Annotated in this window: 53 protein-coding genes and 4 pseudogenes (1 of these 57 cut by a window edge); 34 read left to right on the top strand and 23 right to left on the bottom strand. The window is 71.7% G+C overall.

What is annotated here, in order from left to right:
- On the bottom strand, positions 1–205 hold the 5' portion of the coding sequence (locus tag K7854_RS26925) for an SDR family NAD(P)-dependent oxidoreductase (RefSeq protein ID WP_226029130.1). 512 nt of this gene lie to the left of the window's left edge; the window shows 205 of its 717 coding nt (coding positions 1–205); its start codon is at positions 203–205; the stop codon falls past the left edge of the window.
- Positions 206–377: 172 nt separating this feature from the next.
- Here K7854_RS26925 and K7854_RS26920 point away from each other — a divergent pair, with 172 nt between their 5' ends.
- Positions 378–1,430, top strand: a complete 1,053-nt coding sequence (locus K7854_RS26920; RefSeq protein ID WP_226029129.1) for an Lrp/AsnC family transcriptional regulator — start codon at positions 378–380, stop codon at positions 1,428–1,430.
- 91 nt (positions 1,431–1,521) lie between these two features.
- Here K7854_RS26920 and K7854_RS26915 read toward each other — a convergent pair.
- The 3 genes and pseudogenes from K7854_RS26915 to K7854_RS26905 form a co-directional block, all read right to left on the bottom strand.
- Positions 1,522–1,686 (bottom strand): annotated as a pseudogene (locus K7854_RS26915) (transposase family protein); the annotation flags it as partial.
- A 129-nt stretch (positions 1,687–1,815) separates the two neighbouring features.
- On the bottom strand, positions 1,816–2,697 hold the full coding sequence (locus tag K7854_RS26910) for an MBL fold metallo-hydrolase (RefSeq protein WP_226029128.1): 882 nt from the start codon (positions 2,695–2,697) through the stop codon (positions 1,816–1,818).
- The gene (locus K7854_RS26905; protein ID WP_226029127.1) at positions 2,694–3,437 is read right to left on the bottom strand and encodes an SDR family NAD(P)-dependent oxidoreductase; all 744 of its coding nucleotides are present in this window, start codon (positions 3,435–3,437) and stop codon (positions 2,694–2,696) included. Before K7854_RS26905 ends, K7854_RS26910 begins: the two co-directional genes overlap by 4 nt.
- A gap of 128 nt (positions 3,438–3,565) precedes the next feature.
- Between K7854_RS26905 and K7854_RS26900 the strand changes: the two genes are divergently transcribed.
- Positions 3,566–4,024 (top strand): MarR family winged helix-turn-helix transcriptional regulator, encoded by a 459-nt coding sequence (locus K7854_RS26900; protein ID WP_226029126.1) that lies wholly within the window; start codon positions 3,566–3,568, stop codon positions 4,022–4,024.
- Between the two features lie 335 nt (positions 4,025–4,359).
- Here K7854_RS26900 and K7854_RS37710 read toward each other — a convergent pair whose 3' ends face one another.
- The 3 genes from K7854_RS37710 to K7854_RS26885 all read right to left on the bottom strand — a co-directional run bounded on the left by K7854_RS37710 (position 4,360) and on the right by K7854_RS26885 (position 6,836).
- Positions 4,360–4,491 (bottom strand): hypothetical protein, encoded by a 132-nt coding sequence (locus K7854_RS37710; protein ID WP_308112569.1) that lies wholly within the window; start codon positions 4,489–4,491, stop codon positions 4,360–4,362.
- The gene (locus K7854_RS26890) at positions 4,488–5,420 is read right to left on the bottom strand and encodes an alpha/beta hydrolase family protein (protein WP_226029125.1); all 933 of its coding nucleotides are present in this window, start codon (positions 5,418–5,420) and stop codon (positions 4,488–4,490) included. Before K7854_RS26890 ends, K7854_RS37710 begins: the two co-directional genes overlap by 4 nt.
- A 252-nt stretch (positions 5,421–5,672) precedes the next feature.
- Positions 5,673–6,836, bottom strand: coding sequence for an epoxide hydrolase family protein (locus K7854_RS26885; RefSeq protein ID WP_226029124.1), 1,164 nt, complete (start codon positions 6,834–6,836; stop codon positions 5,673–5,675).
- A 102-nt stretch (positions 6,837–6,938) separates the two neighbouring features.
- Between K7854_RS26885 and K7854_RS26880 the strand changes: the two genes are divergently transcribed.
- From K7854_RS26880 to K7854_RS26870, 3 genes are all read left to right on the top strand, one after another.
- The gene (locus K7854_RS26880) at positions 6,939–7,538 is read left to right on the top strand and encodes a TetR/AcrR family transcriptional regulator (RefSeq protein ID WP_226029123.1); all 600 of its coding nucleotides are present in this window, start codon (positions 6,939–6,941) and stop codon (positions 7,536–7,538) included.
- 159 nt (positions 7,539–7,697) lie between these two features.
- Positions 7,698–7,868: a hypothetical protein gene (locus tag K7854_RS26875; RefSeq protein WP_226029122.1), complete on the top strand. Its 171-nt coding sequence runs from the start codon at positions 7,698–7,700 to the stop codon at positions 7,866–7,868.
- Between the two features lie 165 nt (positions 7,869–8,033).
- Positions 8,034–8,630: a TetR/AcrR family transcriptional regulator gene (locus tag K7854_RS26870; protein ID WP_226029121.1), complete on the top strand. Its 597-nt coding sequence runs from the start codon at positions 8,034–8,036 to the stop codon at positions 8,628–8,630.
- Between the two features lie 43 nt (positions 8,631–8,673).
- Here the strand turns inward: K7854_RS26870 and K7854_RS26865 are convergent, their stop codons facing one another.
- Complete coding sequence (locus tag K7854_RS26865) at positions 8,674–8,883, bottom strand: hypothetical protein (protein ID WP_226029120.1); 210 nt, start codon at positions 8,881–8,883, stop codon at positions 8,674–8,676.
- Between the two features lie 490 nt (positions 8,884–9,373).
- Here K7854_RS26865 and K7854_RS26860 point away from each other — a divergent pair, with 490 nt between their 5' ends.
- Positions 9,374–9,712, top strand: a complete 339-nt coding sequence (locus tag K7854_RS26860) for a maleylpyruvate isomerase N-terminal domain-containing protein (protein WP_226029119.1) — start codon at positions 9,374–9,376, stop codon at positions 9,710–9,712.
- A gap of 118 nt (positions 9,713–9,830) precedes the next feature.
- Here the strand turns inward: K7854_RS26860 and dmpG are convergent, their stop codons facing one another.
- From dmpG to K7854_RS26830, 6 genes are all read right to left on the bottom strand, one after another.
- The gene (gene dmpG / locus K7854_RS26855; protein ID WP_226029118.1) at positions 9,831–10,850 is read right to left on the bottom strand and encodes a 4-hydroxy-2-oxovalerate aldolase; all 1,020 of its coding nucleotides are present in this window, start codon (positions 10,848–10,850) and stop codon (positions 9,831–9,833) included.
- Positions 10,847–11,830 (bottom strand): acetaldehyde dehydrogenase (acetylating), encoded by a 984-nt coding sequence (locus K7854_RS26850; RefSeq protein ID WP_226029117.1) that lies wholly within the window; start codon positions 11,828–11,830, stop codon positions 10,847–10,849. The genes dmpG and K7854_RS26850 overlap by 4 nt, the downstream gene beginning before the upstream one ends.
- A complete protein-coding gene (locus K7854_RS26845) occupies positions 11,827–12,618 on the bottom strand; it encodes a 2-keto-4-pentenoate hydratase (RefSeq protein WP_226029146.1) in 792 nt (263 codons plus the stop codon). Before K7854_RS26845 ends, K7854_RS26850 begins: the two co-directional genes overlap by 4 nt.
- Before the next feature lie 64 nt (positions 12,619–12,682).
- Entirely contained in the window at positions 12,683–13,540 is an 858-nt protein-coding gene (locus K7854_RS26840) for an alpha/beta fold hydrolase (protein WP_226029116.1), read from the bottom strand.
- Positions 13,540–14,487, bottom strand: coding sequence for a VOC family protein (locus K7854_RS26835; RefSeq protein WP_226029115.1), 948 nt, complete (start codon positions 14,485–14,487; stop codon positions 13,540–13,542). Before K7854_RS26835 ends, K7854_RS26840 begins: the two co-directional genes overlap by 1 nt.
- Positions 14,488–14,527: 40 nt before the next feature.
- Complete coding sequence (locus K7854_RS26830; protein ID WP_226029114.1) at positions 14,528–16,075, bottom strand: bifunctional 3-(3-hydroxy-phenyl)propionate/3-hydroxycinnamic acid hydroxylase; 1,548 nt, start codon at positions 16,073–16,075, stop codon at positions 14,528–14,530.
- Positions 16,076–16,261: 186 nt separating this feature from the next.
- Here K7854_RS26830 and K7854_RS26825 point away from each other — a divergent pair, with 186 nt between their 5' ends.
- Positions 16,262–16,921: a TetR/AcrR family transcriptional regulator gene (locus K7854_RS26825; protein ID WP_226029113.1), complete on the top strand. Its 660-nt coding sequence runs from the start codon at positions 16,262–16,264 to the stop codon at positions 16,919–16,921.
- Positions 16,922–17,088: 167 nt separating this feature from the next.
- Positions 17,089–17,202: pseudogene (locus K7854_RS37935) on the top strand (hypothetical protein); the annotation flags it as partial.
- Between the two features lie 58 nt (positions 17,203–17,260).
- On the opposite strand, the pseudogene K7854_RS37930 reads toward K7854_RS37935, so the two are convergent.
- A pseudogene (locus tag K7854_RS37930) lies at positions 17,261–17,425 on the bottom strand (IS701 family transposase); the annotation flags it as partial.
- 443 nt (positions 17,426–17,868) lie between these two features.
- Between K7854_RS37930 and K7854_RS26815 the strand changes: the two are divergent.
- The 20 genes and pseudogenes from K7854_RS26815 to K7854_RS26720 all read left to right on the top strand — a co-directional run bounded on the left by K7854_RS26815 (position 17,869) and on the right by K7854_RS26720 (position 37,998).
- Entirely contained in the window at positions 17,869–19,437 is a 1,569-nt protein-coding gene (locus K7854_RS26815; RefSeq protein WP_226029111.1) for a purine-cytosine permease family protein, read from the top strand.
- 86 nt (positions 19,438–19,523) lie between these two features.
- Complete coding sequence (locus tag K7854_RS26810; protein ID WP_226029110.1) at positions 19,524–21,464, top strand: oxidoreductase; 1,941 nt, start codon at positions 19,524–19,526, stop codon at positions 21,462–21,464.
- Between the two features lie 521 nt (positions 21,465–21,985).
- The gene (locus K7854_RS26805) at positions 21,986–22,516 is read left to right on the top strand and encodes an aromatic-ring-hydroxylating dioxygenase subunit beta (RefSeq protein WP_226029109.1); all 531 of its coding nucleotides are present in this window, start codon (positions 21,986–21,988) and stop codon (positions 22,514–22,516) included.
- A 20-nt stretch (positions 22,517–22,536) separates the two neighbouring features.
- Positions 22,537–23,940, top strand: coding sequence for an aromatic ring-hydroxylating oxygenase subunit alpha (locus K7854_RS26800; protein ID WP_226029108.1), 1,404 nt, complete (start codon positions 22,537–22,539; stop codon positions 23,938–23,940).
- Positions 23,937–24,749, top strand: a complete 813-nt coding sequence (locus tag K7854_RS26795; RefSeq protein WP_226029107.1) for an SDR family oxidoreductase — start codon at positions 23,937–23,939, stop codon at positions 24,747–24,749. Before K7854_RS26800 ends, K7854_RS26795 begins: the two co-directional genes overlap by 4 nt.
- Positions 24,746–25,423, top strand: coding sequence for an isochorismatase family protein (locus tag K7854_RS26790; protein ID WP_226029106.1), 678 nt, complete (start codon positions 24,746–24,748; stop codon positions 25,421–25,423). The genes K7854_RS26795 and K7854_RS26790 overlap by 4 nt, the downstream gene beginning before the upstream one ends.
- The gene (locus K7854_RS26785) at positions 25,420–26,682 is read left to right on the top strand and encodes an NADH-ubiquinone oxidoreductase-F iron-sulfur binding region domain-containing protein (protein WP_226029105.1); all 1,263 of its coding nucleotides are present in this window, start codon (positions 25,420–25,422) and stop codon (positions 26,680–26,682) included. The genes K7854_RS26790 and K7854_RS26785 overlap by 4 nt, the downstream gene beginning before the upstream one ends.
- Positions 26,683–26,729: 47 nt before the next feature.
- Positions 26,730–26,927: a ferredoxin gene (locus K7854_RS26780; RefSeq protein ID WP_226029104.1), complete on the top strand. Its 198-nt coding sequence runs from the start codon at positions 26,730–26,732 to the stop codon at positions 26,925–26,927.
- A gap of 57 nt (positions 26,928–26,984) precedes the next feature.
- On the top strand, positions 26,985–27,755 hold the full coding sequence (locus tag K7854_RS26775; protein ID WP_226029103.1) for an SDR family oxidoreductase: 771 nt from the start codon (positions 26,985–26,987) through the stop codon (positions 27,753–27,755).
- An 80-nt stretch (positions 27,756–27,835) separates the two neighbouring features.
- Positions 27,836–28,843 (top strand): 2,5-dihydroxypyridine 5,6-dioxygenase NicX family protein, encoded by a 1,008-nt coding sequence (locus K7854_RS26770; RefSeq protein ID WP_226029102.1) that lies wholly within the window; start codon positions 27,836–27,838, stop codon positions 28,841–28,843.
- Between the two features lie 129 nt (positions 28,844–28,972).
- Positions 28,973–30,091 carry a DODA-type extradiol aromatic ring-opening family dioxygenase gene (locus K7854_RS26765; RefSeq protein WP_226029101.1) on the top strand — a complete coding sequence of 373 codons (1,119 nt, stop codon included), beginning with the start codon at positions 28,973–28,975 and terminating at the stop codon, positions 30,089–30,091.
- On the top strand, positions 30,084–30,974 hold the full coding sequence (locus tag K7854_RS26760; protein ID WP_226029100.1) for a nitrilase-related carbon-nitrogen hydrolase: 891 nt from the start codon (positions 30,084–30,086) through the stop codon (positions 30,972–30,974). The genes K7854_RS26765 and K7854_RS26760 overlap by 8 nt, the downstream gene beginning before the upstream one ends.
- Entirely contained in the window at positions 30,971–31,276 is a 306-nt protein-coding gene (locus tag K7854_RS26755; RefSeq protein WP_226029099.1) for a hypothetical protein, read from the top strand. The genes K7854_RS26760 and K7854_RS26755 overlap by 4 nt, the downstream gene beginning before the upstream one ends.
- Complete coding sequence (locus tag K7854_RS26750) at positions 31,276–32,079, top strand: GntR family transcriptional regulator (RefSeq protein ID WP_226029098.1); 804 nt, start codon at positions 31,276–31,278, stop codon at positions 32,077–32,079. Before K7854_RS26755 ends, K7854_RS26750 begins: the two co-directional genes overlap by 1 nt.
- A gap of 114 nt (positions 32,080–32,193) precedes the next feature.
- The gene (locus K7854_RS26745) at positions 32,194–32,961 is read left to right on the top strand and encodes a maleate cis-trans isomerase family protein (protein ID WP_308112566.1); all 768 of its coding nucleotides are present in this window, start codon (positions 32,194–32,196) and stop codon (positions 32,959–32,961) included.
- Positions 32,962–33,886: 925 nt separating this feature from the next.
- Positions 33,887–34,216: pseudogene (locus K7854_RS26740) on the top strand (transposase family protein); the annotation flags it as partial.
- Positions 34,217–34,670: 454 nt separating this feature from the next.
- Entirely contained in the window at positions 34,671–36,014 is a 1,344-nt protein-coding gene (gene pcaDC / locus K7854_RS26735; protein WP_226029097.1) for a bifunctional 3-oxoadipate enol-lactonase/4-carboxymuconolactone decarboxylase PcaDC, read from the top strand.
- Between the two features lie 44 nt (positions 36,015–36,058).
- Positions 36,059–36,694, top strand: a complete 636-nt coding sequence (locus tag K7854_RS26730; RefSeq protein WP_226029096.1) for an MBL fold metallo-hydrolase — start codon at positions 36,059–36,061, stop codon at positions 36,692–36,694.
- A 53-nt stretch (positions 36,695–36,747) separates the two neighbouring features.
- Positions 36,748–37,527 (top strand): exodeoxyribonuclease III, encoded by a 780-nt coding sequence (locus tag K7854_RS26725; protein ID WP_226029095.1) that lies wholly within the window; start codon positions 36,748–36,750, stop codon positions 37,525–37,527.
- Between the two features lie 63 nt (positions 37,528–37,590).
- Positions 37,591–37,998 (top strand): DUF6278 family protein, encoded by a 408-nt coding sequence (locus K7854_RS26720; protein WP_226029094.1) that lies wholly within the window; start codon positions 37,591–37,593, stop codon positions 37,996–37,998.
- A gap of 233 nt (positions 37,999–38,231) precedes the next feature.
- Here K7854_RS26720 and K7854_RS26715 read toward each other — a convergent pair whose 3' ends face one another.
- Positions 38,232–39,854 carry an amidase gene (locus K7854_RS26715; RefSeq protein ID WP_226029093.1) on the bottom strand — a complete coding sequence of 541 codons (1,623 nt, stop codon included), beginning with the start codon at positions 39,852–39,854 and terminating at the stop codon, positions 38,232–38,234.
- Positions 39,855–40,087: 233 nt separating this feature from the next.
- Between K7854_RS26715 and K7854_RS26710 the strand changes: the two genes are divergently transcribed.
- Positions 40,088–40,837 (top strand): lytic polysaccharide monooxygenase, encoded by a 750-nt coding sequence (locus K7854_RS26710; RefSeq protein WP_226029092.1) that lies wholly within the window; start codon positions 40,088–40,090, stop codon positions 40,835–40,837.
- 187 nt (positions 40,838–41,024) lie between these two features.
- Positions 41,025–42,488: a class I adenylate-forming enzyme family protein gene (locus K7854_RS26705; RefSeq protein ID WP_226029091.1), complete on the top strand. Its 1,464-nt coding sequence runs from the start codon at positions 41,025–41,027 to the stop codon at positions 42,486–42,488.
- 456 nt (positions 42,489–42,944) lie between these two features.
- Here K7854_RS26705 and K7854_RS26700 read toward each other — a convergent pair whose 3' ends face one another.
- From K7854_RS26700 to K7854_RS26685, 4 genes are read right to left on the bottom strand one after another with little or no spacing between them, the layout of a single operon-like run.
- The gene (locus K7854_RS26700) at positions 42,945–44,204 is read right to left on the bottom strand and encodes a cation:proton antiporter (protein WP_226029090.1); all 1,260 of its coding nucleotides are present in this window, start codon (positions 44,202–44,204) and stop codon (positions 42,945–42,947) included.
- Entirely contained in the window at positions 44,201–45,607 is a 1,407-nt protein-coding gene (locus tag K7854_RS26695) for a cytochrome P450 (RefSeq protein ID WP_226029089.1), read from the bottom strand. Before K7854_RS26695 ends, K7854_RS26700 begins: the two co-directional genes overlap by 4 nt.
- Positions 45,601–46,671 (bottom strand): alpha-hydroxy acid oxidase, encoded by a 1,071-nt coding sequence (locus K7854_RS26690; protein WP_226029088.1) that lies wholly within the window; start codon positions 46,669–46,671, stop codon positions 45,601–45,603. Before K7854_RS26690 ends, K7854_RS26695 begins: the two co-directional genes overlap by 7 nt.
- Positions 46,668–48,251 carry an NAD(P)-binding domain-containing protein gene (locus tag K7854_RS26685; protein WP_226029087.1) on the bottom strand — a complete coding sequence of 528 codons (1,584 nt, stop codon included), beginning with the start codon at positions 48,249–48,251 and terminating at the stop codon, positions 46,668–46,670. Before K7854_RS26685 ends, K7854_RS26690 begins: the two co-directional genes overlap by 4 nt.
- A 62-nt stretch (positions 48,252–48,313) precedes the next feature.
- Here K7854_RS26685 and K7854_RS26680 point away from each other — a divergent pair, with 62 nt between their 5' ends.
- Positions 48,314–49,861 (top strand): aromatic amino acid ammonia-lyase, encoded by a 1,548-nt coding sequence (locus tag K7854_RS26680; RefSeq protein ID WP_226029086.1) that lies wholly within the window; start codon positions 48,314–48,316, stop codon positions 49,859–49,861.
- Here K7854_RS26680 and K7854_RS26675 read toward each other — a convergent pair.
- From K7854_RS26675 to K7854_RS26665, 3 genes are all read right to left on the bottom strand, one after another.
- A complete protein-coding gene (locus K7854_RS26675) occupies positions 49,842–51,128 on the bottom strand; it encodes a sensor histidine kinase (protein ID WP_226029085.1) in 1,287 nt (428 codons plus the stop codon). The two genes, K7854_RS26680 and K7854_RS26675, sit on opposite strands and share 20 nt — an antisense overlap.
- Positions 51,125–51,805 carry a response regulator transcription factor gene (locus K7854_RS26670; protein ID WP_226029084.1) on the bottom strand — a complete coding sequence of 227 codons (681 nt, stop codon included), beginning with the start codon at positions 51,803–51,805 and terminating at the stop codon, positions 51,125–51,127. Before K7854_RS26670 ends, K7854_RS26675 begins: the two co-directional genes overlap by 4 nt.
- 108 nt (positions 51,806–51,913) lie before the next feature.
- On the bottom strand, positions 51,914–52,387 hold the full coding sequence (locus K7854_RS26665; protein ID WP_226029083.1) for a MarR family winged helix-turn-helix transcriptional regulator: 474 nt from the start codon (positions 52,385–52,387) through the stop codon (positions 51,914–51,916).
- A 145-nt stretch (positions 52,388–52,532) separates the two neighbouring features.
- Here K7854_RS26665 and K7854_RS26660 point away from each other — a divergent pair, with 145 nt between their 5' ends.
- The 3 genes from K7854_RS26660 to K7854_RS26650 all read left to right on the top strand — a co-directional run bounded on the left by K7854_RS26660 (position 52,533) and on the right by K7854_RS26650 (position 56,112).
- The gene (locus K7854_RS26660) at positions 52,533–53,288 is read left to right on the top strand and encodes an SDR family NAD(P)-dependent oxidoreductase (RefSeq protein ID WP_226029082.1); all 756 of its coding nucleotides are present in this window, start codon (positions 52,533–52,535) and stop codon (positions 53,286–53,288) included.
- Between the two features lie 72 nt (positions 53,289–53,360).
- Positions 53,361–54,167, top strand: a complete 807-nt coding sequence (locus tag K7854_RS26655) for an SDR family oxidoreductase (RefSeq protein WP_226029081.1) — start codon at positions 53,361–53,363, stop codon at positions 54,165–54,167.
- A gap of 112 nt (positions 54,168–54,279) precedes the next feature.
- Entirely contained in the window at positions 54,280–56,112 is a 1,833-nt protein-coding gene (locus K7854_RS26650) for a glycoside hydrolase family 35 protein (RefSeq protein WP_345603557.1), read from the top strand.
- Positions 56,113–56,137 lie beyond the last annotated feature (25 nt).

The following is a 56,137-nucleotide window of genomic DNA, read 5'->3' as shown; positions in this document are numbered from 1 at the left end:
TGATGTCGAGATGCTCGATGGTCACCAGCCCGTCGGCGCGGTCCGCGAGGTCGTGCAGCGGCGTTCGGGCTGAGGTATCGCGAGCGGTGCCGACGACGTTCCAGCCCCTGCCGAAGAACTCCGCCGCCATCGCGTGACCGAGGCCGCGTGAGGCCCCGACGATGAGAGCGGTCGGTGGGTGTTGTCCGGTGGAGGTCGATGACATGCGGCGTCATCTCCGTTCTTCGCGCGTTGGACTCCGTTCGGGCTCCGTCGAGGCCCCGGGATCGGCACAGGGCGGTGTCCGCTGCCGCGGTCCTTCAACCCGTGCGGTTCAAGTGTTTCGCCCGCACCGCGTCGCAGGCGAGCTACGAGCGCTCGTTTGTAGGGTTGGTGACATGGCAGGGGCGCTCATGACGGAATCCGCTTCGATTCAGCCCGACGATGTGCGAATCATTCGTGCGTTGCAGATCGCTCCGCGGGCTCCGTTCGCCGCGATCGCGACCGCCCTCGGCCTGACCGAGGGTGCCGTCAGCCGCCGGTATCGCCGCCTGCGCGCCGACGGCGTCATCCGCGTGGCCGGCATGGTCAACCCGGGCGCCCTGGGACAGAGCAGGTGGCTGGTGCGGCTGCGCTGCCGCCCCGGCAGTGTCGCGGCGATCGCCGACGCGCTCGCCAGGCGTGACGACATCAACTGGGTAGCCCTGGGTGCGGCGGGCTGCGAGGTCACCTGCGCGACACAGTCCCGGACGCGGGAACAGCGCGAGGACCTTCTGGGGCAGCGGCTTCCCCGCACCGCGGCGGTGATCGACATCAACGCCTTCGCCATGCTCCGGCAGTTCCTCGGAGGCCGCGGCCACTACTGGTCCGCCCTGCAGGGCACACTGTCCCCCAAGGAGGAAGCAGCGCTGGGGAGCGGCGGGCCTCCTTTCACCGAGTCTCCGGTCGTCACCCGCGAGCCGCTGCGCCTCACCCCCGAGGACGAGAAGTTGCTCGATGCGCTCGCCGTGGACGGCCGCGCCAGTCTCGTCGATCTCGCCACAGCCGCAGACCTCACTCCGGGACGCGCCTCGCGGCGCCTTGAGGCTCTGCTCCAGCATCGCGTCGTCCACATCGACGTCGAGATCGCCGCAGCAGCCTTGGGCTATCACGCTCGCGCGCACCTCTGGCTCCGCGTGCACCCGTCGGCGGTGAAGAGCGCGGGCCGCACACTCGCGCAGGAACCCGAGATCGCCTTCGCCGCAGCCATCTCCGGGCCCTGGAACGTTCACGCCGTCGCACACACCCGGGACCTCGACGAACTGTTCGAGTTCACCTCGGAACGCATCGGGTCCCTGACCGGACTGCAGAGCATGGAGATCTCACCCGTGCTCAAGTACGTCAAACAGGCCGGCACCCGCCTCCAGGACGATCGCCTCGTCGAGCCGTCCAACGCTCGTGCGCGACGCTGAGAGGCTGTGCCGCGACCAGCCGCTCGACGGGTGCCGAACCTGCTGAGGCGTCTTCGACCGCGAGCCGGACGAGGCGACGCCACGACTCAAGGACGAAGGTGCCGTCCACGATCAGCACCGTGTCTCGGCGGAAGCGCCCCCGAGGCCGCAGCGCGAGCAAGGGCCCGAGCCGGCTCACGATCCGGCCCGCGGCCGACTTCCAGATCCCGACCAGGGGAGCCAACTGCCGCAAGGTCAGGTTCGTCCGCCAGTACGCCGGTGCTCACAGGGCCATTCCCTCTGTGGGGGACCCTGTGGGCGCTGTCCGGCCTTCGGAGCTGACCGCGACCCAGAGGGCGAGTGCACAGGACTTACGCCCCTCCGGCGGACTCATGTTGACAACCCGTCAGGTGGACGGCGAGGCCCCCTGGGTGCGGTCCGGGTAGAGCGCCTGGCTGCTGCCCCAGAGGCTGCTGCGATTGAGGTGGTCAGGGTGCCGCCGGACCATGGCGCTGTAGAAGCGCTCCGGTGTCGGCTCTGTTTCCAGCAGCTGGTCGGTGTCGGCGAGGTAGCGGCGGGTCTCGCGGATCTGCCGGGCCGCGTCGTCGTCGTACCGGTGGTTCTTGTGGCCGGCGACGATTCGGCGGGCGCCGAGTGCTTCCACAGCGGCGATGGCACGGCGCCAGGCGTCGCGTCCCCCGTCACGGGATTCGACGAGGTACTGATGGACGCCGTTGTAGACGACGTCGCCCGCGACGACCAGGTCGAGGTCCGCGATGTGCAGCACGCTGGTGTCGTCGGTGTCGCTGTGCCCGACGCCGAGGACCGACAGCGCGTGTCCTTCGAGGACGAGCCGGTTTCCGAGGTCCTCGGCGGCGACGGCCGTGACGGGTGATGCCGGGATCTGTCCGGGAAGGATCTTGTCCCAGAAGCCCGCGCGCGCCTCGGCGGCGCGGTGCATCTGCGTGATGGTCCCGCCCGTGGCCACCACCTGGGCGCCGGGAAACCGGTCGGCCAGACTTTGGGCGGTGAACCAGTGGTCGCCGTGCGCGTGGGTGGCGAAGATGTGCGTGAGCCTCCGGCCGATGGCGCGGACGCGGTCCGCGACGGATTCCGCCTGGGCGGTGGTCAGCGGCGGGTCGACGAGTACCACCTCCTCACGGCCGAAGACGAGTGTCGTGGACACCGGCGCCCAGGTACGCGCGTCCCCATCGGGCGTGCGTCCCGGCAGGGCGAGCGGGATCGCCTCGGACACGATGACCTCGTAGCCGAGCCGGGTGGCGCTCACCGCTCCGCTCCGAGCGAGACCAGAGCTTCCTCGGCCTGGGCCCGGTTCAGCAGTCGCACCAGGCTCCCGGGCCGCGTCGAGGCGGAGGCCGCGACGGCGACCGCACCGATCTGCGCGGAAGTGACCTGGGCGGGGTCGACGGCTTCGACGAAGCGGGTCGCCACGGGGCCGAGTTCGAGGAGGAACACGCGCTTGGCGCCCTGAAGCTCGACGGTGAGCACCTGGTGCATCATCTGGAGCGCGGTCTGCTCCATGCTCACCAGGCCGCTTCCGGGGATGGGGACGTGGGCGGACTCGCCGACGACGATGGAGTACGCGCCCTGCCGCGTCATGCGCGGCAGGGCCGCGCGCAACACGGCCATGTGCGCGGTCGCCAGGCCCACGAAGGCCGCCTGCCAGTCCGCCTCGTCGATCTCCCACAACCGCTTGCCGTGCCACCAGCCGCCGATCGGGGCGACGACGTCGTCCACGCCGCCGAGCCGGTCGACCATGGTCGCGACCAGCGCATCCGCGCCCGCGAAGTCGGTGTAGTCGTGCTCGAACAGGTGCAGGCGCGCGGTTGCGGCCTCGCCGAGCAGCAGGCGGAACTCCTCCGCTCGCTCCTTGCTGCGTGTGGGCACCACCACCTGCGCGCCCGCCGCGAGATAGGAGCGGACGGCGCCTTCCCCGACTCCTCCGGTGCCACCAGGGATCAGGACTCGCCGACCGGAGAGGTCGGGATGAGGGTTGCTGTCGGACATCAGGATGCTCCTTCGGCCAGGTCGGGGTCGGCAGCAGATCCCGCCGACTCCTTCCGTTGGGACCTCCAACGTTGGCTTGCCCAACGTAACACTGATTGGTTGGGGCGGCCAACGTTTATAGTGAGTCCATGGGTGATGCGAACGACGACCTCCAGCCGCCGGCACGACTGCGGGCACTCACGAGCTGGCAGGCGAGCAGGGTCTCCACGATCGGGGCCCGCATGACGGCGAAGTACATGCCTTTGACGGCGCGCTCCGACTTCGCCGTCCTCGCCGCACTGGAGGAGTACGGCGCGCTCAGCCAGGCCGATCTCGGCAGGCGGCTCGGCCTCGACCGCAACGACGTCAGCGGCATCGTGACCCGGCTCCAGACCGGCGGTCACCTCGACCGCCAGGCCGATCCAGACGATCGACGCCGCAACCTCGTCACCATCAACCAGGCCGGCAGGCGCTATCTCGAACAGATCCAGCGGAACGCGGACAAGGCCCAGGCCGAACTGCTGTCGAGCCTGGACGAAGACGAGCGCGGGCAACTCCACGCGCTCCTGGTGAAGGTCCTGGAAGGACACAAGCCCGAACCCGCGTAGCAGGGTCCGGTACGGAGTCCGGTCGTGAACACTGGCACCGCGCCCGCCGAGGATCTCAACCGGGCAGATCAGCCGACACGGTGGTCTCCTCCAGCCGGTCCACAGAGCTCCCTCCCGGTCACGCTGCCCTGCTTTCCTCCGAGGCGACCGCTGTGCCACACGCTGCGGCCACGGCGTCGGTGATCGCCGAGTGGCCGGTGTACCGGCACAGGTTCCCGGACGACGTACTCGCGTATCCGCTCGCGGTCCGGCCTGGGGTACACCTGCCCCGTGGTCCATGCCTCGAAGGCGGGACCGTTCGGGTCGCCGCCGAGCGGCATGAGGTGCTCGAACGGTCAGGCGTGCTCGATCTGCGGGATGCCGTCCGCCGCGCGCCAGACCAGCAGCAGGTCCGCATAGCCGACCTGGGGCGACGGGGTCATGATGCCGAAGCTGGGCCGGCGGGCCGGTCGGGGGGAGCCGGTCACTTCGAGTCGATCCTGCCCAGCGGCTCGGCGGCCGCGATGAGGGCCTCCCGGGCAGTGGGCCACGCCTGGGCGTCCAGGCCGAGTGAGGTGCGCAGATAGGCCAGGGTGAGCTGCTGGACAAGTGCGACGCGTTCGGGGTTCTCGTCGGTGGTGCGGGTGTCGAACGAGCCCTGGATGCCGCCGAGGCCGTGCTCGGCGCCGAAGAGGGTGAGCAGGTCGGTGGCGCCCGGGGCGAGGCGGTAGCCGTCGGTGAACCAGTCCGGGCCGCGCACCGTCAGCGGGGACTGGTCCCGGTCGCCGGCGACGATCAGGCTCGGGGCCTTGAGCTCGGAGAAGTCCGGGCTCATGAAGGGGAAGTACTGGACGGCCAGCGGGGACAGGTCGTCGCCGCCGGTGCCGGGCAGGCACAGCAGGACCGCGGCCCGCACCCGCGGGTCGGCCATGCTCTCGCCGGGCGTGCCGTCGGCGTCCACGACCCGCGCGCCGACCAGGGTGCTTGCCGACTGGGCGCCCCAGGAGTGTCCGGCGACGGCGACGCGGTCGTGGTCGATGCGGCCGGCGAGGCCGGGCACCTCGGCCTCGATGACGTCGAGGTGGTCCAGGACGCCGGTCAGATCGTCGGTGCGGATGCGCCACACCCGTGGAGTGCGCGGGTCGTCCGGGGCGAGGCCGAGGGAGTCGAGGTGGGTGGGCTGGACGACGATGAAGCCGTGCGCGGCCCAGTGGGCGGCCAGCGGTGTGTAGTCGTCCATGGTCAGCGTCGCGCCGTGGGAAAAGACGACGACCGGCAGGCCGCTCCCGGTCGTCGGCGCGGTGACACGGACCTGGAGGTCCTGGCCGCGGCCGGGAGCGGGGAGGGTGACGGGCCGCACCGAGAGGACTGGGGCGGTCGCTGGGGGCTGCGGGGCCGGTGAGAACGAGGCACTCATCGTGATGACCTTCCTGACGCGGGCGTGGGCGCCAGAGATTGGCGACCGTCTGACAGGATGAAACGGAGCAACGCTCCGCGAAACACGATACGGAGCAATGCTCCGCTTTGCAATCCGGGAGCCATGGAGCAGGACGGGCCCCCTCCGTTCGGCCGTCGGGCTCCGGCCGTTCCCGCCGACCGGCAATCCTGATCCAGTCCAACGGGCAGAACGGAAGGCTCGCTTCTTGTCCGCTGGGCTCGTGCGTTGGCGTCAGGAACGAAGGGCGCGCAGGCCGGTGCGGATTTCGCTGACGAGGGTCTCTGGCTGTTCCAGGGCCGCGAAGTGCCCGCCCTTGTCGGCCTCGCCGTAGTGGATCAGATTGCTGTAGGTGTCTTCGATCCAGCTGCGCGGCACGCGTGGGATGTCCTTCGGGAAGACGGTCACCGCGACCGGGAGCGTCACCTTCGGGCCGGCGAAGGTGAGCGACCTGTTCTCCCAGTAGATGCGGCCGGAGGACGCCGCGCTGTTGGTGAACCAGTAGAGGGAGATCGTGTCAAGGATGTCGTCGATGCCGAGGGCGTCCTCGGCGAGCCCGTGGTTGTCGGTCTTGGACTGGAACTTCTCGTAGATCCAGGCCGCCTGGCCGGCCGGGGAGTCCGCCAGGGCGAATCCGACGGTCTCCGGCTTCGTGCCCTGAAGGTGGTTGGAGCCTCCGAGTTCGCCGGTGTAGAGGGCGAGAGTCCCGACGGCGTCGCGCTGTTGGGGCGTGAGAGTGTCGGGCATCTGCGCGGGAAAGGCGTACTGGGTGTTCAGGTGGATTCCGGCAAGCCCCTCAGGCCGCGTGGCCCCGAGGGCGGTGGTGACGACGGCGCCCCAGTCACCGCCATGCGCGGCCCATCGCGTGTAGCCGAGTCGCTTCATCAGCTCCGCCCACGCGCTTGCGATGCGCGAGACGGTCCACCCGGTCTGCGTGGGTTTCTGGGAGAACCCGAACCCGGGGAGCGAGGGGACGACGACATCGAACGAGTCGGCGGCGTTGCCTCCGTACGAGACCGGATCGGTCAGCGGGCCGATCATATTCAGGAAGTCGAGGACCGAGCCCGGCCATCCGTGCGTGAGGATCAGCGGCATCGCGTGGGGGTTCTCGGACCTGACGTGGATGAAGTGGATGTCCAGCCCGTCGATCTCGGTCAGGAACTGGGGGAAGCGATTGAGCTCGGACTCGAAGCGCCGCCAGTCGTAGCCGCGCTCCCAGTAATCGACCAGAGCCCTGGCGTTCTCCACGCGAACCCCTTGCGACCAGTCGCCCACCGTTTCCGGATCCGGCCACCTGGTTCTGGCCAGTCGCTGCTTGACGTCGTCGATCTCCGATTCCGGGATCGAGACGGTGAACGGGCGGACGAGGGCCGAGGCAGGCGGCGTCGGTGCGGTCATGGCCTTCTTCTCCTCTCCGGAGCTTCGAGGCGTGATGCAGCTCTTCACTGCACACGGGTGTACAGCGAATCTCACTGTACACCCGTGTGCAATACTGGTGCCGTGTCCACCCAGTCCGCCCGCATGCGCTCGATGATCGAGACGCGCAATCGCATCCTCGACGTGGCCCTCGACGTGCTGGGCGAGAACCCCGACGCCGGAATGGGTGAGATCGCCTCCGCTGCCGGCGTCGTCCGTCGTACGGTCTACGACCATTTCCCCTCGCGCCTCGACCTGGTCCGGACCCTCACGGAACGGGCCGTCGCCGAGATGACGGCCGTACTCGACGAAGTCAACGCCTCCGGCGCGGAAGCGGACGCGACATGGGTCGAATTCGTCGCCCGCCTATGGCCGGTGGCGCACCGGTACCGGGTGCTGCTGGCGCTGCGCCGTGGCGAGTACGGCGAGGCGATCCACGCCCTGCTCGGGCCGGTCGACGAACTCCTCGCCGACCTCGTGAAACGGGGCCAGGACGGCGGCGTGTTCGCACAGCACCTGCCGGCGGGCCTGCTGAGCCAGGTCGCCTACGGCGTCGTGTTCGCCATCGCGGACAGCGACCGGTCGAACGGGACCCCTGGCGTCCGAGCGGCGACGATCACGAGCCTGCTGATGCTGGGAGTTCCCGAGACACGCGCCATCGATCTCGTGGGCGACCGGCCCTGACCCGCGGCGCGTGAGCGGAGCCGCGGATCGTCCTGCTCCGGACACGACCCGGCACCGCACCCCACCAGGAATCCGGTGAGAACAACGTGCTCGCGACGATGCCGACGGGCCTCCACCGAGGGTGTCCGCCGCTCGGCCCGGATCGTGCTCGTTTCGCCGGTGGCGGCGGTGTTCTGCCGCTCGGCGGGGCCGGTTCGGGTCGCCGCCGAGCGGCACGAGGTGGTCGAAAAGCCGGGCGGGCTCGATCTGCGGGATGCCGGCGGCCTCGTGCCGGACCCGCAGGACGTCGGCGAAGGTGCGATCGGGCTGTCAGAGACCACCGGGTGGTGAAGCCGTTGCCGCCGGCGGCCGACGTGGTCACTCGTGAGTGAACGCTCATCTCGGACAAGCCCAGTGGGCCGTGCTGCGGGGTGTCTGGCATCATTGGCAATCGGAGCACCGCTCCGGATCACAATACGGAGCGGCGCTCCGATTTGCAACTGGGAGATGCTCACGATGTCCACGGCCGACATGCCGCCAGCGCCTTCAGGCCGCCAGCGATCCGACGTCCGCCGAAACGAGCAGAAGCTCCTGGACGCGGCCGCGTCCGTGTTCGTCCGGATGGGGATCGACGCTCCCGTGCGGGAGATCGCCGCCGAAGCGGGCCTCGGCATGGGCACCGTCTACCGCCACTTCCCCACCCGGGCGGACTTGGTGGTCGCGGTCTTCCGACACCAGCTCGACGCGCTCGCCGTTGCCGCCGACAATCCCGCTGCCGCCGACACGCCCTACGAGGTCTTGCGGCGGTGGGTTCACCGGTTCGCCGACTTCCTGGTCACCAAGCACGGCCTCGCCGAGGCGCTGCACTCGGACCAGGCCGGATTCGAGGCCCTGCACAACGAGTTCGTCGAACGCCTGCTGCCCGTGCTCGACCAGCTGTTGAAAGACTCTGCCTCCGCTGGCTGCACACGGGCCGACGTACGGGCCTACGACTTCATGCTCGCCATCGGCAACCTGTGCATCGGAGTCGAAACTTTCCCCGACTACCAGGCCCGCCGCATGATCGACCTGCTGCTCGCCGGCCTCACCCGGACCGCCCCGGCACCGAGCTGACTCAGAACTCCTCACGCAATGCCGTGCGCGACGGCGGGGCGTGTCAGCTGTGACCAAATTTCTTGCGCGCCCGGCGCGCACGCCACAGCACAACCCTGCCAGGTTCAGAGCGCATGTGCGGCGGCGCGAAACGCGCGGGTACGTTGAAGAGGATGATGCTGATCTCGCAGGCCATGCACACCAGCACGATGACCACCGCCGTCAGGGCGACGACTGCCTGGCCATCGGTCATTTCCGCCTCCAGCAGTCCCAAGAAGACAAGAGGAGTGATCGCCAGAGAGAGGTTGCGGTGACACGCACAGAACGGACCTCGCCTCTCCTGACCTCCTTGCCGAACGGCAGGACAGCGGAGGAAGCAAGGAAGACGTCCACCAAGTCCGCGTCGCGCCATAGTTGGGCTGCCCTCCACGTCATGTAGGCAGCCCCTGCCATCCACACGAGCCCAACTGCATAGGCCACGCCGCGTCCCCCGCCACTCACCGACCGCCTTCGCGGTCCCTGACGATACGCCGCCTTACGGTTTCTATGGCTTCAGACTGGTTTCGACGTCATCGGAGCCCCCTGAGGGTCAGGAATGCCTCGTGGATGTCGTCGCGGATCTCCCAGCGGGAATCTGAACGTTCTTCAGGCAGACGCGATGGACGCTGTGGCCGTGACGACCCCATGGTCTTCGTGCTCCCCGGCCAGACCGTGGTCACCGAGATCACCGGTCTGGGCGCCTGCGTCAACAAGGTGGTCTAGACATGAGCACCGCCACGCGGACCTTCACCGACGCGCGCACCTGGGTCCGCATCGGCACCGGGCTGCTGCTCGACGCCGTCGCGGGCCTCGACGAGGCCGCCTTCAAGGCCCCGAGCGCGCTGCCGGACTGGACGCGCAAACACCTCGTGGCCCACGTAGCCGCCAACGCCGACCCCCTGTGCAACCTGGTGCACCGGGCGGCCACCGGTGAACCCGATGTTCGCCTCCGCCGAGGAGCACGCCGCCGGCATGGCGAAGGGCCCCGCCCTCCCCGCCACCGAACTGCCGTGGATGCGCGCCCGGAACTCCGGGAGGGGCACGCCGAAGGTCCAGGTCCGTAACCCGGACCTGGACCTGACCACGGGCTCCCCGGCCCGCCGTTATCCTGCAATCGCTCAGGACCTTGTGGTTGTGGCGTTCAGCGGTTCGACGGCGTCGCCGACGACGATCGTCCCGGTGTCAGCCGGCCGCGCGGCCGTCCGCCAGGGTGAGGGCCACGTCGACGATCATGTCCTCCTGGCCGCCGACCAGGCCCCGTCGGCCGCACTCCAGCAGAATGGCGCGGACGTCGACGCCGTAGCGGTCGGAGGCGATCTCCGCGTGACGCAGGAAGGAGGAGTAGACGCCGGCGTAGCCCAGCGTGAGGGTTTCGCGGTCCACGCGGACCGGGCGGTCCTGGAGCGGGCGGACCAGGTCGTCGGCGGCGTCCTGCAGCTGGAACAGGTCGCAGCCGTGCTGGAGGCCCGAGAGGTTCGCCACCGCGATGAACGCCTCCAGGGGGCAGTTGCCCGCGCCCGCGCCGTGACCCGCCAGGGAGGCGTCGACGCGGCGCACTCCGTGCTCCACGGCGACCATGCTGTTGGCCACCGACAGCGAGAGGTTCTCGTGGGCGTGGATGCCGATCTCGGTTGCGTCGTCCAGGACGTCGCGATAGGCCCGGACCCGGTCGGCGACGTCCTTCATGGTGAGGCGGCCGCCGGAGTCGGTGACGTAGACGCAGTGCGCGCCGTAGGACTCCATCAGCCGGGCCTGCTCGGCGAGTCGGGCCGGTTCGGCGCGGTGGGAGAGCATCAGGAAGCCGGAGACGTCCATGCCCAGTTCGCGGGCCGCTGCGATGTGCTGTGCGGAGATGTCTGCCTCGGTGCAGTGGGTGGCCACCCGGACCGAGCGCACCCCCAGGTCGTAGGCGGTCCTCAGGTCGTGGATGGTGCCCACACCGGGCAGCAGCAGGGTGGTCAGCCGTGCTCGTTCCAGCACCGAGGCCGCCGCCTCGATCCATGCCCAGTCGGTGTGGGAACCGGGGCCGTAGTTGAGGGAGCCGCCCGCCAGCCCGTCGCCGTGGGCGACCTCGATGGCGTCGACGCCGGCGGCGTCCAGCGCCCGTACGATCCGCCGCACGTCCGCCGGAGTGACCCGGTGCCGAACGGCGTGCATCCCGTCCCGCAGGGTCACGTCCTGGACGAAGACGCTGCTGCTCATGCCGTCACCTCACAGGCACCGGCCGTACGGGCCGCGATCCGCTCGGCCACCCCGAGGGCGGCCGAGGTCATGATGTCGAGGTTGCCCGCGTAGGCCGGGAGATAGTGGGCCGCGCCCTCGACCTCCAGGAACACGGACACCTGGTGGGTCGGCCGGCCGGCCGCGCCTCCGTCCAGCAGGGTCTGTACCGGCTGGTCCGCGGGGACCGGGGTGATCTGCACCTGCTGCTTGAGCCGGTAGCCGGGGACGTAGGCCGCCACCTCGGCCACCATCGCGGCGACGCTCTCCTGGATCGCGGCGTGCCGGGCGGTGTCGGGAGCCTCCACCAGGCAGAGCACGGTGTCTCGCATGATCAGCGGCGGCTCGGCCGGGTTGAGGATGATGATCGCCTTGCCGCGGTCCGCGCCGCCCACCTCGACCAGCGCCCGGGACGTGGTCTCGGTGAACTCGTCGATGTTGGCGCGGGTGCCCGGACCGGCCGACCTGGAGGCGATCGAGGCGACGATCTCCGCGTAGCGGACCGGGACCACTCTGGAGATCGCGGCGACCACCGGGATGGTGGCCTGGCCGCCACAGGTGACCATGTTCACGTTCGAAGCGTCCAGGTGCTCCTCCATGTTGACCGCCGGGACGACGTACGGGCCTATCGCCGCCGGAGTCAGGTCGATCAGCCGCTTGCCGAGCGGTGTCAGCTTCGCCGCGTTGATCCGGTGGGCTCCCGCCGAGGTGGCGTCGAAGACGATGCCGATCTCGGCGAAGCCGGGCAGGGAGATCAGCCCGTCCACGCCGTCGTGCGTGGTGGGCACGTTCAGGCGCCTGGCGCGGGCCAGACCGTCGGACGCAGGATCGATGCCGACCATGGCGCCCATCTCCAGATGTTGGGCGGTGCGCAGCACCTTGATCATGAGGTCGGTGCCGATGTTGCCCGAACCGATGATCGCGACCTTGGTGCGTGACGCGCCGTCAGTGCGCGTTGTCATACCGTTCCTTCCCCGAAGGAGGCGGAGACCGTACCCAGCCCGCCGATCGCCGCGGTGACCTGTGCGCCCGGCGCGAGCGGGCTCATCGGCCCGAGCGCACCGGAGAGCACCACATGACCGGCCCGCAGCGGATCGCCCAGGTCACGTGCGGAGCGCGCCAGCCAGAGCACTGCGGCGAGCGGATCGCCCAGACAGTCCGCGCCGGTGCCCTCGGACACGGTCCGGCCATCGACGGACATCTCCATCACGGCCGTCCGCGGCTCGAACTCGGAAAGGCCGTGACGTTCCCGGCCGAGTACGAAGGCACCCGCGGAGGCGTTGTCGGCGACCGTGTCGGACAGGGTGATGTCCCAGCCCGCGATACGGCTGCCGCAGATCTCCAGGGCGGCCACGGCATGATCGACCGCGGCCCGCACCCGGGCCAGGTCCAGCGGGCCCTCGGCCAGGTCCTCGCCCAGCACGAACGCGACCTCGGCCTCGACGCGGGGCTGGAGCACGGACGTGTACGGCACGGTGCCGCCGTCCGCGTAGCCCATGTCGTCCAGCAGCACTCCGAAGTCCGGTTGGTCGACACCGAGTTGATGTTGCACGGCGGACGAGGTCAGGCCGATCTTGTGGCCCACGACGCGTGCGCCGCGTTCCAGGCGCGCCGCCGTGACCCGCTGCTGCACGGCGTACGCGGCACCGGTGTCGCCGGTGCCGATCAGATCCCGCACCGGTGTGCACGGAACGCGGGTGGCGGCGGCCTCCAGCAGTCGATCGGCCGCCTCGGCGACCCCCTGCGGCACCTGCCGGGCGCCGGCCTCCCGTAGTCCCCCCTGGGCAGCGGCTGCCCGCTGCGCCTGCCTGATCTCATTCACCACCGGAATTCCCCCGGACGAAGTCGATGACCAGCCGGTTGAACTCCTCGGCGTGCTCGATCATCGCCCAGTGTCCGCAGCGGTTGAGCAGTACCAGCCGGGAGTCGGGGATGTTCGCCAGCAGGAACAGGGAGCTCTCGAAGGAGACCACCCGGTCGTCGCGGCCGTGGATGAGCAGGGTGGGCACCGCTATGTCGCGCAGCCGGGCCGGGTCCACCCAGCGCGGCAGCGGCGCCCCGTGCGGCAGCCCCGCCACATAGTTGGCCAGATGTTCGGGCCGGGCGAGGGCGGCCTGTGAACGGGCCTCGCACAGCTCAGGTGTCGCGAAGCGCGCCTTGTCATAGCACATGATCTCGACCAGTCGGCGCATGTTCCGCGGACTCGGGTCCCGGTACGCCTCGATGAGCACCTTCAGCCCCTCGGAAGGTCCGTCACCGGCCCCGAACAGGCTCGGCACGCGCCCCACCGGCGGCCCCATGGTCACCAGGTGACTGATCCGCCCAGGGTGCTCGGTGGCTAGCCGGAGCGAGGTCTGGCCACCCATCGAGTTCCCCACGAACGCGGCCCGTGGGATGTCCAGCGCGTCGAGGAACTGGATCGCGGCGTCGACGTGGTCCAGCTGGTCGACCGTGGCCGGGTCCGACTCGCCCCAGCCGGGCATGTCGACGGCGTACACGTGGAAGTGCTCGGCGAGCGCCTCGATGTTGCCACTGAAGTTGCTCCAGCCCGTCGCTCCCGGACCGCTGCCGTGCAGCAGCACCAGCGGATGGCCGGATCCGGCCTCGTAGTAGCGCAACGACCAGTCGCGAGTCCTGACCGTACGCGCGGTCTGTTCCTTGTCGAGTGCCATCAGCGCTCTCCTCCTTCGATTCCTTCGGTTTCCAGCGGGGACGGCGCCGCGGCCAGCAACTCGGCCACCGCGCCCGGCGGGCGGTGGCCCCAGCTGTGCAACCGGTCGAGGGTGCGCACCTGCCAGGTGGCGTCGTCGATGATGAGTCCGCCCCAGCCGTACTCGACGGAGAAGCCGGAAGGGGTGAAGACGTAGAAGCTGAACATCTCGTCGTTGGGGTGCATCCCCAGCGTCATCTCGAACGGCTGCTTGGCGTCCATGCAGCGGTCGTAGGCCAGACCCACGTCCCGGATGTCGGTGACCTCCACCATGAAGTGGTGGGTGCGCTTGGGGGACGGCATGTCGCCGAACGCGACGGAGTGGTGGCGGCCGTTGCAGTGCAGGAAGATCAGGTCCGCGACGATGCCGGGGGACAGTTCCTCGACGATGATGTCGCTGATCCTGAAGCCGAGCAGGTCGCGGTAGAAGCCGAGGTACTCCTCACGGCTCACCCCGTGGGCCAGCAGCACCTGGTGTCCGGCACCGCCGGCCCCGGTGACGAACTCACCGAGCAACGCTTTGGAGGCGAACGGGGTGCCGGCGTCGGCCAGCCCGGTGACCAGTTCGACGCGGTTGCCCATGGGGTCGGTGGTGGCGAAGATCCGCTGCACCCGGCGGTCTGCGGCGAGTGCCGGGTCCCCTTCGTCGACCCGGAGGCCGGCGGCGCGCAACCGCTCGACGAGCGCGTCGAGTTCGCCGCTCTCGACCTCGTACCCGCTGGCGACCAGGTCGTCGGCCGGCCCCCGGGTGACGATCCAGCGGTGCGCCTTCTCGTCAAGGCGCAGGGTGAACCGGTCCTCGCCGCGCTCACCGAGCTGCATACCGAGCAATTCGACGCCGAAGTGTTCCCAGTCGGCGAGATCGCCGACCTCGTAGACGACGTACGCGAGTTCCTTGACTCCGCTCATGGATGTTCTCTCCTTCTTCGACAGGTGGGTGGGCGAGGGGTCAGGCGGGGGCGGCGAGCCCGCTGGTGTCGGCGGCGGCCACGAAGCGATCGGGGCGCAGTGCCACCGCGCGCACCCCGTACCGGCGCAGCCAGCGGCCGAGCACACCGTCCAGGTCGACGAGTTCGTCGGGGCCCTGGGTGTAGGAGTTCTGCGGGCGGACCGCGAGGTAGCGGGTGCCGAGGGCGTCCCACCGCCGATGCTCTTCCTCGGTCAGCAGCGTCGAGGGATCGACATCGTCGCCCAGCAGCACGAAGGTGTCGCCGAGCAGTTCGTCCAGCCGTGCCATCCGGCCGATGGTGTCGCCGACCACTGGTTGCGGCACCATCCGGCCGACGATGCTGGCGTCGCCGAGCGGGCCGCGCAGCCAGCCGGCTTCCAGCATCGGCGGCGCGATCAGCGGCGGCTCGAAGGGGGTGACGAGTCCTTCGGGCGGCGGGGCGGACAGGGCGGCTCGCTCCTCGTCGGAGATCTCCTGCTTGATCACCCGGCCGAGCTGCACCGCGAGCCCGGTGTAGAAGGCGGCGTTCGGACGGCGCTCGGCCTCGTAGGTGTCCAGCCAGGGCTCGGGCAGCCGCCCGGCGAGCACCCGGCCGAGCTTCCAGCCCAGGTTGTGCGCGTCGCGCATCCCGGTCTGCATCCCGGCGCCCGCCCAGGGCGGCATCAGATGCGCGGCGTCGCCGGCGAGGAAGACCCGGCCGGAGCGCCAGGTGTCCGCCATCCGCACGTGGTGCCGGTAGAAGGCGTGCTGGTGGATCTCGACGTCGTCCTCGCTCACCCCCAGTGCCTTGAGCAGCGGCCACACCTCGGTCGCGGTGGGGAAGTCGGCCTCGGTCTCGTGCGGCTTGAGCGGGATCTCCCAACGGTGGTTGCCGGCCGACAGCGCGATGTCGACGACCGGGCGTTCTTTGTCCGTCCAGAAGGTGAGGAGGTCACGGTCGGGCCACCAGCGCTTGACCCGGCAGTCGATGACCACCCAGGTGAGCTCGTTGGTGTCACCGAGCAGCTGGATGCCCAGCCGCTGCCGGGTCCTGCTGCTGCCGCCGTCCGCGGCGATCGCGTACCGGGTCCGGTGCCGGCGGACCTCGCCGGTGGCCGTGTCGGTGGTGGTGACCGTGACCCCGGAGTCGTCCTGCTCGATCTCCGTCACCTCTGCGCCGTAGCGCACCGACACCAGGTCCCCTCGGTCCTGTGCGCAGGCCCGCAACTCGGTTTCCAGGGACGGCTGGTAAATGTTGTAGAAGCGTGCTTTCGCCCCGAGTGCCGACGGCGGATGCTCGATGCGCATCACCTCGTGCCCGTCGTACGTGACCCAGCGCAGTGCGCGCTGCGCGTCGATCACCTTCTCGATGCGTTCGCCGATCCCCAGGTTCTGGAAGATGCGCACGGTCCAGTCGTTGACCGTGACCGCCCGTGCCCGGGGATAGATCTCTTTGTCCCGTTCGAAGGCGATCACTCGCGCACCCTGCTGAGCGAGGGTGAGAGCACCGACGACGCCTGTGGGGCCGTAGCCGATGACGGCGACGTCCGCGTCGAAATCCTGGGGCACGGCGGCCTCCTTGCCGGTCGTCCTCAAAGTTTTGGACCGGTCGTTCAGTCCAATAGCCGGGACTTTCACACCGCCGAAAAGGCCGGTCAAGGGTGGGCATCACGGATTCCGCACAGCAGAATTCCCACCCGTATCGCCGTCGACCGCCTAAGATCCGGCCTGGTGAGCGTGGGTATGCTGCAGCACGTGGAGACCAGAGGCGACAACACCGGCAACCGCAGGGGGCGACGCTCCCGTGAGGAGATCCTGGAGACCGCGTCGCGTCTGATGGCGGAACGGGGGTTCGCGGCGACCACGCTGTCGGACCTCAGTCGTGAGTCGGGGCTCCCCAGGAGTGCGGTCTACCACCACTTCCGTTCCAAGGCCGGGCTGCTCTCCGCTGTCATGGAGCACGGTGCCTATGCCTTCTTTCAGCACATGGCGCGGGCGCAAGCGCACCCTCCGCGCGAGGGCGGTGCACGGGAGCGGCTGCTCTGGTACCTCCAGCGCACCGGTGACGTCTTCCTCGCCCACCCGGATTTCCTGCGGCTGCACCTGATCCTGGTGATGAACGCCGAGGTGGCGGATGCGGCGGAGGCCGCGGAGGTGAACCGCATCATCGAACGGGTGCGGCGGGACGGCCGCGCGCACATGAACCACATGATCGCGGCCTCGTTCGCCGACTACGGCCCTGAGGTCGCGCGGACTGTGGCCGACAGGCTGGACCACTTCGCCATCGCGGGCTTCGACGGGGCCTTCGTTGCCTGGCAGGCCGACCCTTCCCGCTCGATGGCTGAGGCGATGGGCCTGCTCACCGACGCGGTGGCGACCCTCGGTGAGTCCATCGCCGCGCGCCTGCTCTCCTGACGGCGCACCGCCCGGCCCGGCTTCGGGGGCGCAGGTGCCGGCACAGCGGGAGGTCGGCCCTCGGTGAGCTTCTTCGAGTTGGTCACCGATCGGGTGATGGTCCGGAAGGCAACGAGTGAGGCCCCCGGGCCTTCGAGGAGGTCACGAGCGACGACTGGCACCACCTCATGGCCACCAACGCGGACAGCACCTTCCTCGGTGCCCAGGCCACCCTGTCCTACCTCAAGCGCAGCCGCGGCAGCATCGTGGACATCGCCGCGGCCAAGGGACTCGGTGACGACCGGATGTTCTCGGCCTTCAATGCCGCCAAGGGAGCCGTCGTCAACTTCATGCGCGGCCTCCCCCCTCTGGCCCCTCGTCGGGGTGCGGGTCGGGCGCGGTGGCGTCCAGGGGTTCGAGTGGGGCGAACCATGGATCCGAGCAGAAGCAGATGGCGCAGGTGACCAGGGTCTGGTGGCGGCGGATGGCGCGGTCGGAGCGGACTCGGAAGTACGCCCAGCCGACGGTCGCCCGCCCGGGCTTGGTGGTTTCGGGCCGGACGGGGCTGTGGCGGCTCGAAGCCGGATGCGCTCATGCGGTCTGCTCCCCGCGGTCGGTCCGGGCCTTGTCCGTCACTCGCGTTCGCGCCAGCCTCCTCCTGCCGCGGCGGTCGCGGCCCATGGCGAACAGCGAACCGATGCCGCGGCTCCTTGTGGCGGATGCGCGCGGCCTGCGGGTCCGCCCTGGCTGACGTAGGTCTTGGCGGGAGCCCGCCGGCATCGACGCCCAGACTCCCGCAGCAGGGTTGGAGAGATCTCGGGTTCAGGCCGAGAACCGCCTTGTCGCCGGCAGGCAAACTCTTCCGGACGAAGGGTTGACACGCCCTGGCCCCAGAAGTGTATTCATTTTCGCATGCACTTCAGTGTGCACTCCTCGCGGCTTCCTCACCCACCACCCTTGGAGCGACCATGTCGCTGACCCAGGAAGTACCCCCATCCCCTCTGCGCACCAGAGTCGTCGACGACCCGGCCGTGGTCGCCGAGCAGCGCGCCGACGACTACAGCAACCACGTGGTCCCGCTGACCGCGCGAGTCGGACGCTGGCAGCTGGCCATGTCGTACTGGTCGCTGCTGAGCGCGATGGTCTGGCTGTTCTACGGCGCACTCGCGGCCAGCCTCTACGGCACCACCGACGCCCTGATCGCCATCGGGGTCTCGGTGGTGACGTTCTCCCTCATGGCGTACCCGTTCACCCGCTGGAGCCTGCGCAGCGGCCTGAACAGCACCCTGCTGTCGCGCCGTATGTTCGGGGTGCTCGGCGGCTCGCTCACCGCGCTGCTCATCGCCGCCACGACCACGTACTACGCCGTGTTCGAGTCCAGCACTCTCGCCGTGGCCTTCCAGCACTACACGCCCTCGTGGGACATCCGGATCTGGTACGCGATCGTCGTGGTGGCCATGCTGCCGCTGATGCTCGGGGGCGTGCAGACCTGGATGGCGAAGCTCAACGCCGTCCTGCTGCCGCTCTATGTGGTCGGCATCGTCGCCGCGGTGATCGTCGCCGCCGTCCGTTTCCCGGCCGCCTCCGACTGGACGTCGTTCTCCGGCGTGGTCCCGCAGGAGGCGCGGGCGCTGCCCGGCTGGCTGCTCGCCTCGGTGCTGTACATGGGCTGCTACCTGAACATGCTGATGAACGTGGACTTCGCGCGGATGGCGAAGAAGGAGGACGAGGGCTTCCACCGCAACGTCACCTTCGGCTGGGTCTTCTACGTCTGCCTGTATGCCGTCAACGGCACCGTCGGCATCTTCCTCGTCCGTGCCGCGATGCCCGACCAGCCGGCCGCCGAGACCGGTGTGGTGCAGGCCATCCTCAGCACGCTGGGCATCGCGGGACTGATCTTGATCGTCGCCTCCCAGGCCCGGATCAACAGCCTCAACTACTACCAGGCGTCCGCGAACTGGGGGCGACTGGCCACCAACCTCGCGGGCATCCGCATCAACCGCATGCTGCTGGTGGTCGGTACCTCGGCCGTGGCGTTCCTCCTGATGCTCACCGACGTCTTCAGCTATCTGCAGGACGCGCTGACGTGGCAGGGCGTCTTCGTCGTGAGTTGGGTGGCGGTCCTGCTCACCCACTACGCCCTGGTGCCCGAGGACCGCGCGCACGGACCCGAGTTCCGGGCCCTGAGGCTGCCCCGGGTCACCTGGGGGCTGGGCGTCTGGGTGTTCTCCTCGGCCCTCGGCATCTGCCTGGTCGAGGCGCCCGGCGTGCCCGCGGCGCTCGCCGGCACCGCCCAACTCGTCACCCTCCTGGTCAGCGCCGTGCTGTACGGAGCCGTGATCCTCGCGCGCCGTGCCACCGAGCGCAGCCACCCGGACCCGCGGGACGAGGTGGCGGACCCTGAGGCCGTCCGGGCCGAGTGCCACCGCTGCGCCAAGTCGTACGTCGTCGTGGAGATGGACCGTGAGGCCGCCGCGGGCAACGCGCCGGTCTGCGACGAATGCGCGACGGCGTCCCTCGTTCCCGGGCGCCGCTGACCCGCACCCAGGTCCACATCGCCCTGAACACGGGAGAACGCTCGGAGCCTCGTGAAACTCCACCCACTCTCACAGGAGGAAGCACCTTGGCTTTCGCCAGTCTGTCCCGCCCCGGCAGCATCGGTCCGCTGACGCTGCGCAACCGTGTCGTCAAGTCCTCGAACACCACCGGCACCTGCAACCCCGACGGCACCGTGACCCAGCGCACCGTCAACCACTACCGCCGGCTCGGCGAGGGTGGCACCGGCCTGGTCATGGTCGAGTACACCTACGTCGACGACGACGCCAGCAAGTCCATCCACGGCCAGCCCGGCGCCGCAAACCAGAACCACGTCGCGGGCCTGGGCTGGCTCGCCGACGAGGTCCGCTCCACCGGGGCCGCGATCGGACTCCAGCTCGTGCATTGCGGGCGCCAGAAGTTCCTGGGCACCCGCCCGATGAAATCCGCCTCGTCCTCCTCCTGGAATGTCATCGAGGCGCCCTTCGGGGTCCGGCCCGAGCCACTCACCCTCGATGAGATCGCCGGCGTGGTGCAGAGCTTCGGCGAGGCGGCGCAAAGGGCGTACCAGGCCCGCTTCGACCTGGTGGAGATCCACGCCGGCCACGGCTACATGATCACCAACTTCCTGTCCCCGCACACCAACGACCGCACCGACGCCTACGGCGGTTCCTTCGAGAACCGGGCCCGGATCCTGCTGGAGATCATCGACGCCGTCCGTGCCCGGGTGCCGCGTGACTTCCCGCTGAGCGTGCGGATGTCGGTCACGGACTACGAGCCCGACGGCATCAGCATCGAGGAGTCGGTGCGGCTGGCCCAACTGCTGGCAGAGCGCGGGGTGGACGTCATCCACGCCTCCGGCGGCCATCACGCCCGGATGGAGTGGGAGGTCAGCTCCTGGTTCATGCCCCGTCAGCCGCACCGCTGGGGCTGGGAGAAGATCAAGGCGGCCGTGCCGGTCCCGGTGATCGCCTCCGGTTCCCTGGTCACCCCGGAGATCGCGGGGGAGATCCTGGACTCGGGCAGCGCCGACTTCGTGTCGCTCGGCCGCGCCATGCTGGCCGACCCGGACTGGACGAACAAGGCACTGTCGGGCCGCCGGCTGGAGATCGTTCCATGCATCCGGTGCAACGACGGCTGTCTGGACCGCGGCATCGACGCCAAGCGCAGCGTGGGCTGCACGGTCAACCCGGAGGTGGCCGAGGAGGGCCGCTACCCGGTGGAGCGTGCACCGGCAGCCAAGCGGGTCGCGGTGGCGGGCGGTGGCCCGGCCGGACTGCGGGCGGCGGCCGTGCTGCACGACCGGGGGCACGCGGTCACCGTGTTCGAGCCCGGTGAGCTGGGCGGCGCACTGAACCACGCGGTGGGCTCCACCGTGAAACAGGACCTGGCGGCGCTCCGCGTCCACCTGGCGCACGAGGTCACCCGCCGTGGCATCGAGGTGCGTGCCGAGGCCGCCGACGCCACCGCGCTGACCAGTGGTTTCGACGAGGTGGTCATCGCCACCGGCGCCCCGCAGCGGAGGTTCGCCGGGGAGATCGCGGACGGCGCCCTGGTGCTGCTGCCAGGTGAAGTGACCGCCCGCCGCGAGGAGTTGTCCGGACACCATGTCGTGGTGGTCGGCGGCGGCTTCCAGGGCTGCGAGACAGCGCTGCGCCTGGCCGAGCTGCCGGGGACCTCCGTCACTCTCGTGGAGAGCGGTGAGCGGCTGCTGCGCGGCAACGAGGTCAAGTACGACGCCCTGATGCTGCCCGGCCGGCTGGCGCAGGCCGGCGTCGGGGTGCACACCGGCTGGGAGGCGGTCTGCGCAGCCGAGGACGGGGTTCGGGTGCGGGCGGCGAGCGGTGCCGAGAAGCTGCTCGTGGCCGATGCCGCCGTGCTCGCGCTGGGCCGGGAGCCTGCCGGCACGGGCCTGGCGGACGCCGTGCGCGCGGCCGGGGTACCGGTGTCGGTCGTGGGCTCCGCGGCGAGGCCCGGGCGGGTCTACGACGCCCTGCACACGGCGTTCTTCACGGCCCGCCGGATCTGAAGCACGAGTGATTCCCCAGGTGATGACCCACTGCCCGCACACCCTCAGCAAGACGGATGATCAGGTGCAGCCTGTGCGATCGTGGTCCTCCGGCCAACGCCGCCCACGGGGTCGCCCGGCGACCCCTGCTGACCGTACTCGGTACCGCCCCGGCGGTCGTCGGGCCGTCCTGCGCGACGGCGGCGGCAGACACCCGTACCGCACCCGCCGCCGCACCGGCACGGACACGTGGGGCGCGCTCGAACTGGCGCTGCTGGGTACGAGAGCGGGCCTTCCCGGCACCGCGCCGCGGGCCGGGATCTCCACCGCACTCGTCCTGGACGCCGCGACGTACGTCATCGACTGCGGGCGTGCGGCTGTCACCCGGTACAGCAGGAGTCGCCCTTCCGGTCACGGCCGGGCCATGGCCGCACGGTGAACCAGTGCGGAACCTGATCGAAAAAGTTTTCCCGGAGACACTCTTGAGATCGCCCGACACTGCATGCAAAAGTGTATTCACTTCACCCAGAGGAGCGTGACGGATGGACTCGACCCTCCCTCGGGTCGCAGCGGACACCGCCCTGTACGCGGAAGTCCTGGACTGGATCCACACCGAGGCCGAACTGCTGGACGACCTGCGTGAGCGCGAATGGCTGGAAACGATGGTCAGCCGTGACGTCACCTACGCCGTGCCGCTGAGGCAGACCGTGGAGCGGGCCCGGGGACGTGGGTTCTCGCCCGACACCTTTCATCTGCTGGAGACCTACGGCTCCCTCGACAGCCGGGTCACTCGCAACGAAACACCCTATGCCTGGGCCGAGGACCCGCCCTCCCGCATTCGGCACTTCGTCACCAACGTGCGGGTCCGCCAGTCCGGCGACCCGGACATCGTCGCCGTCAAGAGCAATCTGCTGCTGCACCGGACCCGGCAGGACCAGAGCCTCCCGCAACTGCTGTCCGCCGAACGGCACGACGAACTGCGCCGTGAGGACGGGCGGCTGATGCTGCTGCGCCGCGATGTCCTGCTCGACCTGACCGTGATTCGCACGCACAACCTGGCGATCTTCTTCTGAGCCCCGCCGAGGAGCGCACCATGACGAGCCACACCGACTCCAGCGCGAAACTGCTGGACGCGGTCACCGAAGGGGCCGAGAAGGGGGTCATCCCCGCCTCGATCTTCGGTGACCCGGATCTGTACCGCCAGGAACTGCGGAACGTCTTCGGACGCTGCTGGGTCTTCCTCGCCCACGAATCCGAGATCCCCGCCAAGGGCGACTACGTCCTGCGCAAGATCGGCGAGGACAACTTCATCGTCGTCCGCGACGACGAGGGCGAGATCAACGTCCTGTTCGACGCCTGCCGGCACCGCGGTGTGCAGGTCTGCCGGTCGGACTCCGGCAACACCTCGCACTTCCGCTGTCCCTACCATGGCTGGACCTACAACACCAAGGGCAACCTGGTGGGCGCGCCGCTGTGGCGCAACGCCTTCGGCGGCATGTCCAAGGAGAACAACGGCCTCGCCTCCGCCGCCAAGGTCGCCTCGTACCAGGGCCTGGTCTTCGGCACGCTCGACCAGAGCGCCCCGCCGCTCAAGGAGTACCTGGGCGGCATGGCCTGGTACCTGGACCTCGTCTTCGGGCTCAACGAGCACGGCGTGGAGGTACTCGGCCCGCCGCAGCGATTCGTCATCGACGCCAACTGGAAGTCCGGCGCGGAGAACTTCTCCGGCGACGACTACCACCTGGGCACGCTGCACCGTTCGGTGTGGGAGATCGGCGCCTTCCCGGTGCCCTTCCACGAGAACATGATGGGCTATCACATCCAGGCCTCACCCGGACACTCCCTGTCGTTCTCCATGGCGCAGGACGCCAACGAACCCGGCCCGAACTACTTCGGCTTCCCCGACGAGCTGGCCCAGTCCTTCAACACAACCAACATCAGCGCCGACCAACTCGAGGTCGCCCGCCGGTCCCGGGTGTTCGTCGGCAACGTGTTCCCGAACTTCTCGATGCTCGCCCTGCCGATGACCGAGGACGGCTCCAACCACCCGCCGGTCGGCATCCTCACCCTGCGCACCTGGCAGCCGCACGGCCCGGGGCAGGTCGAGGTGTGGAACTGGTTCGCCGGCTACAAGAATCTCACCCCCGAGCAGAAGGACCGTGCCTACCGTGCCGGTCTCGGCACGTTCTCCATGGGCGGCGCCTTCGAGGTCGACGACACCGAACCGTGGATCACGGTCAGCCGCAACGGCGCCTCCACCGCCGCCGAGCTGCTCGACTTCCAGCTCAACTACGAGATGGGCAAGCCAGGCGTCGGCATCTCCAAGCCGGTCAAGGAGTGGCCCGGTCCGGGCCGCGTCCAGTGGACCCGCTACGAGGAGGGCGTGCAGCGCAACATGTACGGCTTCTACGCCGAGATGATGCGCTCCGCCCCCGGGCAGTGGCCTTCCCTGGTCTTCCCCGAGGACGCCGCCGCGGACAAGGAACACCGGGCATGAGCGGCGGACGCCTCCAAGGGGAGATCGCCCTGGTCACCGGCGCGGCCGGCGGACTCGGCTCGGCCGTGGTGCGCCGCTACCTCGCCGAGGGCGCCCGGGTGGTCGCCACCGATCTGCGGCCCGGCCCGCTCGACGAGCTGGCCGCCTCGCTCGACTTCCCGGCGGAGCTGGTCACGGTCCCTGGTGACGCCTCCGACTGGGAGACGGCGAAGGAGACGGTGGCCGCCGCACATCGCCACTTCGGCCAGGTCGGCGTGTACACGTCCTGCGTCGGCGTCTACGACCACAACGTACGGTTCACCGACCTGCCCGGCGATCAGCTGGGCGACGCCCTGCTGGAATGTTGGCGGATCAACGTCGGCTCCGTACTGGTCACGCTGCGGGCGGTGCTCGACGACCTGACCGCCACCCGCGGCCGGGCGGTGCTGACCGGCTCGTACGCGGCCCACGCACCGGGCGGCGGCGGGGTGCTCTACACCTCCTCGAAGCACGCGCTGCTCGGCGTGGTCAAGCAGCTCGCTCACGAGCTGGCCCCTCAGGTGCGGGTCAACGCGGTGTCGCCGGGCGTCCTGCCCACCGTGATGACCGGCCTGGGCACCCTCGGCCAGGAGCCCAGGGACGCGGTGCTGCCGGGCACCGAGCAGGCGCTGCCGCTACGCCGCATCCCCACGGGGGACGAGCTGGCCGGGCTCTACGTCACCCTCGCCTCGGCCGCCGACACGGCCGCCGTCACCGGCACGGTGCTGATCGCCGACTCGGGCCTGCTCACGCGTGGCTTCGGTGGCCCGCCGGGAGGCGAAGAGCTGTGAGCGCCACCGCTCCGGGCGAGGCCGCCGTGCGCGCGCTGTACGCGCAGCGCGGGCTCGGCGGCCGCCTGGCCCCCGGCAGCAGCCCGGTCGTCCTGGTCGTCGACCTGATCAACGGGTTCACCGACCCCGACTGCCCGCCCGGCAGCGCTCTGGACACCGTCGTCGCCGCCAACCGCACCCTCCTGGACGCTGCCCGCGCAGTCGGCACCCCGGTGGTTTTCACCACCATCGCCTTCGCCGCCGACGGCATCGAGGGCGCGGTCTGGCTGCGCAAGATGCCCGCCATGAAGGTGCTGCTCGACGGCACCCCGTGGGTGGAGGTCGACGCCCGCCTCGGCCGTACCGAGAACGAGCCGGTCGTCGTCAAGCGCGCCGCCTCCGCGTTCGCGAACACCGGCCTGACCACGCTGCTCGCCACCTTCGGCGCCGACAGCGTGATCATCACGGGCGCCACCACCTCGGGCTGCGTCCGTGCCACCGCGGTGGACGCTTGCGCGGCCGGCTATCCGGCGTTCGTCGTCAGCGACTGCGTGGGCGACCGCGCCGCCGGACCGCACGAAGCCAGCCTGTTCGACATCGACGCCAAGTACGGCGATGTCGTCGGACTCGAGGAAGCGCTGGGCCTGCTGCCCGACGCACCACCCGTACCGCCCACCGGAGGTGTCGCACCGTGACCCCTGCATCCGTTCTCGCCGGGCCGCACGCCGAGGGCGCCGACTCCGCCCGGCGTGCCGCGGTCCACCCCGCGATCGCGCCCCGCCTGGTCGTCGCAGGCAGCGAGGAGGCCCGCCTCCACCTGGCCGCCGAGCGTGCGCTCGGCACGTACGAGCCGGGCACCGAAGGCGGTGAGTTCCTCGACGAGTTGGAGCGTTCCGGCCTCACCGGCCGGGGCGGTGCGGCGTTCCCCGCGCACATCAAGTGGCGCGGCGTCGTGGCAGGCGAGGGCCCCCGCGTGGTGGTCGCCAACGGTGAGGAGGGCGAACCCGCCTCCGGCAAGGACCGCTGGCTGCTCACCCACCGCCCTCACCTGGTGCTCGACGGGCTGCTGCTCGCCGCCCGCACGGTGCGCGCGGGGCGGGCCGTCGTCTACCTCTCGCACCCCGAGACGGTCGCTGCCGTCCGGGGCGCACTCGACGAGCTGGCCGCCGCCGGTGACGACCGCGCCCGTGAAGTGGAGATCCACGTCGTGGATCCCACCTATGTGGCCGGTGAGGAGAGCGCCCTGTGCCGCTCCGTCAACGGCGGCCCGGCGCTGCCCACGGCGAAGCCGCCGCGCCCGCACGAGAGCGGCGTCGACGGACGCCCCACCCTCGTCTCCAACGTGGAGACCCTCGCGCACGCCGCGTGGCTCGCCCGTAACGGCGCCGACGCGTTCCGCGCCCAGGGAACCGCTGCCTCGCCCGGCACCGCCCTGGTCACGCTCTCCGGCGCCTGTGGCGCCCCCGGCGTCTACGAGGTGCCGCTGGGCCGCACGATCCGCCAGCTGTTCGACGAGGTCGGCGGTGGACTGGCCGAGGAGAGCCACGGGTTCCTGGTGGGCGGCTGGTTCGGCGGCGTGCTGCGCCGCGAACGCGCCCAGGACACCCCCTGCTGCTACGACGCCCTGCGCACCCTCGGCAGCGGCCTCGGCTGCGGCGCGATCACCGCGCTGGGCGCCGACGACACCCCGGTGCGGGTCGCCGCCGACCTCGCCGCCTGGTACGCCCGCGAGAGTGCCGGTCAGTGCGGAGTGTGCGTCAACGGCACCAAGGCCATCCGGGACACCTTCGCCCGGATCGCCGACGGCGCGGGCAGCGCCGACGACCGCGACAAGCTCGTCCGCTGGGGCGACACCCTCCCCGGGCGCGGCGCCTGCGCCTTCCTGAACGGCGCGGCCACCCTCGCCCGCTCGGCGGTCGCCCAGTACCCCGAGGCGTTCCCGGCCGGCGCCTGACGCCCCCCTTCCGACCACACCCACCGCGACGAATAGAGGAGTGCAACATGAAAGCCGCAGTCGACGCCACCAAGTGCAACGCCTACGGAACCTGCGCCGACCACTGCCCGTCCGTCTTCCAGCTCGACGAGTGGGGATACGGCTCCGTCGTCGGCGACGGCACCGTTGCCGAGGCCGAGATCGGGGCCGCCAAGGTCGCTGCCGCGGACTGCCCCGAGAAGGCCATCACCCTGATCGACGCCTGACCCGCCCCGGCCCCGCAGTCGCACCACCCGCACCACCCGCATCGCGCAGGAGGACCCATGGATCTCGGCCTCAACGGCCATGTCGTCGCCGTCACCGCCGCCAGCCGCGGCATCGGCGCCGCCGTCGCCCGCCAGTTCGCCGCCGAGGGGGCGACCGCCGTCGCCGCTTCCCGTACTGCCCCGTCCGTCGGCGACGCCACGCCCGGCCGGATCCTGCCAGTCAAGCTCGACCTGGCCGACGCCGAGGCCACCGGGCGTTTCGTGCCCGACATAGTGGCGGAACACGGCCGGCTCGACGCCCTGGTGGTCAACACCGCCGGTCCCAAGCTCGGCCCGTTCCTCGACACCACCGACGACGACTGGAGCGCCGCCTACGACCTGCTGCTGCGTCCGGCGGTGCAGCTGGCCCGGGCCGGTGCCCAGCAGATGGTCGAGCAGGGCAGCGGCACCATCGTCTTCCTGACCTCGACGTGGGTGCGCCAGCCGGCGCCCGGTGGCGTGCTGTCCTCCGCGTTCCGCTCCGCCGTCGCGGCCATGGCCAAGCAACTCGCCTCTGAGGTCGCCCCGGCCGGTGTCCGGGTCGTCCAGGTGATGCCGGGGGCCACCGGTACCGACCGGATGCGCAACATCGTGGCCGCCAAGTCCGCGGGCAACGGCACCAGCGAGGACGAGGAGGTCCAGAAGATCGTCAAGGACATCCCGCTGGGCCGCTGGGGCAGCGCCGAGGAGATCGCCTCCTCGGTCACCTTCCTGGCCTCGCCGCGTTCCTCCTTCACCACCGGAGCCTCCCTGGCCGTGGACGGCGGCGCCGTCCGCTCCCTGCCGTAGCGCCGGGCCACCCCACAAGCCAGCCAGTGCGGACGGCCCCGTGTCCGCCGTAACCTCCACACAGAATTGGGAACCTCACCATGCCCCGTACGCTGCGTGAACTCTTCGTCGAACAGCTCCGCCTGTGCAAGGTGGCCGCCGGCCAGCAGGTAGGCGTCATCGCCGAACTCGGCCAGAAGAACGAGTACGTCGAGGCCGCCGTCGCCGCCGCCCGCGACCTGGGCGCCTCTGCCCTGGTGCTGACCGCCTCCAGCCTGTCCAACCCGATGCTCCCCCCGTACCAGCCGGACGGCCGAGAGGTGCCGGCGCTGCTCGCGGCCGCCGCCGAGTGCGACATGGTCGTCGACGTCACCGTCGGCGGACTCATCCACTCCGACGTGCGCACCAGGATCACCGGCAACGGCAAGCGGATGCTGTTCGTCGCCGAGCCTGCCGACGTGCTGGAGCGCCTCATGGGCGACTCCGCCCTGCGTGACAAGGTCGAGGCGGGCGGCCGCAAGCTGAACGCCGGTTCCACCCTGCACGTGACCAGCGCCGCCGGCACCGACGTCACCGCCGACATCTCCGGCGGCGATCTGCCCATCACCCACCAGTGGGGCTACGTCGACGAGGAGCACCGCTGGGACCACTGGCCGAGCGGCTTCGTCGCCTGCTTCCCGCACGACCGCACCGCCGAGGGCGTCATCGTGCTCCAGCCCGGCGACGCGCTGATCCCGTGGCAGCGCTACGTCCGTGACGAGGTGAAGATCTCCATCGAGAAGGGCTTCATCACCAAGGTCGAGGGCCCCGGCGCCGACGCGCACCTGCTGCGCGACTACTTCGAGGCCTGGGGCGACGAGGACGTCTACGCCGTCTCCCACATGGGCTGGGGCCTCCTTCCGCAGGCCCGCTGGTCGGCGTTCGACGTGTACGACCCGCGCAGCCTGTACGGGCAGGAACTGCGGTCCACCGCCGGCAACTTCATGTGGTCCACCGGCCCGAACCGGTTCGCCGACCGTGAGACCCCGGCGCACCTCGACATCCCGATGCGCGGCTGCACCGTCCGCATCGACGGCGAGGCCGTGGTCGAAGACGGTCGTCTGCTCTGACCCCCGCCGGACCACCGCGCCGCAGGCCGGCCGGTCCGGCCCCCCGGCCGGGGCGGGACCGTGCACCCCGCCCCGGCCACCCTCACCTCCCCCTGCCGCCACCCGCCTCCCATTCCTCAGGAGCACACCTTGGACCGCACCACACTGGAGCAGGCGATCCTGACCCTCGCCCGGGACCAGGACCTGCTCGCCGAATTCCGTGCCGACCCCGAAGCCGTCGGCCCCGGCAGGCTGGGCCTGGACGCCGAGTGGTCCGCCGTCATCGCGGGGGGCGACCGGGACCGGCTGCGCTCGGCCGGGCTGCCCGACGGCATCACCATCCTGGTCAGCCGCTGGTTCGCCGACGACCTGGCCGACTCCACCAGCAAGGGCGCCTTCCACGTCGACACCACGACCCCGCTGCCCGACCCGGACGTGCCGGCCAACCTGGTCTTCGCCGGTGGAGCCTCGCACGTGCCGGACCTGCTGGCCCGCCCGGAGATCGACCCCGAGGACCAGGTGCAGCGGCTGCTCGCCGGCTACGAGCGGCTGGCCAAGGACATCGCGGAAGCCGACCCGGACGTGCTGATCGTCACCGCCGACTGCCACTTCCAGTCGTTCCGCACCGGCGCATACGTCATCGGCACCGGCACCTCGTACTCCGGTTCCATGGAGTTCTTCAAACGCTCCGACCTGGACATCGAGCTGACCGGCTCGCCGCGGTTCGCCGAAGCCCTGGTGAACGCGGTCCGCGCGGAAGGGCTCGAGGTGGAAGAGTCCGCCGAGTTCCCGCTGGACCACGGGCAGATCGTCCCGCTGAAGCTGCTGCTGCCCCGCCCCGACCTGCCGGTGGTGCCGATCATCACCCAGCCCGGCCGCTCGTTCTCGCCGTTCGGTGCGAAGGTGTTCGGCGAGGTGCTGCGGGACGTCGTCGCCTCCCGCGACCTCAAGGTCGGCGTGCTCGCCACCGGCGGTCTGTCGCACTGGCTGGACCCGGGCAAGTTCGGCAAGGCGGACATCGAGTTCGACACGTACCTGCTGCAGATGCTGCAGGCCGGCCGCGGCACCGACATCGCCAACCTGGAGCCGTACGCGCTGCTCGACCACGGCCAGTACGAGTTCCCGAACTGGCTCATCATGCTGGGCATGGTCGGCCCGGGCGTGCGCGGCGAGGTGTACGCGTACGAGCCGATGGAGGCGTCCGGCGGTGGCTGGTCCGTCGTCAACATGCTGCTGCCCGAGCGGGCGGAGGGCGCGAACGATGAGTGAGAAGCGTGCGGGGCGCACCCTGCGGATCGGGCTGACCCAGTGGCATGCCACCCGCGAGCCGGCAGCCAACCTGCAGCACGCGCTCGCCGCCGTCCGCGGGTGCGCCGCGGACGGGGCGGAGCTGGTGCTGCTGCCCGAGAACGGGCTGATGCTCGGCAGCAACGCCGAGATGCGGGAGCGGGCCTTCAGCGCCGACTCTCCGGAGATCACCGAGCTGCGGCGAGCGGCCCGGGAAGCCGGTACGGTTGTCGTCCTCGGTGGCATGAAGCACCGCAGGTCCGACCGCATCACCAACTCCGCGCTCGTCATCGACCGGAACGGAGAGCTGCTCGGCGCCTACGACAAGATCCACCTGTTCGACGCCCAGGTCGGCGGAGTGTCCTTCGAGGCCTCCGGTGTCGAACGCGCCGGAGCGGAACCACTGCTCGTGGAGGTGAACAGCGTCACGGTGGGCCTCACCATCTGTTACGACGTGCGTTTCCCCGAGCTGTACCGCTCGCTGGCGCGCGCCGGTGCCGAGGTGATCCTCGTCCCGGCCGCGTTCACCCGCACCACGGGCCGCGCACACTGGGAGGTCCTGCTGCGGGCCCGCGCGATCGAGAACGGCGCCCATGTCGTCGCCTCCGCCACGGTCCACGGCGAACACCCGGGCGAGGACGCCTTCGAAACGTACGGCCACGCGCTGGCCGTCGCCCCGTGGGGCGAGGTTCTCGCGGACCTGGGCGAGGCACAGTTCGCCCACCGCGTCCTCGAACTGGACCTGGACGCGGTGACCCGGGCGCGTACCGCGCTCCCGGTGCTGGAGCAGTCCCGCCCCGACGCCTACACCAGCTCCCCGCAGCGCCTGGTGGCGGGGCCGACCGGAACGGAGGCAGCGGTATGAGCATCCCTCAGGACGACGGCATCGTCCGGCACGGCGACTGGATCGGCATCGGCAACGAGTTCACCGGTGTCCAGCTGCGCAAGGTGTGGACCCCGCAGGGCGAACGCCTGGAGATCACGGTGCCCAAGCGGGGCTATCGCATCCTGCTGGACGCGATGCAGCTGGAGATCGTCGCGGCCCAGCGGCCGGAGAAGTTCAGCGAGCTGTTCGCCATGCAGCTCGGCGTGGACGGGCACGGCACCGAGCAGGACGAGAATATGACGGACGACGAGCAAGGACCGAACGGGGGAAGGGAACGCTGATGCCCAGATCTGGGCGGACGGTCGAGGAGATCTACGGAGAGCTGCGCGAGCGCATTCTCGACGGGGTCTACCCGCCCGGGATAAGGCTGTCGCAGCAGACGCTCGCCGACGAACTGTCCGTCAGCCGCACCCCGCTCCGGGAAGCCCTGCACCGACTGGAGGCCGACGGGCTGGTCGTGGCGGAGGCCAACCGGGGCATGACCGTCAGCCCTGCCCACCACGAGCAGGCCGAGCAGTCCTACGCGGTCCGGCTGCTGGTCGAACCGCCGCTGGTGGCCGCACTGGTGGGCGAGATCACCGAGAAGGACGTCGAGGTGATGGGCGAGGCGCTGGAGGAGATGGAGCGCGTCTCGGCCCGCACCAAGGACTTCCAGAAGGCACACCTGCGCTTCCACACGATCCTGCTGCACCGCTATCCGCCGCTGCTCGCCGACATGACGACGCAGCAGCACTCCCGCATCGTGCGCCATCAGCGGCTGCACATGTCCCGGCCCACCGTGCCGGACGACTTCACCCGGATCGACCGGCAGTTCCTGGAGGCGGTGCGCGACGGCGACGGCGAGCGCGCCCGGCAGCTGCTGGAACTGCACCTGATCGACGCGGCGTTGGGCATGGCGCTGGACATAGACCCCGACTACCGCTTCGACTCGCTGCTCATCGCCGCCCGAGGCCTCGGTGTGGAGCTGGAGCATGCGGCCGACGGCAGCGTGTCCCGTCCCGTACGGCTGACATGGCAGCGACCGGGCGCGGTGCCCATGCCGCACACCGTCACCTCCAACCTGGAACACCACTCCGCCACCTGACCCCGGGCTCCACCGCCCCCGCGACCCCCACCCTCAGCCGTCGGCCCGCACGCCGCTGGTCCCTGTGGCCTGCCCGCGCGGCCCTCGGCCCCACCTTCGAAAGGCACTTCCGCCATGAGTACGCCCGCCTACCGCGTCGGCATGATCGTCCCCAGCTCCAACACCACGATGGAGACCGAGATCCCAGCGATGCTCCAGGCCCGTGAGACGGTCCGGCCCGAGCGGTTCACCTTCCACTCCGCCCGCATGCGCATGCAGCAGGTCAACCCCGACCAGCTGTCCGCGATGGACGCCGCATCCGACCGGTGCGCCGTGGAGCTCGGCGACGCCGACGTGGACGTCATGGCGTACGCCTGCCTGGTCGCGATCATGGCGCAGGGCAAGGGCTACCACCGCACCAGCCAGCAGCGCCTGTCGGCCGCGGTCGCCGGGTCGGTCGGGGACCGCAAGGTGCCGCCGGTGCTCTCCTCGGCCGGCGCGCTGTCCGAGGCGCTGGAGCACCTCGGGGCGAAGAGGATCTCCGTGATCGCCCCCTACATGAAGCCGCTGACCGGGATGGTCTGCGACTACCTGGAGGCCGAGGGACTGCAGGTGCACGACGCGCTGAGCCTCGAGGTGCCGGACAACCTCGACGTCGGCCGCCTCGACCCGGCGCGGCTGACCGAGCTGGCGCAGAAGGTCGACACCAAGGGCGTCGACGCGCTGGTGCTGAGCGCGTGTGTGCAGATGCCGTCCCTGCCCGCGCTGCAGACCGTGCAGGAAGCTTTCGACATCCCGGTGGTCTCGGCCTCCGCCGCCACCGTGTGGAGCATCCTGCGCTCCCTCGACTTGGAGCCGGTCGTCCCGGGCGCGGGCGCACTGCTGTCCGGCGAGATCGCCTGAAGCGCGGTTCCGCCTGCCGTCGTGCCGGGGCCGGACCCGGCCGGGGTGTCGGACCGGACAGTGAGTCAGTGGCCGGCCGAGGCCTCGTGGCCGCCCCATGCCACGCTGCGCACCGGGAAACGCACGGTGACCGGTCCGAGATCACCAGGGAGTACTGCGCGCCGCTGGCGCACTGGCGCGGCAACGCTCCCGCGGCCCACGAAGTCTTCGGCAAACGGGCGGCCTCCTCGCGCAACCACGTGTGGGAGGCCGATCACGTTTCAGTCTCCGCCGCCGGTCGACGCCGATGGCGATCTGATGCGCCCGTGGGCGACCTGGTTCATCGGCACCGTCACCAAAGTCGTCACGTCAACCGGCACCGCGATCGCCCCCGGCGTCCCTTCCCGAGCCCAATCGCAACCGCATGACGTCGGTCGCCGAGGCCGTCCTCACCCTGGAGAGGCAGCGCTGAAAACGCTCACCGACGATCAACTTCTGGCACAGGACACTAGAATCCCGCCATGGCGGAACCTGTGAGTCCACAACAGGGCAGTGTCAGAAGCGTGTTTGCCGCCCGGCTCAGACGACCGTGCACACGTGGGCGAAGGCGGCTCGTCCTCGGCAAGGGCTGCTCTGGCCGCGGTCGCCACGACGCTCGTCCTCTGTTCCGGGCCCGCGCCCGGTGATCACGCACCGGCGGTGGTGTGCTCCGACACCGGCAACACCAGCCTGACCGCCGACGTGGACCCGGACGGGCAACTGGACGAGTTACACGACCCCGACCGCTCGGGACAGGGTTCCGTCCTTTTCTTCTGTGCTGACCTGTGGGCCGTAGCTCCGCATGGGGAAAACAGATGCGGTCTGGTAGCCCCGCATACGACTTCTTCACTCGCCCGCAGGGGCTCACGAAGACGACCTTGCCCCTTCCTGACGTTCTCGATCTTCGCTCTCGCGCGCCCTGCCGGGCCGCACTCATGATCTCACCGCGGCCCGTACCCACCCGATCATCCGGATCTACGAATGCCAGGGTGTCCCCGTCGTCGCCGACCGTGCCTACACGGACGCCGGCCCCTGGGTCACAACCGGACTCAAACGGCCACCGGGGCGGCGAGCTCACCCTCACCCGGCGCACCGTCAACCGGGCCCTGACGGCAGCCCGGGCACCGGTCGAGCGCGGCATGGTACGGCTGAAGTCCTGGCAGATCTTCCGCAGATCCCGCACCTCAGCCGCGTGACCGTCATCGCCAAAGCTGTCCTCACCCTGGAGAGGCGACGCCGAAAACGCTCACTAAGAAGGTTGTCCAGCCATGGAACGCCTCGGAGGTGGCTGTCTTCGCCGCTGCGATGAAGAGTGACCGCCTGTTCGCGCCGCTGCTGCTGTCCGTGATGGGGTTCCGTCCGGCGGAGGTCTGCGGCCTGCGGTGGTCGGACATCGACCTGGACGCGGCACGCTGAACGGTCGGCGGCTTCGAACGCGGGCCCGCACAACAATGGACGCAAACGGCCTTCGCAGGGGCCGTCTGTACGATGCTCGGGCGTCTTGCCTCGCGTACTTCGCCAACAACGGGGTGACGGATCACCTGCTCGCCGGGTGGGCCGGGCACACCGACGTGAACGACGAAGAAGTGGTACGTGAAGCCGGACGTGGCGGGCCTGCTTCCAGCGGCGGAGGCTTGGGGAGGTCTCGCGGGGGGTGTGTGAAAGATCGTGACAGATGAAGGTGTGGACCCGTGACCGAAGGCAAGACCGAGACGCTGCAGTACCGCTTTGACGGGCCGGAACACCTACCAGTCCTGATCCTGGGGCCGTCCCTCGGCACCACATGGCACATGTGGGACCGGCAGGTGCCCGAGCTGGCTCAGCAGTGGCGGGTCTTCCGCTTCGACCTGCCCGGGCACGGCGGCGCCCCGGCCCACCCGGCGGGGTCCGTCGCCGAACTCACCACGCGTCTGCTGGCCACCCTCGACGGACTCGGCGTGCAGCGCTTCGGGTACGCCGGCTGCGCGTTCGGCGGCGCCGTCGGCATCGAGCTGGCGCTGCGCCATCCCGAGCGCCTCGCCTCCCTGGCGCTGATCGCCGCCTCGCCCCGGTTCGGCACCGCCGACGAGTTCCGCCAGCGCGGCGTGATCGTGCGCACCAACGGGCTCGACCCCATCGCCCGCAGCTCCCCGGAGCGCTGGTTCACCGGCGGGTACGCGGCCGCCCAGCCCGCGATCACCGAGTGGGCCGTGCAGATGGTGCGGACCACCGACCCCGGCTGCTACATCTCCGCCTGCGAGGCCCTCGCCGCGTTCGACGTGCGCGGTGAACTCGGCCGGGTCGGCGTCCCCACCCTGGTCCTCGTCGGCTCCGACGACCAGGTCACCGGGCCCGCCGAGGCCCGCACCCTGGTCGCCGGCATTCCCGACGCGCGCCTCGCGGTCGTGCCGGGCGCCTCCCATCTGGTCCCGGTCGAGCAGCCCGCGGCCGTCACCGACCTGCTGGTGCGGCACTTCACCACCGCCTGGCAGGCCGTCCCGGATGCCACCTCCACCGGGCAGGTCCCCGTGCCGGTCCACCCCGCCGCACACCCGGTCCCGGCCGCCGGACCCGCCGCCGTGCCGGTCCAGCCGGGGCCCGCCCAGCCGCCGCAGAGCGCGCCCATCGCCGAGATCGCCCCGCCGCCCGCCGTGCCGCCGCAGGCACCGGGGCGGCCCGATCCGTACGACGCGGGGCTCAAGGTGCGCCGCGAGGTCCTCGGCGACGGGCACGTCGACCAGGCGCTCGCGCAGGCGGACGAGTTCTCGGGGGACTTCCAGGAGTTCCTCACCCGGTACGCGTGGGGGGAGATCTGGGACCGGCCGGGCCTCGACCGGCGCTCGCGCAGCTGCGTCACCCTCACCGCCCTCGTCGCCGGGGGCCACCTGGAGGAGCTGGCGCCCCACCTCCGGGCCGCCCTGCGCAACGGCCTCACCCCGGGCGAGATCAAGGAAGTACTGCTCCAGGCGGCCGTCTACTGCGGCGTGCCGGCCGCCAGCGGCGCCTTCCGGGTGGCCCAGCAGGTCATCCGAGAGGAGACGACGCCGCCCGAGTGAGCCCCGCGGGCCGGGAGCGGGGCTTCGGCGGCAGGATGGAGGGCATGAAGCTCACCAAGAAGTCGCACGCCTGCGTCCGCCTCGAGAAGGACGGGCAGACCCTCGTCCTGGACCCCGGCGGATTCAGCGAGGAGGACGCCGCCCTCGGCGCGGACGCGATCCTCGTCACCCACGAGCACCCGGACCACTTCGACGAGCTGCGGCTGCGCGCCGCGATGGAGGACAACCCGGCCGCGGCGATCTGGACACTGAGGTCGGTCGCCGAGAAGATCTCGGCGGCGTTCCCGGGACGCGTCCACACCGTCGGCCACGGCGACACCTTCACCGCGGCCGGCTTCGACGTACAGGTCCACGGGGAGCTGCACGCGGTGATCCACCCGGACATCCCGCGCGTCACCAACGTCGGCTTCCTCGTCGACGGCGGCAAGGTCTTCCACCCCGGTGACGCCCTGACCGTCCCCGGCCAGCCGGTCGAGACGCTGCTGCTGCCGGTCATGGCCCCGTGGAACAAGATCGCCGAGGTGATCGAGTACGTCCGCGAGGTCAGGCCGCGGCGGGCCTACGACGTCCACGACGCGCTGCTCACCGACCTCGCCCGCCCGATCTACGACCGGCAGATCGGCGAGCTGGGCGGCTCCGAGCACCTGCGGCTGACCCCCGGGGACTCGGCGCGGCTCTGAGGCGCCGCCCCGGGCGGGACCGGTTGTCAGTCCCGCCCGGTAGGTTGTGGGACATGCGCATCGCGACCTGGAACGTGAACTCGATCACCGCCCGCCTGCCGAGGCTGCTGGCCTGGCTGGAGAGCAGCGGCACCGACGTGCTGTGCCTCCAGGAGGCCAAGGTCGCCGAGGCGCAGTTCCCCTTCGACGAGCTGCGCGCGGCGGGCTACGAGGCGGCGGTCCACGCCACCGGCCGGTGGAACGGGGTGGCGGTGCTCTCCCGCGTGGGCCTTGAAGACGTGGTCAAGGGCCTGCCCGGCGACCCGGGCTACGAGGGCGTCCAGGAGCCCCGCGCGATCTCCGCCACCTGCGGACCGGCCCGCGTCTGGTCGGTGTACGTGCCCAACGGGCGCGAGGTGGACCACCCCCACTACGCCTACAAGCTCCAGTGGTTCGAGGCCCTGCGCGCCGCCGTCGAGGGCGACGCCGCGGGCAGCCGCCCCTTCGCGGTGATGGGTGACTACAACGTCGCGCCGACGGACGACGACGTCTACGACCGGTCGGCCTTCGAGGGCGCCACCCACGTCACCCCGGCCGAGCGCGCCGCCCTCGCCTCGCTGCGCGGGGCCGGCCTGTCCGACGTGGTCCCGCGCCCGCTCAAGTACGACCACCCCTTCACGTACTGGGACTACCGCCAGCTCTGCTTCCCCAAGAACCGCGGCATGCGCATCGACCTGGTGTACGGCAACGAGTCCTTCGCCAAGGCGGTCACCGACTCCTACGTCGACCGCGAGGAGCGCAAGGGCAAGGGCGCCTCCGACCACGCGCCGGTCGTGGTCGACCTGGACCTCTAGTCACGCGCACAGCCTCCGCGCGCCCTGTGGTGCACCTGGCGGTACGAATGTCAGTCTGGAGGTATGAACTTCCCCTTCCTGGGCAAGCGGCGCGAAGATCCCCGGGCGCACGACGCCGAGGGCATCGGCGAGCTGCTCGCCGACTGCGATCTGCTGCGCTCGCAGGCGCTGCGGGAGGGGGTCGGGCTCGACGACTCCGCCCTCTCCCTGGAGCAGCTCGACCAGATGCTGCCGCGCTGGCGCGGCGACGAGGAGATCCTGACCTGGCTCGGTAACGACGCCGGTCTGTACCTCGGCACCGTGATCGTGCGCACCGTGCCCGGTGCCGCCTGGACCATCCGGTCCGACGGGCAGCCGGTCGTCCGGCTCGCCTCCGGCCGCGAGTTCGACGTGGTGGCGAACGGCCACGCGTGGGCGGAGGACGGCGTGCCCGAACTCTCGCAGCTGTACGGCGAGGTCGCCGAAGCGTGAAGTCCTGGCCCTGCTTCCGGCTTAAATAGGGGTAATGCCCGAAAGGTGCGTGTCGGCGGCATTGTTGATGTTTGTCTGGATACGTTGCAGTGGTCGGAGGGACACGAACGCACGGGGGACCTACGCAGGGTGCAGCCGGAGATCACTGCTCGCGGGCGAGGAGAAGGTCAGCTGCACACCGGCGAGCGACCTCGTCGAGGCGCTGCTCGACGACATGACGCTCGCCGGTCGGCTCAGCGTGCGGTGCCGGAGGGGGCCGAGGGCAGATACCGGGGCGCCCGCCAGGCGTCCAGCCGGTGCTCCACCGCCGCACCCAGGGACAGCAGTTCGGCGTCCTGGCGGTCGCCGGCCATGAGGAGCAGTCCGACCGGCAGCTCACCGACGAAGCCGGCCGGCACGGACAGCGAGGGGTACCCGGCGACGGCGGCGGGGGTGGAGGACGGGATCACGTCGTTGTCGCCGCGCGCACAGTCGGTGGTCCAGGCGGGCGGGTTCGCCGGGGAGGCGATGGCGTCCAGGCCGTGCGCGGCCATGACCTCGTCGATGGACCGCCGGGACAGGTCCGTCAACTCCGCGCGCATCGCCCGGTACTCCGGATCGGTGGTGGGCGGTGCGGCCAGCGCCTGCTCGAACAGCTCCTGGCCGGCGAAGCAGGTCTGCTCCCGCGGGTGCGTGCGGTTGAACTCGATCAGCTCGGCCAGGTCCTGCGGCCCGCCCCGGGTGGGGAGGTAGGCGTCGATGTCCCGGTGGAACTCGCTCAGCAGCGCCGGGAACTCCAGTTCGGCCAGCCGCTCCTGGTACGGCATGCTCACCTCGACGACCTCGGCCCCCGCCGCGGTCAGCCGCTCGGCCGTACGGGTCATGAGCGCGTCCACCTCGGCGCCGAGCGACGGCAGCCGCCACAGGCCGATCCGTTTGCCGCGCAGGGCGCCGGGGCGGGCGGTCGCGTCCGTAAGGCCCGCGTCCGTGAGGCCCGGTGCGTCGCCGGCGCGCAGGGTGTCGCGGCCGCCGAGCACGGAGAGGGTGAGCGCGGCGTCGATCACGTTGCGGGCCATGGGCCCTGCGGTGTCCTGCTCCGCGGAGATCGGTACGACGCCCGACTGGCTGACCACTCCGAGGCTGGGCTTGAGGCCGACCACGCCGTTCATCCCGGCCGGGCACACGATGGAGCCGTCCGTCTCGGTCCCGATCGCCACCTGGGCCAGCGACGCGGCGAGCGCCGCGGCCGAACCGGAGGACGAACCGCAGGGATTGCGGTCCAGGACGTAGGGGTTGTTGGTCTGCCCGCCCACCGCCGACCACCCCGACGTCGGCTTGGCCGCGCGGAAGTTGGCCCACTCGGACAGATTGGTCTTGCCGAGGATCACCGCGCCGGCCGCCCGCAGCCTGGCGACCAGGACGGCGTCGGCGTCCGGCGGGCTCCCGGCGAGGGCCAGCGACCCGGCGGTGGTCGGCATGTCGCGGGTGTTCACATTGTCCTTGAGCAGGACGGGGATGCCGTCCAGCGGGCCGCGGGTCTTGCCGAGGCGGTGCCGCAGATCGCTGGCGGCGGCCTGGCGCAGGGCCGTGGGGCTGGTGCGCAGCACCGCGTTGATCTTCGGGTCGACGGCCTTGATCCGCCGCAGGTAGGCGCGGGTCAGCCTGAGCGAGGACAGCGAGCCGCGGTTCATGCGGGCCTGCAGTTCGGGGATGGTCACCGTGTCGAGGTCGACTCCGCCGACCAGCGTCGACTCGGCGGATCGCGCCGTGTCGCCGGGTCCGGAATCAGCGGCCGCGGCCCGGTGACCGGGCGCCGCCGCGACGAGGGGGACCACGACCAGGAGTGCGGTCAGGGCCGCCAAGCTTCTCTTCTTCATGGCGGACAGCCCACTACACCGGCCCGTCCGGCACAAGTAGGTCCTCGACCGCGGCAGTTGGCGCGGGTGGCAGGGCACGGGGGCGGTGTGCGACCCCTTGACGAGACCCCGCCCTTCGCTAAGGTCTAGACCTGCACGCGTAGGTCTAGACCTGCGCTGCGGGGTTGCCTGATCGGCAACGTCGTGAGCCGGGGCAGGCTGATTCGACGTGGACCGAAGGGAAAAGTGATGTCATGCGCATGAAAAGAAAGCTGGCGGCGGCCGTGGGTGCGCTGGTCGCTCCCGTGGTGGCCCTGAGTCTGCCGGCGCCGACGGCGAGCGCCCACGGCTGGGTGGTCTCGCCGGGGAGCCGGCAGGACCAGTGCGCCAACCGCGTGGTGCAGTGCGGACAGATCAAGTGGGAACCGGCGAGCGTCGAGGGCCCGAAGGGGCTGCGCAACTGCAGCGGCGGAGACGCCCGTTGGGCCGACCTGGACGACGACAGCAAGGGCTGGCGGGTCACCCCGATCGGCACCACCCACACCTTCACCTGGACCATCGAGGCGCGGCACGCCACCAGCAACTGGCAGTACTTCATCGGCGACCAGAAGATCGCCCAGTTCGACGGGCACGGCGCGCTGCCGCCCGCATCGGTCAGCCACCAGCTGGACTTCGGCGGGTTCAGCGGGCGGCAGAAGGTGCTCGCGGTCTGGAACATCGCGGACACCGCCAACGCCTTCTACGCCTGCATCGACGTCAACATCGGCGGTGGTGACGACGGTGGCGGGGACGACGGCGGTGGCGACGACGGAGGCGGTGACGACGGTGGCGGCGACCAGCCGGGCGACTGCGTCGCGGCGGCCTGGAGCGCCGGGAGTGTCTACAACGGCGGCGAGACCGTCTCCCACGACGGTCACACCTGGCGCGCCAAGTGGTGGGTGACCGGGGAGGAGCCCGGCACCACCGGCGAATGGGGCGTCTGGGAGGACCTCGGCGCCTGCTGAAGCGCCGTACCGGCTGATGCCGCCGTACCGGGGGCGACCGGCCGGCGTACGCACCGGAAGGAAGCGTGCGTCGGCTCGCGCCGCCCCCAGGCCGGTCCTGGCCGGTACGCATCTCAGAGCCTTCTGATAACGCGCCGTTAGCGTCCGGCCGGTGGTGTGCGATCGACCGGTCTCGTGAAGGAGCGCCATGACGGAACAGTTTCCCGGTGCAGTCCTCGATCTCCTCGACGCGGCGGGCGACCGCACCGTCTTCGAGCACGACGGCCGGGAGGTGAGCGGGCGGCAACTGCTCGGCATGACCCGGCGGGTGGCTGCCGCCCTGCGGCGGCACGGCCTCGGGCCGGGCCACCCCGTCGCCCTGCTGCTCGGCGTCGGCCCCGAGGCGTTCGCCGCCGTCATCGCCGCCTACACGGTCGGAGCCCGGGTGGTCGGGGTGCGGCCCGGCATGACGGACCACCAGCAGGCGGCCCTCCTGCGCGACGCCGAGGTCACGGTCGCGATCACGGACCGGGCCGGCGGACCGGACGGAGCGGACGCCCGGCCGACGGGCGTCGTCCTCCAGCTCGACGAGCTGCTTGCGACGCCGGACGACGGTACGCGGCCCCGCGTCTCGGGCCGCCCGCAGGACGTCGCCCGGCTCATCCACACCAGCGGCAGTACCGGTGTGCCCAAGGCCTGCGTCCAGACGTACGCGGCGATGACCGCGGCCTGGGCGCTGCGCCCCGAGGACTGGCCGCCCGCGGTCCGGGAACTGGCGGGCCGGCTGGACAGGTTCCTCGTCTTCGGCACCCTGGCCAGCCAGGTGATGCTCGAATACGGCCTGCTCGCGCTCGCCGCCGGGGGCGTCCTGGTCGCGGCCGACCCGCCGGACCTCCCCGGGGCCCTCGTGCGCCACCGGGCGACCGCGAGCGTCATCACGGTCGGGCGGCTGAACCGGCTGGTGACGGGCCTGCGCTCGGCGCCCGCCGACCTCGGCACCCTGCGCGCGCTCATGGTCTCCGGCTCACCGCTGGAACCGGGCCGGGCGCGGGCGGCGGCGGAGGTGCTCGGCCCGGTCGTCTTCCACGGGTACGGACAGACCGAGACCGGCATGATCTCCATGGCCACGCCCGCCGATCCGCCCGGCTCGCTCGGTGTGCCGCCCGTCGACCTGGAGGTCTGGGATCCCTCCGGCCGCCCGGTCCCGGCCGGCACCGAGGGGGAGATCTTCGTCCGTACGCCGTCGCAGGGTTCCGGGTACTGGGGCCAATCCGGGCTCGGGGACGAGGTGTTCGTGGACGGCTGGGTCCGCACGCGCGACCTCGGGAGCCTTGACGCCCAGGGGCGGCTGTGGCTCTCGGGGCGGACCCGGGACGTGGTCATCGTCGATGCCAACGTGTACTACACCGGCCCCGTCGAGCGGCTGCTCGCCCGTCACCCGGCGGTGACCGAGGCGTACGTCGTCGCCGTCCCCGACGATGCCACGGGGGAGGCCGTGCACGCCTTCGTCGTCCCCACGGCCGGTCGGGTGCCCGCCCTCGACGAGCTGCGCGCGCTGGTGACGGCCCGGTTGGGCGAGGCCTGCGCGCCGACCCGCCTCACCCTCATCGACGAGGTGCCGCTCACCGCGGCCGGGAAGCCGGACAAGCGGCGGCTGACGTCCGGGAGTTGAGAAGGCACGCCACCTCCCCTCCGGGCGGGGCGCCCCACCGGGGCCGCCCCCCGCCGTCCCCGACGGCGGGGCCCCTGTTCGGCGGGTCGCTCCCCAGGATTGCCCCCGCCACCGCGGGCCGCCCCCACTGGCGGGTCGGCCCCCGCCGGGCTACCCCCTCAGGATTGCCTTCTCTACGGGGCCCACGGAGGACGGCTTCCGATGGCGGGCCCACCCTGGGTCGCGCACCCAGGGACCCCCACTCGGCGGGCCGCCCCCAGGGCCGGGCCGCTCCCTCCACGGCGGACTCCCTCCGGCGGGCGGTCGCCCCCTCCACGGCGGTCCCCCCGGGTGCAGCCCCCCCCGGCGGGCCGCCCCCGGCAGATCGACGTCACGACGGGCCGTCCCGCCGGGTCGGCACCCTCAGGCGGGTGGCGACCCGGCGGTTCGGCGGGGACGGGCACAGGAGGCGCCGGTTCACTGACCCACCGCGACGGCCTCCCGTGGGCGGCCCGCGCGTGCCCGGTCGCGGCGGTCCAGCAGGGCCAGCAGCGGGGTCGCCATGACCGTCGTCGTGATGGCGACGACCACCAGGGCGCTGAACATCGCCTGTGTCACGATGCCCGCCGCCAAGCCCAGGTTGAGGGCGATCAGCTGCATCAGGCCGCGCGCGTTCATCAGCGCGCCCACCCGCAGCGCGACCGGGCCGGGCTCGCCCGCGATGCGTGCCGCGAGCCAGCAGGCGCCGAACTTGCCGACGACCGCGACCGCCACGCACCCCGCGGTGAAGAGCAGGACCGGACCCGAACCCAGCAGGGTGAAGTCGGTGTTCAGCCCCGAGTAGGTGAAGAACAGCGGCACGAAGACCGCCCCCACCGGCTTGAGGGTCCGCACCGTGTCGTCGAGCCGGGCCGAGCGGGGGAAGACGACGCCGAGGCTGAACGCGCCGAACACCGCGTACAGCCCGATCACGTCGGTGTACCAGGCGACCAGGAACAGCACGCCGACCAGGGCGAGCAGGAGCTGGTCGGCGCCGGCACGCTCGGCGAGCAGCGTCGTACGGCCGCGCAGCCGTACGCCCACGGCCAGCACCGCGATCAGGCCGAGGCCCCCGGCGACGGCCACCGAGACCTTCCCGGCGCTGCCGCCCGCGATGCCGAAGACCCCGGCCAGCAGGACCCAGGCCGCCGCGTCGTCGACCGCCCCGGCCCCCAGGGACAGGGCGCCGAACCGGGTCTTCGCCAGGTTCCGTTCGGCGATGATCCTGGCCAGCATCGGGAACGCCGTCACCGCCAGCGCGACACCGACGAACAGCCCGGACACCGTCAGCGACACGTCCGGGGCGAGCGCACCCGTGCGTTCGCCGACGGCGGCGATGAGCGCGACTCCGAGCACCGTCGGCACCACCAGCCCGGCCGCCGACACCAGCCCGGCCGACCGGGCCACACCGCGGAGCCGGTCCGCGCGGAAGTCCCAGCCGACGTGGAACATGAACGCCACGAGCCCGATCTGCCCCACCACGTAGAGCACCGGCCGCAGTTCCGTGGGGAAGAGCGCCGACTCGACGCCGGGCAGCAGGGCGCCCAGCACCGAGGGGCCCAGCACCACGCCCGCGAGCATCTCACCGACGACGGGCGGCTGTCCGACCGTCTGCACCAGTCGGCTGACGACGCGGCACACCGCGAGGATCACGACGACCGAGAGGAAGAACGCGGGGCCCAGCTCCGTGGTACTCATCCGTTGCTCTCCTTGTTCTCCGTGGTCTCGTTGCTCCCATGGCTCCCCCCGTGGTGGGCCACCGGACAGCGTCCGGGGCCCGGTTCGTCGAAGTACCGGGCCGCCAGGCGCAGCCGACGGGCGTGCAGCACCATGACCGTGCCGAGCACCAGCTGCCGCACGCCCCGGGTGACGTCCTCCACGCCGTCGCGCAGCCGGACGAACCGGCGCATGGTCTCCAGCCGGCGCCGGCCGGGGGACAGTCCGCGGGGGATCAGCAGACAGGGCGCGCGGTGCGGGTTGGATCGGGTGTGCGAGGCCGTCGAGTCGAGCCGGAAGCGGCGCAGCACCTCGCGCACCGCGACGCGCAGCACGATCGGGGACACCCGCCACGCGGGGCAGGGACGGTTCGCCGCGACCCCGAACGGGATGTACCGGACCTTCCTGGCCGCGGGCTCCGACCAGCGGTCCGGATCGAACTCGTCGGGCCGTTCATGGCCGGTGGCCTGGTAGTCGGGGTAGCTGAAGCACACGACGGACCCGGCCGGCAGCACCGTCGTGTCGTCGAGCGGCACCTCGTCCGTGGTGATGCGGTGGGCGATCCCGAACAGCGGGTACAGCCGCAGTGTTTCGTCGATCACCCGTGCGAGGTACCGGTCGTCGTCCGGGCGTTCCCACAGGCGGCGCTGCACCCGCGGATGACGGGCCAGGGCGAGCAGGACGTGTGCGGTCGCCTCCGACAGCTGGACGACCGCCGTGTTGAAGAACGTCCCCTGCAGATACAGCGCCTGCTCGGCGGGCGTCAGGGAGGCCGGCAGCCGGTGCGGCACCTCACCGGCGGCGATCCGCTCGCGCAGGTACGCCGTCAGCCGCGCCCGGCGGCGCGGGTGCCGCAGCCCGGTGCACTTCAGGGCGCTGATCACGTCGTCGGCGTGCGCGGTGATCAGGTCCCGGGCGTGCGGCGGGCACGGCCGGCGGAAGACCAGCTCGTAGGCGAAGGCCGCCCACGCCGGCATCAGCAGGTCGCGCAGCCGCACCAGGCTGATGCGCGTGCCGGGCAGCGTGTCCAGTACGTCCGCGACGGCCCGCCCGGCCGCCTCGGCGAGTGCGGCGGAGGAACCCGCGAGGATGCGGCGTGTGGTGGCGGCGACCTCGTCGTAGCGCGCTCCGGGCTCCAGGTGCTCCTGGTGCACCTCGGGACCCGGCGCGAGCCAGTACCAGAACAGGTCGGACAGGCCCGCGCCCGCGCTCCGGCCGTTCGCGGCGGGATGGGCGTACACCCGCTCGAACACCTCCGGCCCGTGGGTGGCGTTGGGCAGGGTCACCACCCGGTCCCCGTTGACCTTCTCGAAGACGCGCACGCGCAACGCCACCACCGTGCGCGGCAGCCACCACGAGGCGGGCCGCCGGGTGCCGCTCACCATGCCGCGTCCCCGCGGACGACCATGTCGGCGCTCAGATCGGCGTTGCGGCGCCCGCCGCACAGGGCGAGCGTGTGGTCGTACTCGTCGAGCAGCGTGCGCAGCACCTCGCGGACGCCCGTCTCGCCCTCGGCCGCCAGCCCCCACAGCACGGGGCGTCCCACGCCGACGGCCGCCGCGCCCAGCGCGAGCGCGACGGCCACGTCACCGCCCCGGCGCACCCCGCCGTCCAGGAGGACCGGCACCGCGCCGGCGACCGCCTCGACGACCGCGGGCAGGCAGTCCACGGACGCCGCGGCGGTGTCGCACTGGCGGCCCCCGTGATTGGACACGATCACACCCGCCGCGCCGTGGTCGACGGCCAGCCGCGCGTCCGCCGGGTGGAGCACCCCCTTGATCCACACGGGCAGCGTGGTCATGCCCACCGTCTCGGCGAAGTCCCGCCAGGACGCCGCCGGGTGCATCGGGATGTCGGTGAGGGCGCCCGGCGGGGCGCCCGGCAGGTCGCGCATGTTCTCCGCGGCGTATCCGGGCGGCAGGTCGTCGAAGCCGTTGCGCAGGTCCCGGGTGCGCCGGCCGAAGAGCGGCGAGTCGGCGGTGACGACCAGCGCCGAACAGCCGGCCTCCTCGGCCCGCCGCACCAGCGCCTCGGTGACCTCCCGGCGCGGGTGCGGGTACAGCAGGAACCACACCGCCGGGTCCGCGGCCGCCTCGCGGGCCGCCGCGACGACGGCCGGCACCGCCGTCGTCGCGGCGACGCCGGTCACCAGGACGGCGCCCTCGGCCGCGGCGGCACGCGCCGTGGCCCGCTCGCCGTCCGGGTGCAGCAGCCGGTGGAAGGCGGTCGGCGCGACCACCACCGGCGCCGCCCGCCGGGCGCCCGGCAGGTCGACGCCGGTGTCCCGGCGCTCGGCGCCGCGCAGCACCCGGGGCAGCAGCGCGTACCGGTCGAACGCCCGGCCGTTGGCCGCCAGGGCGCGCTCCTCGCCCGCGCCGCCCGCCACGTAGTCGTAGTGGACGGGGTCGAGCGCCGCGCGCGCCGCGTCGTGCAGTTCGCGGAGGGTCACGGCGCCACCGGGGCCACCGCGTCGCGCCGGGCGGCGAGGAACGCCCGCAGCGGGGCACGGTGGTACTCCTCGCTGTCCCACTCGTTCTCCAGGTTCGACGCGAGGTGGTGCTCGGCGACGAACGCGCCCTGCCGGTACCAGCGCACCACCGGGTGCAGATAGCGGCCGTCCAGTCCGGAGACGTCGTACTGCGACCCGCGGCCCGCACTCACGTCGAAGGGGTCGACGAGGTCGTGGTCCTTGCCGTACTCCAGGGTGATCACGGCGTGCGCCTCGACGTCCCCGAAGTCCCCGGCGGCGACGGCGCCCGGCACATGGGCGACCGGGACCTCCTCGGCGTAGCGCATGGTGCCGTCCGGGGCGAGGGTGAGCAGGTCGCCGAGGACGGCGAACTGCTGCCACAGGGCCGACGACCGGTTGACCCGGCCGATCACGGCGTCCACGGCCCGCTCCGTGGCGTCCCCCAACTCAGTGGCGGGCCACGGCTCCTGGTGGTGGCGCTGCCGCAGTCCCCGGTACAGGGCCCGCACCATGTAGCGGAAGCCGTGGATGAAACCGGTCGTGGCCTTCCGGAAGTCCCGGCCCTGCATCAGCGTCCCGGCGAAGTACAGGCCGGGCACGTTGACCGACTCGCTCAGGGGCGTCAGCTCCGGGAAGCGGCCGTCGACCATCAGGTCCGGCGTGCAGGTCTCGTCGAAGAGCGAGACGTCGCAGCGGAACCCGGTCGCCACGATCACCCGGTCGTAGCGCAGGTCCTTGACCACGTCCTCGTTGCGTTCGAAGGCGAACTGGACCCGGTAGCCGTCGGCGTCCCGCCGGATGTCGAGCACCCGGCCGTCCAGGAGGGCGTTCTGCGACTTGAGCTGGTAGCTGTCCAGGAAGTTGTTGTAGACCGCCCGCAGATGACCCACGTAGTGCGTGCGCCAGGCCATGCGCAGCGAGCCCGAGCCGGCCACGTGGATGACCGCCGCGTTCTCCATCAGGTTCTCGGCGGTCTCGAACGCCGAGTTGCCCCGCCCGATGATCAGCACCCGCTGATCCGTGTACGCCGCCGGGTCGGTGTCGATGGTGTCGTAGCGCTCGGCCAGTTCGACGCCCGGGACCGACGGCAGGTTCGGCAGCGGCATGCCGGTGGCGACCACCAGGTGCCTGGCCCGCCACCGCGTCCCGGCGTCGTCGGTGACGGTGAACCCCTCGGCGTCGCGGGTGACGTGCCGTACGGCGGTGTCGTAGCGCACCCGCACCCCGGTCCGGTCGGCGAAGTCCGCCAGGTAGCGCACCAGGTCGTCGGCGGGCGGGAAGTAGCGCGGGCTGTACCGGGTGAACACCAGCTCCGGGTCGTCGCTCAGCAGTGAGTTCCAGTCCATCCGCAGCCGCAGCTCCGGATCGTCGTACCCGGTGTGCACCTTGTTGTTCGAGATCAGGTAGCGGTGGCGCGGGAAGCGCGTGAAGAACGCGCCCGGAACGCTGCCGCGCTCCAGGACGACGTAGTCCGCGCCGTCCCGCTCCAGGAAGGAGGCGAGCTGCAGGCCGGCCGGGCCCGCTCCGACGATGAGGTAGTCATGGCATTCAGGGCTCATGGCACGGAAGGTAGCCACGGGATTTCAGAGCGCTCTGAGATCCGCGGCCTACGTTCCCCGGTGTGCTGACCTCCACGGACACCGTCCCGCTCTCCGGCCCCCTGGACGCCGCCGCCCTGCGCCGCGCGGCGCACCCGCTCACCGTCACGGTGGACGAGGAGGCCCGCGCCCGCGTCGAACGCGGACGCCGTCTCTTCCACGCGCTGCGGCACGGACCCGGCGGCGCGGACCGCCGGATCTACGGCGCCGACACCGGCTTCGGCGCCCTCGTCGGCTACGCCGGCCGCACCGACGACGCCGACCAGTGCGACAACACCCTGGCGCACCTCGGCGCGGGCCAGGGACCGGACCTCGCGCCCGGGATCGTCCGAGCCGCCCTGCTGCTGCGCACCCGCTCCCTCGCCCAGGGGTTCTCGGGCGTGTCGGCCGAGGTGGTCGACCGGCTCGCCGCGATGTTCGCCACCACCTTCGCGCCCGCCGTCCCCCGCTACGGCTCCGTCGGCGCGAGCGGCGACCTCATCCCGCTCGCCTACGCCACCCAGGCCCTGCGCGGCCGCGGCCACGCCTACCTGGACGGCGACCGGATGCCGGCCGGCGAGGCGCTGACCGCGGCCGGACTGCGCCCCCTCGTCCTCGACGGACGCGATGCGCTCGCCCTGGTCAACGGCACCTCCGTCACCACCGCGGCCACCGCGCTGGCCCTCGACTCCGTGCGCGCCGCGCACCGCTCGCTCACCGCGCTCAGCTGCCTGCTGACCGACCTCCTCGGCTGCGACACCGGCTTCCTCGACGCCGACCTGCTGCGGGCCTACGGCCACCCCGGCGCCGTCGACGTGGGCGGCCGGATGCGGCAGGCCCTGGCGGGCGGGGCGCCCTCGGGCACCCGGCCGCTGCAGGAGCCGTACAGCATCCGCTGCGCCCCGCAGCTGCTCGGCGCCGCCGAGGACGCGCTGCGCCACGTCGACGGTGTCGTCGCCGCCGACCTCGGCGGGATCAGCGACAACCCGCTGTTCTTCCCCGGCACCGGCCCCGACGCCGGGCTCGGCACCGGCACCGAGGGGGCGGGGGAGGGGAAGGTCGTGCACGGCGGGAACTTCTTCGGGCAGCCCGCCGCGTTCGCCGCCGACCTGCTGGCCTCCGTCACCGCGCAGCTCGGCAACCTCGCCGAACGGCAGCTCGACCTCCTGGTGGACCCGGCCCGCAACGGCGGGCTGCCGCCGATGCTCGCCACCGAGCCCGGAGCGCAGCACGGTCTGCAGGGCGTGCAGCTGGCCACCACCGCGTTCGTGGCGGAGATCCGCCGGGCCGCGACCCCGGCCGGCATGCAGAGCCTGCCGACCAACCTGCACAACCAGGACGTGGTGCCCTTCGGCACACAGGCGGCCCTGCGCGCCCACGACATGGCCGAACTGCTCGGCCTGCTGTGCGGATCGCTCGCCCTCGGCCTGCGCCAGGCCGCCCACGTCGGAGCCCGCCGCCCCACCGCACCCCGGTGCGGTGAACTCCTGGACGCCCTCGCCGACGCGATCCCTCCGGTGGACCCGGACCGCCCGCTGGACTCGGACGTCCGCACCGCCGTCCGCCTGCTGGTCAGGTACGCCCGGCCTTGACCCGGCGCGGTACGAGACGGGGCGCCCGGCCGCCGGGCGGCCCGACGGTCACGGCCGGGGTGCCGCCCGGCGGGAGCCGGATGGTGAACCGGGCGCCGTGCCCGGGGTGTCCGGTCGCGGTGACCGTCCCACCGTGGTGGGTGACGACCTCCCGCAGCAGCGCGAGCCCCAGCCCGTACCGGCCGGTGGACCCGCCCCGGTGGAACCGTTCGAAGAGGCGTTCCGCCTCCGCCGGGTCGAAGCCCTTCCCGGTGTTCGCGACGGTCAGTGTGACCGCGCCGCGGGTCCGGGTCAGGGCGACCTCGATCCGCCCGCCCGGCGGGGTGTGGCCGACGGCGTTGGACAGCAGCTCTCCGACGGCCCGGCGCAGCGCCGACTCGACACCGTCGACGAACAGGGGGTGCGGCGGACCGTCCACGACGACGGTGAGCCGGCCGTCGCGCACCCGGTCCGCCTCCTCCGCGACCACCGCACGGGCCAGGGCCACCAGATCGACCGGCCGGTGGTCCGCCGGCCGGGCCGGGCCCGCCGCCAGACTCGCGGACAGCAGCAGGTCGTCCAGCACCTCTCCGAGCCGGCCGACCGAGCCGACCAGCCGCGTCAGCCCCTCCCGGTGCCGGGCGGGCAGGTCCTGGGCCGTCGCCTGCCGGGCCAGCAGCTGCGCCCGCGTGTACGCCTGGGTGACCGGGGTGCGCAGCTCGTGGCTGGCGTCCGTGACGAACCGGCGCTGCCGGGTGAGCGCCTCCGCCAGCGGGGACACGGCGAGCCGCCCGAGGACCACTCCGGTGGCGGCCGCGGCCAGCAGGCCCACCACCTCGGCGACCCCCAGCGCGAACCACAGGTGCTGGCGGTCGGCCAGCTGGAAGCGCAGGTCGAACACCGCCTGCACGACCTGCCCGTCCGGCCTGACCTGGGTACGCACCAGGTACTGGGTGTCGTCGCGGCGCACGGTGCGTTCCACCGCCTCGTGGGTCCGGCGCACCCGCCGCATGTCGCTCTGCACGGGGAAGCCCGCCGGGGCGTTGGCCAGCGGGGTCGAGCCGCGCGCGAACAGCCAGGTGCACACCGGCGGACTGGACAGGTCGCCGCGCTCCGCGCCGTAGCGCAGCTCCCGCCACACCTGGTCGCTCTGCGCCCGCGTCATGACGGTGTCGGCGACCCCGCCGACGACGGTGACCAGCAGGGTGATGATCGCGCCGGTCAGCACGGCGATGCGCAGCCGGGCCCGGCGGACCGCCGCCCGTTCCCCGGACGCCGACGCGCTCACAACGCCCCCAGCCGGTAGCCCAGTCCGTGCACGGTGCGCACCACCTGCCGGCCGAGTTTGCGGCGCAGGTAGTAGACGTAGGTGTCGACGATGGAGGAGGCCGGTGCCTCCTGGAACACCAGCCGGCGCAGCTCCGCGCGGGTGTGGACGGCGTCGGGGTGCGAGGCGAGCACCCACAGCAGGGCGAACTCCCGCGCGGCGAGCGCGATCCGCTCGCCGTCCGCCTGCTCGACCTCGCGCAGGCCGACGTGCAGGCGCCCCGAACCGATCCGCAGGACGTCGCTGCCCGCCAGCGAACGCCGGCACAGCGCCCGCAGTCTGGCCCCCAGCTCGTCCAGCTCGAACGGCTTCACCAGATAGTCGTCGGCACCGGCGTCCAGGCCGTCGACCCGGTCGTGCACGGTGCCCATCGCGGTCAGCATCAGCGCCGGTGTGCGGACCGCGCGGTTGCGCAGCCGGCCCAGCAGGTCCAGGCCGTCCAGCACCGGCAGCCGCCGGTCGACGACGAAGACGTCGTACCGCCGGGTGAGACCCAGGTGCAGACCTTGCTGCCCGTCGGTCGCGACATCGACGGCGTAGCCCTCGTCGCGCAGCACGTCGGAAAGCATCACGACCAGTTCCCGGTCGTCCTCTATCAGCAGCAGCCGCCACGGGTCCCGCGCGAGCTCCTGTGTCATGTCCACTCCTCTTCAGCCCCGCATCGGCCTCAACGCCCCTGCGGCACAAGGAAGTTCCCGGGACGGGAGAGCGGTGGCGGGCGAGTGGACAGGAGGTGGCCGGTGGGTTCAGGAGGGGTTCCAGGCGCGGCCCTCCAGCTCCTCGATGCCGTGGTTGAACTCGACCATCAGGGTGAGGAACTGCTGGGTGCGCTCCTCGTCCCAGCCCGCCGCCTCGATCAGTCGCGCGGCCCCCGCCCGGCTGATGGCCCGGTCGGCCGCCAGCCGCTCCAGGCCGAGCGGGGTGGGCCGGAAGGTGCGGGCGCCTCCCTTCGTGGTCGCCTCGATGCGCTCGACCAGGCCGTGCCGGAGCATGGTGCTCATCTGCCGGTTGATGGTCGACACGTCGGCCTGGAAGGTGTGGGCCAGCTCCTTGAGCGTGAGGGGGTCGCCGGTCTCCAGGCGGGTGAGCAGCACATAGGCCGACCGGTCGAGGCTCTGGCCGATGCGCGGGCCGCGGGACGCGATGAAGTGCCTCGACAGCAGGGTCAGCTCGCGTTCCAGGTCGTTCAGGCGGCGCTCCTGCCCGCTCGGCTCCGTCATGTGTCCCCTGCTCCCTTGCTCCGGATTCGCCCCACCAGTGTCCACGGCCGGGTGCCGCCCCCTCCGCCCGCCCCGGGGCGTTTCCGTTGCCGAGGCATGTGTATGTAACATGCACATCGTAGCCACGGAAGGAACGGTCGGCATCATGAACGCACGCACACTCCAGGGCAGGACCGCCATCGTCACCGGGGGTGCCTCCGGGATCGGCGGCGCCGTCACCAGGGTCTTCGTCGAGCGCGGCGCCCGGGTCGTCGTGGTCGACCTGCAGGAGGAGGCCGGGCGGCGCATCGCCGCCGAACTCGGCGACGCCGTGGTCTTCCTCCGGGGCGACGTCACCGACCGGAAGGTCGCCGACACGGCCGTGGCCACCGCCGTCGAGCGGTTCGGGTCGCTCGACGTGCTGGTGAACAACGCCAGCGTGTCGCGGCAGAAGCCGTTCGAGGAGCAGACGGACGACGACTGGAACCTCGCCATGGACACCGGTCTGTACGCGACCCGCAACTTCATGCTCGCCGCACTGCCCGAACTGAAGCGGGCCCAGAACGCCTCCGTCATCAACTTCGGCTCCGGCGCCGGGCTCAACGGCCAGCCGAACCAGGCCTCCTACGCCGCGGCGAAGGAGGCGATCCGCGGCCTGAGCCGGGTGGCCGCCAACGAGTGGGCCCGGTACGGCATCCGCGTCAACGTGGTCTGCCCCATGGCCCTGACCGCCGGGGTGGCCCAGTGGGCCGAGGCCCGCCCCGAGCAGTACGCGCAGTCCGCCGCCTCCGTGCCGCTGGGCCGCTTCGGCGACCCGGACCGCGATGTCGCGCCGGTCGTCGCCTTCCTGGCCGGGGACGACGCGCGGTACATGACCGGGCAGACCGTCATGGCCGACGGCGGCGCGGTGAAGCTCCGCTGAACCGGGGCGCACCATCCCGCGCCACCCCTCACCCGCTCCCCCCTCACCGAGAACCCCCAGGAGAAGACCGTCATGGGAACCATCGCCGTCACCGGCGCCGCGTCCGGCATGGGCGCTGCGATCGCCGACCGGCTCACCGCGCAGGGCCACCGCGTCATCGGCGTCGACCTGCGCGGCACCGAGGTGGAGGCCGACCTCGGCACCCCGGCGGGCCGGACCGCCGCGGCGGCCGAGATCACCCGGCTGTGCGAGGGACGGCTCGACGGCTTCGTGCCGTTCGCCGGGATCTCGGGCGGCGCGGGACGCCCCGCGAGCCTCCTCGTCTCCGTCAACTACTACGGTGCCGTCCGGCTGCTGGAGGCACTGCGGCCGGCGCTGGCCGCCGCGGGGGAGTCCTCCGTGGTGCTCGCCTCCTCCAACTCCGTCACCACGCAGCCCGGCTGGGACCCCGGGCTGGCCGAGACCTGCCTGGCGGGCGACGAGGAGGCGGCCCGGGCGCTCGCGGACGCCCGGGCCGACGAGGGCGGCGTCCTCACCTACCCGGCCACCAAGGCCGCGATCGCCTACTACACCCGCACCCGTGCCTCCGACTACATCGCGGACGGCATCCGCCTCAACGCCATCGCCCCGGGCTTCATCGACACCCCGATGACCCGGGCGGGCCGGAAGGACCCGCGGATCGCCGCCGGCATCGAGGCCTTCCTCCGGTCCGTTCCCGCGGGCCGGGCCGGCACTCCCGAGGAGGTCGCGGAACTGGTCCTCTTCCTGCTGTCCGCCAAGTCGGGCTACTGCGTGGGCACGGTGATGTACTGCGACGGAGGCCTGGACGCCGATCTGCGCGCCCTGGACTGGCCGAAGGTGCGAACGCCGCAGGGGTAGCCGGCGGAGCGGGAGGCGGGCCGCGGGGTGATATCGATGCCAGTCGCCTATAAATTGCCCTTGCGACGGCGATTGGCATCGATAACATGATCTGCCATAGTCACAGCTACCGATGGCCGGTCCGGTTTCCCCGCGCCACCGCTGTCAAGGAGGCCCCGTGCAGCGATCCACCCTCACCTACGCCGACGGCGCCCTCCTGCGCGACGGGCACCCGCACCGCATCCTGGCGGGCTCGCTGCACTATTTCCGGGTCCACCCCGGACACTGGGCCGACCGGCTGCGACGGCTGGCCGCCCTCGGACTGAACACGGTCGACACCTACGTGCCGTGGAACTTCCACGAACGCACCGAGGGCGACACCCGCTTCGACGGCCCGCGCGACCTGGCCCGCTTCGTCCGGCTCGCCCAGGACGAGGGGCTGGACGTGGTCGTCCGGCCGGGCCCGTACATCTGCGCCGAGTGGGACAACGGCGGCCTGCCCGCCTGGCTGACCGGGACCCCCGGCATGCGGCTGCGCACGTCCCACGGACCCTTCCTCGAAGCGGTCGGCCGGTGGTTCGACGAGCTGATCCCCCGCGTCGCGGAACTCCAGGCCGCCCGGGGCGGACCGGTCGTGGCCGTGCAGATCGAGAACGAGTACGGCAGCCACGGCGACGACCACTCCTACGTCCGCCACATCCGCGACGCCCTCGTCGCCCGCGGCATCACCGAACTGCTCTACACCGCGGACGGCCCGACCCCGCTGATGCAGGACGGCGGGGCACTGCCCGGCGAGCTGGCGGCGGCGACCTTCGGTTCACGCCCCGCCGAGGCCGCGGCGCTGCTGCGCTCGCGCCGCCCCGACGAGCCCTTCTTCTGCGCCGAGTTCTGGAACGGCTGGTTCGACCACTGGGGCGAGAAGCACCACGTGCGGTCGGCGGCGAGCGCGGCCGAGGACCTCGGCGGCATCCTCGACGAGGGCGGCTCCGTGAGCCTCTACATGGCGCACGGCGGCACCAACTTCGGGCTGTGGGCGGGCGCCAACCACGAGGACGGCAGTATCCGGCCGACCGTCACCAGCTACGACTCGGACGCCCCCGTCGCCGAGAACGGTGCCCTGACCCCGAAGTTCTTCGCCCTGCGGGAGAGGCTGACCGCGCTCGACGGCGCCGCGCCCCCGCGCCCGCTGCCCGCCGACCCGCCGCTGCTCGCCCCCCGCGACCTGCCGGTCACCCCGCGGGCCGCCCTGCTCGGCGCGCTGCGCGCGGCGGCCGAACCGGTGGCCGCGCCGCTGCCGCTGAGCTTCGAGGAACTGTCCCTGGCCTCCGGCCTGGTGCTGTACGAGGCCGAGCCGCTGCTGCCGCCGGGTGACCACGAGCTGACCGTCACGGGTCTGCACGACCGTGCCCAGGTGTTCGTCGACGACGCACCCGTCGCCGTACTGGACCGCGAGAACGCCTCGTTCACCGTGTCCGGTTCCGGAGCCCGGATCCGGCTGGCGCTGCTGGTGGAGAACCAGGGGCGGATCAACTACGGGCCGCTGCTCGGCCAGGGCAAGGGCATCCTCGGCGGCGTCCGGGTGGAGCGCCGGCTGGTGCACGGCTGGACGGTGCGTGCGCTGCCGCTCGACGCGTGGACGCCGCGGGACACCGAACGCGCCGCGGCGGCGGGCCCCGCGGACGGCCGGGCGGGGTTCGCCACCGCCGTCCTGTCCGTGACCGAACCCGCGGACACCTTCGTCGCGCTGCCCGGGTTCGGCAAGGGCTTCCTGTGGGTCAACGGCACCCTGCTCGGACGCTACTGGGAGATCGGACCGCAGACCACCCTCTACCTGCCCGGCCCGCTCCTGCGCCCCGGCGACAACACCCTGACCGTGCTGGAACTGGAACGCCTCGGCGACCGGATCGCCCTGCGCGAGCGCCCCGACCTCGGTCCGCCCCAGGAATACGTCGAGACCTTCGACTGAGGCCCCGGGCCGACGGCGGCCGGGC

Origin of the sequence: Streptomyces hyderabadensis (assembly GCF_020404845.1) — a bacterium.
Lineage (GTDB): Bacteria > Actinomycetota > Actinomycetes > Streptomycetales > Streptomycetaceae > Streptomyces > Streptomyces hyderabadensis.
This window is presented reverse-complemented; position numbering and strand designations above follow the sequence as displayed.

Bases quoted from the DNA above. Each gene is read 5' to 3' on its own strand.
- K7854_RS26775 (WP_226029103.1), top strand. From the start codon at position 26,985: ATGGATCTCGGCCTCAACGGCCATGTCGTCGCCGTCACCGCCGCCAGC.
- K7854_RS26745 (WP_308112566.1), top strand. From the start codon at position 32,194: ATGAGTACGCCCGCCTACCGCGTCGGCATGATCGTCCCCAGCTCCAAC.
- K7854_RS26715 (WP_226029093.1), bottom strand. From the start codon at position 39,854: ATGAAGAAGAGAAGCTTGGCGGCCCTGACCGCACTCCTGGTCGTGGTC.
- K7854_RS26920 (WP_226029129.1), top strand. From the start codon at position 378: ATGGCAGGGGCGCTCATGACGGAATCCGCTTCGATTCAGCCCGACGAT.
- K7854_RS26760 (WP_226029100.1), top strand. From the start codon at position 30,084: ATGAGTGAGAAGCGTGCGGGGCGCACCCTGCGGATCGGGCTGACCCAG.
- K7854_RS26780 (WP_226029104.1), top strand. From the start codon at position 26,730: ATGAAAGCCGCAGTCGACGCCACCAAGTGCAACGCCTACGGAACCTGC.
- K7854_RS26770 (WP_226029102.1), top strand. From the start codon at position 27,836: ATGCCCCGTACGCTGCGTGAACTCTTCGTCGAACAGCTCCGCCTGTGC.
- K7854_RS26665 (WP_226029083.1), bottom strand. From the start codon at position 52,387: ATGACGGAGCCGAGCGGGCAGGAGCGCCGCCTGAACGACCTGGAACGC.
- K7854_RS26840 (WP_226029116.1), bottom strand. From the start codon at position 13,540: ATGGCACTCGACAAGGAACAGACCGCGCGTACGGTCAGGACTCGCGAC.
- K7854_RS26900 (WP_226029126.1), top strand. From the start codon at position 3,566: ATGGGTGATGCGAACGACGACCTCCAGCCGCCGGCACGACTGCGGGCA.
- K7854_RS26670 (WP_226029084.1), bottom strand. From the start codon at position 51,805: ATGACACAGGAGCTCGCGCGGGACCCGTGGCGGCTGCTGCTGATAGAG.
- K7854_RS26850 (WP_226029117.1), bottom strand. From the start codon at position 11,830: ATGACAACGCGCACTGACGGCGCGTCACGCACCAAGGTCGCGATCATC.
- K7854_RS26885 (WP_226029124.1), bottom strand. From the start codon at position 6,836: ATGACCGCACCGACGCCGCCTGCCTCGGCCCTCGTCCGCCCGTTCACC.
- K7854_RS26750 (WP_226029098.1), top strand. From the start codon at position 31,276: ATGCCCAGATCTGGGCGGACGGTCGAGGAGATCTACGGAGAGCTGCGC.
- K7854_RS26685 (WP_226029087.1), bottom strand. From the start codon at position 48,251: ATGAGCCCTGAATGCCATGACTACCTCATCGTCGGAGCGGGCCCGGCC.
- K7854_RS26800 (WP_226029108.1), top strand. From the start codon at position 22,537: ATGACGAGCCACACCGACTCCAGCGCGAAACTGCTGGACGCGGTCACC.
- K7854_RS26815 (WP_226029111.1), top strand. From the start codon at position 17,869: ATGTCGCTGACCCAGGAAGTACCCCCATCCCCTCTGCGCACCAGAGTC.
- K7854_RS26835 (WP_226029115.1), bottom strand. From the start codon at position 14,487: ATGAGCGGAGTCAAGGAACTCGCGTACGTCGTCTACGAGGTCGGCGAT.
- K7854_RS26705 (WP_226029091.1), top strand. From the start codon at position 41,025: ATGACGGAACAGTTTCCCGGTGCAGTCCTCGATCTCCTCGACGCGGCG.
- K7854_RS26860 (WP_226029119.1), top strand. From the start codon at position 9,374: ATGAGCACCGCCACGCGGACCTTCACCGACGCGCGCACCTGGGTCCGC.
- K7854_RS26730 (WP_226029096.1), top strand. From the start codon at position 36,059: ATGAAGCTCACCAAGAAGTCGCACGCCTGCGTCCGCCTCGAGAAGGAC.
- K7854_RS26660 (WP_226029082.1), top strand. From the start codon at position 52,533: ATGAACGCACGCACACTCCAGGGCAGGACCGCCATCGTCACCGGGGGT.
- K7854_RS26655 (WP_226029081.1), top strand. From the start codon at position 53,361: ATGGGAACCATCGCCGTCACCGGCGCCGCGTCCGGCATGGGCGCTGCG.
- K7854_RS26795 (WP_226029107.1), top strand. From the start codon at position 23,937: ATGAGCGGCGGACGCCTCCAAGGGGAGATCGCCCTGGTCACCGGCGCG.
- K7854_RS26870 (WP_226029121.1), top strand. From the start codon at position 8,034: ATGTCCACGGCCGACATGCCGCCAGCGCCTTCAGGCCGCCAGCGATCC.
- K7854_RS26805 (WP_226029109.1), top strand. From the start codon at position 21,986: ATGGACTCGACCCTCCCTCGGGTCGCAGCGGACACCGCCCTGTACGCG.
- K7854_RS26695 (WP_226029089.1), bottom strand. From the start codon at position 45,607: ATGGTGAGCGGCACCCGGCGGCCCGCCTCGTGGTGGCTGCCGCGCACG.
- K7854_RS26710 (WP_226029092.1), top strand. From the start codon at position 40,088: ATGCGCATGAAAAGAAAGCTGGCGGCGGCCGTGGGTGCGCTGGTCGCT.
- dmpG (WP_226029118.1), bottom strand. From the start codon at position 10,850: ATGAGCAGCAGCGTCTTCGTCCAGGACGTGACCCTGCGGGACGGGATG.
- K7854_RS26720 (WP_226029094.1), top strand. From the start codon at position 37,591: ATGAACTTCCCCTTCCTGGGCAAGCGGCGCGAAGATCCCCGGGCGCAC.
- K7854_RS26755 (WP_226029099.1), top strand. From the start codon at position 30,971: ATGAGCATCCCTCAGGACGACGGCATCGTCCGGCACGGCGACTGGATC.
- K7854_RS26650 (WP_345603557.1), top strand. From the start codon at position 54,280: ATGGCCGGTCCGGTTTCCCCGCGCCACCGCTGTCAAGGAGGCCCCGTG.
- K7854_RS26700 (WP_226029090.1), bottom strand. From the start codon at position 44,204: ATGAGTACCACGGAGCTGGGCCCCGCGTTCTTCCTCTCGGTCGTCGTG.
- K7854_RS26725 (WP_226029095.1), top strand. From the start codon at position 36,748: ATGCGCATCGCGACCTGGAACGTGAACTCGATCACCGCCCGCCTGCCG.
- K7854_RS26890 (WP_226029125.1), bottom strand. From the start codon at position 5,420: ATGAGTGCCTCGTTCTCACCGGCCCCGCAGCCCCCAGCGACCGCCCCA.
- K7854_RS26905 (WP_226029127.1), bottom strand. From the start codon at position 3,437: ATGTCCGACAGCAACCCTCATCCCGACCTCTCCGGTCGGCGAGTCCTG.